52 protein-coding genes and 3 pseudogenes (2 of these 55 cut by a window edge) are annotated in these 56,402 nt (G+C 71.9%); 17 read left to right on the top strand and 38 right to left on the bottom strand.

Features of this window, described 5'->3' with window-relative positions:
- From AB0D53_RS11495 to AB0D53_RS11510, 4 genes are all read right to left on the bottom strand, one after another.
- Positions 1-686: the 5' portion of a SidA/IucD/PvdA family monooxygenase gene (locus AB0D53_RS11495; protein ID WP_362443556.1), read on the bottom strand. The gene continues 733 nt to the left of window position 1, outside the view; the window shows 686 of its 1,419 coding nt (coding positions 1-686); it begins with the start codon at positions 684-686; the stop codon falls past the left edge of the window.
- Positions 683-2,128, bottom strand: a complete 1,446-nt coding sequence (locus tag AB0D53_RS11500) for an aminotransferase class V-fold PLP-dependent enzyme (protein WP_362443558.1) — start codon at positions 2,126-2,128, stop codon at positions 683-685. The genes AB0D53_RS11495 and AB0D53_RS11500 overlap by 4 nt, the downstream gene beginning before the upstream one ends.
- Before the next feature lie 217 nt (positions 2,129-2,345).
- The gene (gene pepN, locus AB0D53_RS11505) at positions 2,346-4,844 is read right to left on the bottom strand and encodes an aminopeptidase N (RefSeq protein WP_362443561.1); all 2,499 of its coding nucleotides are present in this window, start codon (positions 4,842-4,844) and stop codon (positions 2,346-2,348) included.
- A 101-nt stretch (positions 4,845-4,945) separates the two neighbouring features.
- The gene (locus tag AB0D53_RS11510) at positions 4,946-5,590 is read right to left on the bottom strand and encodes an SMI1/KNR4 family protein (protein WP_362443564.1); all 645 of its coding nucleotides are present in this window, start codon (positions 5,588-5,590) and stop codon (positions 4,946-4,948) included.
- A gap of 180 nt (positions 5,591-5,770) precedes the next feature.
- Here AB0D53_RS11510 and AB0D53_RS11515 point away from each other — a divergent pair, with 180 nt between their 5' ends.
- Complete coding sequence (locus AB0D53_RS11515; RefSeq protein WP_362443567.1) at positions 5,771-6,526, top strand: hypothetical protein; 756 nt, start codon at positions 5,771-5,773, stop codon at positions 6,524-6,526.
- Here the strand turns inward: AB0D53_RS11515 and AB0D53_RS11520 are convergent.
- A complete protein-coding gene (locus tag AB0D53_RS11520) occupies positions 6,471-6,797 on the bottom strand; it encodes a chorismate mutase (RefSeq protein WP_329817012.1) in 327 nt (108 codons plus the stop codon). The genes AB0D53_RS11515 and AB0D53_RS11520 overlap by 56 nt on opposite strands.
- Before the next feature lie 11 nt (positions 6,798-6,808).
- A complete protein-coding gene (locus AB0D53_RS11525) occupies positions 6,809-7,702 on the bottom strand; it encodes an AraC family transcriptional regulator (protein WP_362443572.1) in 894 nt (297 codons plus the stop codon).
- 219 nt (positions 7,703-7,921) lie between these two features.
- Here AB0D53_RS11525 and AB0D53_RS11530 point away from each other — a divergent pair, with 219 nt between their 5' ends.
- On the top strand, positions 7,922-9,727 hold the full coding sequence (locus AB0D53_RS11530) for a beta-galactosidase family protein (RefSeq protein WP_362443575.1): 1,806 nt from the start codon (positions 7,922-7,924) through the stop codon (positions 9,725-9,727).
- 24 nt (positions 9,728-9,751) lie between these two features.
- Here the strand turns inward: AB0D53_RS11530 and AB0D53_RS11535 are convergent, their stop codons facing one another.
- A complete protein-coding gene (locus AB0D53_RS11535) occupies positions 9,752-10,528 on the bottom strand; it encodes a serine protease (RefSeq protein ID WP_329817018.1) in 777 nt (258 codons plus the stop codon).
- 244 nt (positions 10,529-10,772) lie between these two features.
- On the opposite strand from AB0D53_RS11535, the gene AB0D53_RS11540 reads away from it, so the two are divergent.
- Complete coding sequence (locus AB0D53_RS11540) at positions 10,773-11,693, top strand: hypothetical protein (protein WP_362443579.1); 921 nt, start codon at positions 10,773-10,775, stop codon at positions 11,691-11,693.
- 102 nt (positions 11,694-11,795) lie between these two features.
- A pseudogene (locus AB0D53_RS11545) lies at positions 11,796-12,188 on the top strand (nitronate monooxygenase); the annotation flags it as partial.
- A gap of 88 nt (positions 12,189-12,276) precedes the next feature.
- Here the strand turns inward: AB0D53_RS11545 and AB0D53_RS11550 are convergent.
- From AB0D53_RS11550 to AB0D53_RS11580, 7 genes and pseudogenes are all read right to left on the bottom strand, one after another.
- Positions 12,277-13,971, bottom strand: coding sequence for a DEAD/DEAH box helicase (locus tag AB0D53_RS11550; RefSeq protein ID WP_362443582.1), 1,695 nt, complete (start codon positions 13,969-13,971; stop codon positions 12,277-12,279).
- A 223-nt stretch (positions 13,972-14,194) separates the two neighbouring features.
- Positions 14,195-14,398, bottom strand: a complete 204-nt coding sequence (locus tag AB0D53_RS11555) for a cold-shock protein (RefSeq protein WP_003969786.1) — start codon at positions 14,396-14,398, stop codon at positions 14,195-14,197.
- Positions 14,399-14,736: 338 nt separating this feature from the next.
- A pseudogene (locus tag AB0D53_RS11560) lies at positions 14,737-15,290 on the bottom strand (acetyl-CoA C-acetyltransferase); the annotation flags it as partial.
- Between the two features lie 130 nt (positions 15,291-15,420).
- Positions 15,421-16,032, bottom strand: coding sequence for a TetR/AcrR family transcriptional regulator (locus AB0D53_RS11565; protein ID WP_362443585.1), 612 nt, complete (start codon positions 16,030-16,032; stop codon positions 15,421-15,423).
- A gap of 544 nt (positions 16,033-16,576) precedes the next feature.
- The gene (locus AB0D53_RS11570; RefSeq protein ID WP_362443588.1) at positions 16,577-17,077 is read right to left on the bottom strand and encodes a pyridoxamine 5'-phosphate oxidase family protein; all 501 of its coding nucleotides are present in this window, start codon (positions 17,075-17,077) and stop codon (positions 16,577-16,579) included.
- Positions 17,078-17,165: 88 nt separating this feature from the next.
- Positions 17,166-17,729: a HutD family protein gene (locus AB0D53_RS11575; RefSeq protein WP_362443591.1), complete on the bottom strand. Its 564-nt coding sequence runs from the start codon at positions 17,727-17,729 to the stop codon at positions 17,166-17,168.
- The gene (locus AB0D53_RS11580; RefSeq protein WP_362443594.1) at positions 17,726-18,454 is read right to left on the bottom strand and encodes a VWA domain-containing protein; all 729 of its coding nucleotides are present in this window, start codon (positions 18,452-18,454) and stop codon (positions 17,726-17,728) included. Before AB0D53_RS11580 ends, AB0D53_RS11575 begins: the two co-directional genes overlap by 4 nt.
- A 164-nt stretch (positions 18,455-18,618) precedes the next feature.
- Between AB0D53_RS11580 and AB0D53_RS11585 the strand changes: the two genes are divergently transcribed.
- The gene (locus AB0D53_RS11585; protein ID WP_362443597.1) at positions 18,619-19,542 is read left to right on the top strand and encodes a rhomboid family intramembrane serine protease; all 924 of its coding nucleotides are present in this window, start codon (positions 18,619-18,621) and stop codon (positions 19,540-19,542) included.
- A 123-nt stretch (positions 19,543-19,665) separates the two neighbouring features.
- On the opposite strand, the gene AB0D53_RS11590 is transcribed toward AB0D53_RS11585, so the two are convergent.
- The 3 genes from AB0D53_RS11590 to AB0D53_RS11600 all read right to left on the bottom strand — a co-directional run bounded on the left by AB0D53_RS11590 (position 19,666) and on the right by AB0D53_RS11600 (position 26,826).
- Positions 19,666-21,126: a glutamate synthase subunit beta gene (locus tag AB0D53_RS11590; protein ID WP_362443600.1), complete on the bottom strand. Its 1,461-nt coding sequence runs from the start codon at positions 21,124-21,126 to the stop codon at positions 19,666-19,668.
- On the bottom strand, positions 21,119-25,678 hold the full coding sequence (gene gltB, locus AB0D53_RS11595; protein WP_362443603.1) for a glutamate synthase large subunit: 4,560 nt from the start codon (positions 25,676-25,678) through the stop codon (positions 21,119-21,121). Before gltB ends, AB0D53_RS11590 begins: the two co-directional genes overlap by 8 nt.
- Positions 25,679-26,091: 413 nt before the next feature.
- Positions 26,092-26,826 carry a VIT1/CCC1 transporter family protein gene (locus AB0D53_RS11600; protein ID WP_362443606.1) on the bottom strand — a complete coding sequence of 245 codons (735 nt, stop codon included), beginning with the start codon at positions 26,824-26,826 and terminating at the stop codon, positions 26,092-26,094.
- Between the two features lie 264 nt (positions 26,827-27,090).
- Between AB0D53_RS11600 and AB0D53_RS11605 the strand changes: the two are divergent.
- The 7 genes and pseudogenes from AB0D53_RS11605 to AB0D53_RS11635 all read left to right on the top strand — a co-directional run.
- Positions 27,091-28,137: pseudogene (locus AB0D53_RS11605) on the top strand (ADP-ribosylglycohydrolase family protein); the annotation flags it as partial.
- 207 nt (positions 28,138-28,344) lie between these two features.
- On the top strand, positions 28,345-29,523 hold the full coding sequence (locus tag AB0D53_RS11610) for an ADP-ribosylglycohydrolase family protein (RefSeq protein WP_329817157.1): 1,179 nt from the start codon (positions 28,345-28,347) through the stop codon (positions 29,521-29,523).
- A complete protein-coding gene (locus AB0D53_RS11615) occupies positions 29,465-30,652 on the top strand; it encodes an ADP-ribosylglycohydrolase family protein (RefSeq protein WP_362443609.1) in 1,188 nt (395 codons plus the stop codon). Before AB0D53_RS11610 ends, AB0D53_RS11615 begins: the two co-directional genes overlap by 59 nt.
- Positions 30,649-32,022: an ADP-ribosylglycohydrolase family protein gene (locus AB0D53_RS11620; protein WP_362443612.1), complete on the top strand. Its 1,374-nt coding sequence runs from the start codon at positions 30,649-30,651 to the stop codon at positions 32,020-32,022. The genes AB0D53_RS11615 and AB0D53_RS11620 overlap by 4 nt, the downstream gene beginning before the upstream one ends.
- A complete protein-coding gene (rbsK, locus tag AB0D53_RS11625) occupies positions 32,019-32,903 on the top strand; it encodes a ribokinase (RefSeq protein ID WP_362443615.1) in 885 nt (294 codons plus the stop codon). The genes AB0D53_RS11620 and rbsK overlap by 4 nt, the downstream gene beginning before the upstream one ends.
- Positions 32,900-34,099 (top strand): CoA transferase, encoded by a 1,200-nt coding sequence (locus AB0D53_RS11630; RefSeq protein WP_362443618.1) that lies wholly within the window; start codon positions 32,900-32,902, stop codon positions 34,097-34,099. Before rbsK ends, AB0D53_RS11630 begins: the two co-directional genes overlap by 4 nt.
- A complete protein-coding gene (locus AB0D53_RS11635) occupies positions 34,096-34,902 on the top strand; it encodes an aldolase/citrate lyase family protein (RefSeq protein WP_362443621.1) in 807 nt (268 codons plus the stop codon). The genes AB0D53_RS11630 and AB0D53_RS11635 overlap by 4 nt, the downstream gene beginning before the upstream one ends.
- Positions 34,903-34,971: 69 nt before the next feature.
- Here AB0D53_RS11635 and lgt read toward each other — a convergent pair whose 3' ends face one another.
- The 11 genes from lgt to hisI all read right to left on the bottom strand — a co-directional run bounded on the left by lgt (position 34,972) and on the right by hisI (position 43,899).
- A complete protein-coding gene (lgt, locus tag AB0D53_RS11640; protein WP_362443624.1) occupies positions 34,972-36,027 on the bottom strand; it encodes a prolipoprotein diacylglyceryl transferase in 1,056 nt (351 codons plus the stop codon).
- A 109-nt stretch (positions 36,028-36,136) separates the two neighbouring features.
- On the bottom strand, positions 36,137-36,961 hold the full coding sequence (locus tag AB0D53_RS11645; RefSeq protein ID WP_362443627.1) for a thioredoxin domain-containing protein: 825 nt from the start codon (positions 36,959-36,961) through the stop codon (positions 36,137-36,139).
- A gap of 74 nt (positions 36,962-37,035) precedes the next feature.
- Positions 37,036-37,848 carry a tryptophan synthase subunit alpha gene (gene trpA, locus AB0D53_RS11650; protein WP_362443630.1) on the bottom strand — a complete coding sequence of 271 codons (813 nt, stop codon included), beginning with the start codon at positions 37,846-37,848 and terminating at the stop codon, positions 37,036-37,038.
- The gene (trpB, locus tag AB0D53_RS11655) at positions 37,845-39,125 is read right to left on the bottom strand and encodes a tryptophan synthase subunit beta (RefSeq protein WP_362443633.1); all 1,281 of its coding nucleotides are present in this window, start codon (positions 39,123-39,125) and stop codon (positions 37,845-37,847) included. The genes trpA and trpB overlap by 4 nt, the downstream gene beginning before the upstream one ends.
- A 137-nt stretch (positions 39,126-39,262) precedes the next feature.
- Positions 39,263-39,478 (bottom strand): tryptophan synthase subunit(beta), encoded by a 216-nt coding sequence (locus AB0D53_RS11660; RefSeq protein ID WP_362443636.1) that lies wholly within the window; start codon positions 39,476-39,478, stop codon positions 39,263-39,265.
- 8 nt (positions 39,479-39,486) lie between these two features.
- Complete coding sequence (gene trpC, locus AB0D53_RS11665; protein WP_329817088.1) at positions 39,487-40,296, bottom strand: indole-3-glycerol phosphate synthase TrpC; 810 nt, start codon at positions 40,294-40,296, stop codon at positions 39,487-39,489.
- Positions 40,297-40,411: 115 nt separating this feature from the next.
- Positions 40,412-40,867, bottom strand: coding sequence for a DUF2752 domain-containing protein (locus AB0D53_RS11670; RefSeq protein WP_362443640.1), 456 nt, complete (start codon positions 40,865-40,867; stop codon positions 40,412-40,414).
- 80 nt (positions 40,868-40,947) lie between these two features.
- The gene (locus AB0D53_RS11675; RefSeq protein ID WP_266420573.1) at positions 40,948-41,196 is read right to left on the bottom strand and encodes an HGxxPAAW family protein; all 249 of its coding nucleotides are present in this window, start codon (positions 41,194-41,196) and stop codon (positions 40,948-40,950) included.
- A 133-nt stretch (positions 41,197-41,329) separates the two neighbouring features.
- On the bottom strand, positions 41,330-41,995 hold the full coding sequence (locus AB0D53_RS11680; protein WP_362443644.1) for a TIGR02234 family membrane protein: 666 nt from the start codon (positions 41,993-41,995) through the stop codon (positions 41,330-41,332).
- 14 nt (positions 41,996-42,009) lie between these two features.
- The gene (locus AB0D53_RS11685; RefSeq protein WP_362443647.1) at positions 42,010-43,503 is read right to left on the bottom strand and encodes an anthranilate synthase component I; all 1,494 of its coding nucleotides are present in this window, start codon (positions 43,501-43,503) and stop codon (positions 42,010-42,012) included.
- A gap of 12 nt (positions 43,504-43,515) precedes the next feature.
- Positions 43,516-43,899 (bottom strand): phosphoribosyl-AMP cyclohydrolase, encoded by a 384-nt coding sequence (hisI, locus tag AB0D53_RS11690; protein ID WP_329817093.1) that lies wholly within the window; start codon positions 43,897-43,899, stop codon positions 43,516-43,518.
- An 84-nt stretch (positions 43,900-43,983) separates the two neighbouring features.
- Here hisI and AB0D53_RS11695 point away from each other — a divergent pair, with 84 nt between their 5' ends.
- Positions 43,984-44,616 carry a TIGR03085 family metal-binding protein gene (locus tag AB0D53_RS11695; RefSeq protein ID WP_329817094.1) on the top strand — a complete coding sequence of 211 codons (633 nt, stop codon included), beginning with the start codon at positions 43,984-43,986 and terminating at the stop codon, positions 44,614-44,616.
- Between the two features lie 17 nt (positions 44,617-44,633).
- On the opposite strand, the gene AB0D53_RS11700 is transcribed toward AB0D53_RS11695, so the two are convergent.
- From AB0D53_RS11700 to hisD, 10 genes are all read right to left on the bottom strand, one after another.
- The gene (locus tag AB0D53_RS11700; protein WP_362443652.1) at positions 44,634-45,893 is read right to left on the bottom strand and encodes an MFS transporter; all 1,260 of its coding nucleotides are present in this window, start codon (positions 45,891-45,893) and stop codon (positions 44,634-44,636) included.
- A gap of 25 nt (positions 45,894-45,918) precedes the next feature.
- On the bottom strand, positions 45,919-46,506 hold the full coding sequence (locus tag AB0D53_RS11705) for a helix-turn-helix domain-containing protein (protein ID WP_362443655.1): 588 nt from the start codon (positions 46,504-46,506) through the stop codon (positions 45,919-45,921).
- Positions 46,507-46,683: 177 nt separating this feature from the next.
- Entirely contained in the window at positions 46,684-47,439 is a 756-nt protein-coding gene (gene hisF, locus AB0D53_RS11710) for an imidazole glycerol phosphate synthase subunit HisF (RefSeq protein WP_362443658.1), read from the bottom strand.
- Positions 47,436-47,834, bottom strand: coding sequence for a RidA family protein (locus tag AB0D53_RS11715; RefSeq protein ID WP_362443661.1), 399 nt, complete (start codon positions 47,832-47,834; stop codon positions 47,436-47,438). The genes hisF and AB0D53_RS11715 overlap by 4 nt, the downstream gene beginning before the upstream one ends.
- Positions 47,831-48,556, bottom strand: a complete 726-nt coding sequence (gene priA, locus AB0D53_RS11720) for a bifunctional 1-(5-phosphoribosyl)-5-((5-phosphoribosylamino)methylideneamino)imidazole-4-carboxamide isomerase/phosphoribosylanthranilate isomerase PriA (RefSeq protein ID WP_326765058.1) — start codon at positions 48,554-48,556, stop codon at positions 47,831-47,833. The genes AB0D53_RS11715 and priA overlap by 4 nt, the downstream gene beginning before the upstream one ends.
- Positions 48,556-49,197, bottom strand: coding sequence for an imidazole glycerol phosphate synthase subunit HisH (gene hisH / locus AB0D53_RS11725; RefSeq protein ID WP_329817104.1), 642 nt, complete (start codon positions 49,195-49,197; stop codon positions 48,556-48,558). Before hisH ends, priA begins: the two co-directional genes overlap by 1 nt.
- A gap of 11 nt (positions 49,198-49,208) precedes the next feature.
- A complete protein-coding gene (locus tag AB0D53_RS11730; RefSeq protein ID WP_351086613.1) occupies positions 49,209-49,376 on the bottom strand; it encodes a hypothetical protein in 168 nt (55 codons plus the stop codon).
- The gene (gene hisB / locus AB0D53_RS11735) at positions 49,373-49,969 is read right to left on the bottom strand and encodes an imidazoleglycerol-phosphate dehydratase HisB (protein ID WP_329817106.1); all 597 of its coding nucleotides are present in this window, start codon (positions 49,967-49,969) and stop codon (positions 49,373-49,375) included. The genes AB0D53_RS11730 and hisB overlap by 4 nt, the downstream gene beginning before the upstream one ends.
- A 115-nt stretch (positions 49,970-50,084) precedes the next feature.
- The gene (locus AB0D53_RS11740) at positions 50,085-51,212 is read right to left on the bottom strand and encodes a histidinol-phosphate transaminase (RefSeq protein WP_362443667.1); all 1,128 of its coding nucleotides are present in this window, start codon (positions 51,210-51,212) and stop codon (positions 50,085-50,087) included.
- Positions 51,209-52,531: a histidinol dehydrogenase gene (hisD, locus tag AB0D53_RS11745; RefSeq protein WP_362443670.1), complete on the bottom strand. Its 1,323-nt coding sequence runs from the start codon at positions 52,529-52,531 to the stop codon at positions 51,209-51,211. Before hisD ends, AB0D53_RS11740 begins: the two co-directional genes overlap by 4 nt.
- A 138-nt stretch (positions 52,532-52,669) precedes the next feature.
- Between hisD and AB0D53_RS11750 the strand changes: the two genes are divergently transcribed.
- The 4 genes from AB0D53_RS11750 to ybaK form a co-directional block, all read left to right on the top strand.
- Positions 52,670-54,271: an oxidoreductase gene (locus AB0D53_RS11750; RefSeq protein ID WP_362443673.1), complete on the top strand. Its 1,602-nt coding sequence runs from the start codon at positions 52,670-52,672 to the stop codon at positions 54,269-54,271.
- Between the two features lie 282 nt (positions 54,272-54,553).
- Positions 54,554-55,579: a hypothetical protein gene (locus tag AB0D53_RS11755; RefSeq protein WP_362443676.1), complete on the top strand. Its 1,026-nt coding sequence runs from the start codon at positions 54,554-54,556 to the stop codon at positions 55,577-55,579.
- A 5-nt stretch (positions 55,580-55,584) separates the two neighbouring features.
- Positions 55,585-56,328: an LON peptidase substrate-binding domain-containing protein gene (locus tag AB0D53_RS11760; RefSeq protein WP_362443679.1), complete on the top strand. Its 744-nt coding sequence runs from the start codon at positions 55,585-55,587 to the stop codon at positions 56,326-56,328.
- A 27-nt stretch (positions 56,329-56,355) separates the two neighbouring features.
- Positions 56,356-56,402: the beginning of a Cys-tRNA(Pro) deacylase gene (gene ybaK, locus AB0D53_RS11765; RefSeq protein ID WP_329817115.1), read on the top strand. Its footprint extends 457 nt past the window's final position; 47 of the gene's 504 nt are visible here — the first part of the coding sequence; it begins with the start codon at positions 56,356-56,358; its stop codon lies beyond the right edge, outside the window.

The raw sequence follows: 56,402 nt of genomic DNA on the forward strand, positions 1-56,402 counted from the left end.
CGCAGGAGGTCGAGGAAGATTTCGGCGCCGGATTGTCCGGAGCCGATGACGGTGATGTGGGGGGCTTCGAGGAGTTCTTGTCGGTGGTGGAGGTAGTCGGCGGAGTGGATGACGGGGATGTTGTCGGCTTCGGTGAGGGGTTTGAGGGGTTCGGGGATGTGGGGCTCGGTGCCGATGCCGAGGGCGATGTTGCGGGTGTGGGCGCGGCCGAGTGCTTGGGCTTCGCCGTCGTTGTCGAGTTGGGTGAAGTCGATTTCGAAGAGTTCGCGTTGGTTGTTCCAGCGGACGGCGTCGACCTGGTGGCTGAAGTGGAGGCCGGGGAGTTGGTCGGTGACCCAGCGGCAGTAGGCGTCGTATTCGGCGCGTTGGATGTGGAAGCGTTCGGCGAAGTAGAAGGGGAAGAGGCGGTCGCGGCTGCGTAGGTAGTTGAGGAAGGTCCAGGGGCTGGCGGGGTCGGCGAGGGTGACGAGGTCGGCGAGGAAGGGGACTTGGAGGCTGGCTCCGTCGATGAGGAGGCCGGGGTGCCAGTGGAAGGCGGGGCGTTGTTCGTAGAACGTGGCGGTGAGGGGGTGGGGGTTGGCGGGGATGCCGTGGGCGAGGGCGGCGAGGGAGAGGTTGAAGGGGCCGATGCCGATGCCGATGAGGTCGTGTGGCTGGTCGGTGTGGGGGGTGGGCAGGTCGGTCATCGGGGGGTGTTGCCTTCCGCGAGGTCGTTGGCGAGTTGGTTGACGAGGTCGAGGAGTGTGTGGAGGTGGTCGGGGGTGGTGTGGGGGTTGAGGAGGGTGGCTTTGAGCCAGAGGCGGTTGTCGGTGTGGGCGCGGCCGAGTACGGCTTGGCCGCGGGTGAGGAGGGTGCGGCGGATGGTGGCGACGGTGGTGTCGTCGGCGTTGGTGGGGCGGAAGAGGACGGTGCTGATGGTGGGGCGGTCGTAGAGGTCGAGGGTGGGGGTTTTGGCGATGAGGTCGGCGAGGTGGTGGGCGGTGGTGAGGGTGCGGTCGATGAGGTCGGCGATTCCGGTGCGGCCGAGTGCCTGGAGGGTGACGGCGATCTTGAGGGCGTCGGGGCGTCGGGTGGTGCGCAGGGAGCGGCCGAGGAGGTCGGGGAGGCCGGCTTCGGTGTCGTCGTCGGGGTTGAGGTAGGGGGCTTGGTGGTGGAGTGGGTCGAGGTGGTGGCGGTGGGGGACGGCGAGGATGCTTGCGGGGGCGGGTTGCCAGCCGAGTTTGTGGAGGTCGAGGGTGACGCTGTGGGCGCGGTCGAGGCCGTGGACCTTGCCTCGGTGGGTGGGGCTGAAGAGGAGGGGTCCGCCGTAGGCGGCGTCGATGTGGAGTTCGGCGCCGTGGGTGGCGCAGAGGTCGGCGATGTCGGCGAGTGGGTCGATCTGGCCGGTGTCGGTGGTGCCGGCGGTGGCGGTGACGAGGAGGGGGCGGTGGTGGTGGGTGAGGGCTTCGTCGAGTGCGGTGAGGTCCATGACGCCGGTGGGGGCGGGGATGACGACGGGTTGGGGGAGGCCGAGGAGCCAGGCGGCGCGGGTGATGCTGTGGTGGGCGTTGGCGGCGCAGATGGTCTGTACGGGGCCGTTGCGTTCGCGGGCGAGGAGGAGGGCGAGTTGGTTGGCTTCGGTGCCGCCGGTGGTGATGAGTGCGTCGGGGGTGGGTTGGTGGGGGTAGATCTCGGCGGCGAGTGCGGCGGTGGTGTCGGCTTCGAGGGCGGAGGCGGCGGGGGCCTGGTCCCAGGAGTCCATGGAGGGGTTGAGGGCGGAGGCGGCGAGGTCGGCGGCGGTGGCGAGGGCGAGGGGTGGGGTGTGGAGGTGGGCGGTGCAGAGGGGGTCGGCGGGGTCTGCGGCGCCTTCGGTGAGGGCGGTGATGAGGGTGCGCAGGGCGTGGTGGGGGCCGGTGCCGTGGTCGGGGATGAGGGGGTGGGTGGCGGTGCGCATGCGTGGGGTGACGGCGTCGGGGCCGCCGGCGGGGAGGGGGCCGTCGCGTCGGTGGGCTCCGTCGGTCAGTGCGGTGAGGACGGTGTCGATGAGGGGGCGCAGGGCGGTGGGGCCGGTGGTGGTTCCGGCGAGGGGTGGGGGTGGGGTGGGCATGGTGGTGGGGCCCTTCGGGTCGCGTGGGGCATGGGTGGACATGCCAGCTTGTCCGGGTTTCCGGGGGCGCGGCCGGGGAGCCGGGTGAGGTGAACTCGAAAGGGGGACGGGTGGTGGGGTGTGGGGGTGTGGGGGTGGGTTCTGGTGGTATGGGTGCGGCGGTGGAGATGGGTGTGCCCGGCGTCTCCCTGTGTGGTGGGGGTGGCGCCGGGCACGGGTGGTGCGGGGTTGTGGGGCAGTGGGTCAGTGGGTCAGTGGGTCAGTGGGTGTTGCGTACGTCGATGGCGCGGCGCAGGTCGTCGATCTGGTCGGTGAGTTTGCGGTGCAGGGCGGGGATGAGGGTCTTGTCCTGGAGGGCTTGTTCGCCGAGGTGGAGGTTGCCGGTGTTCACGGCGTAGGCGGGGAAGGCGTAGCGGCCGGCGGCGTCGGCGATGGCGGGTCCGCGGCGGGCGGCGAGGCGGGTGGCCTCGGGGTAGTAGCGGGGGACGTATTCGCTTACGAGGTCGGTCTGTTCGGGTTGCCAGAAGCCTTGGGCGGTGGCGGTGAAGAGGTAGTTGGAGAGGCTGTCGTCGTTGAAGAGGGCGTTCCAGGCGGTGGCCTTGGCCTCGGGGGTGGGGAGGGCTGCGCGGCAGCGGGCGGCGCCTTCCTGGCCGGTGGCGCTGGGGTCCTGTTCGAGTTCGGTGGCGATGGTGGTTTCGTCGGTGGCGCCGAGGACGGCGAGGCGGGTGAGGATGCGCCAGCGCAGTTCGGGGTCGAGTTCGGGTCCGCCGGGGACGGTGCCGTTGGTGAGCCAGTCCTGGATGGTGTCGGGCTGGGTGGCGGCGTCGATGAGGTGGCGTACGGCGATGAGGCGGAGGCCGGGGTTGTGGCCGTCCTCGGTGCGGCGGATGAGGTCGCGGCAGAGGGCGGTGAGGGTGGCGAGGGCGGTGGGGCGGTGTTCGGGGGTGAGGTAGCGGCGGGTGATGTGGGTGTCGGCGAAGGCGAGTACGCCTTGGGCGAGGGCGAGGTCGGTTTCGAGCGGGAGGTGGGTGCGGGCCGCTTCGAGGTAGGTGGTGGGGGCGAGTTCGCCGTCGCGGACCATGTCGCGGGCGGCGTTCCAGATGACGGCGCGGGTCAGGGCGTCGGGGATGCCGGAGAGGCCGGTGGCGACGGTTTCCCAGGACTGGGGGTCGAGGCGGATCTTGGCGTAGCCGAGGTCGCCGTCGTTGAGGACGAGGAGTGCGGGGCGACGGCCGGGGCGGGCTTGGGGTGTGCCGTTCTGGGGGACGTCGATTTCGTAGCGTTCGCGCAGGACGAGCCGGTCGGTGTGGGTGTCGGGGGCCTGGTCGTAGGCGCCGACGGCGATGCGGTGGGGGCGGCTGCCGTTGTGGTCGACGGCGAGGGTCCAGGTGCTGTCGGTTTCCTCGACGTGGGCGGTGAGGGTGTCGACTCCGGTGGTGCGCAGCCAGGCTTCGGCCCAGGCGTGGACGTCGCGGTCGGTGGCCGATGCGAGGTTGTCGATGAAGTCGGCGAGGGTGGCGTTGGCGAATTTATGGCGGGCGAAGTGGGTGTTGATGCCGGCCAGGAAGTCCTTTTCGCCGAGCCAGGCGACGAGTTGGCGCAGGGCGGATGCGCCCTTGGCGTAGGAGATGCCGTCGAAGTTGAGCATGGCGGACGCGGTGTCGGGGACGGCGTCCGGGTCGGGTGCGACGGGGTGGGTGGAGGGGCGTTGGTCGGCGTCGTAGCCCCAGCCCTTGCGGGCGACGCCGAAGTCGACCCAGGTGTCGGTGAAGCGGGTGGCTTCGGCGAGGGTCTGGTAGCCCATGTACTCGGCGAAGGACTCGTTGAGCCAGATGTCGTCCCACCAGGCGAGGGTGACGAGGTCGCCGAACCACATGTGGGCCATTTCGTGGGCGATGACCATGCCGCGGGTCTGGCGTTCGGTGTCGGTGACGGCGGAGCGGTAGATGAACTCGTCGCGGAAGGTGACGAGGCCGGGGTTCTCCATGGCGCCGGCGTTGAACTCGGGTACGAAGGCCTGGTCGTAGGAGTCGAAGGGGTAGGGCTCGTCGAACTTCTCGTGGAAGCGGTCGAAGCAGGCCCGGGTGATGTCGAGGATCTCGTCGGCGTCCGTGTCGAGGTGGGGGGCGAGCGAGCGGCGGCAGTGGATGCCGAAGGGCAGTCCGGCGTGTTCGGTGGTCACGGAGTGCCAGGGGCCGGCGGCGACGGCGACGAGGTAGGTGGAGATGAGGGGGGTGGGGGCGAGGGTCCAGTGGCCGTCGCCGTGGTGTTCGGCGATGCCGTTGCCGAGGACGGTCCAGCCTTCGGGGGCGGTGACGGTGAGTGCGAAGACGGACTTGAGGTCGGGCTGGTCGAAGGCGGCGAAGACGCGCTGGACGTCTTCCATGAAGAGCTGGGTGTAGAGGTATGTCTCGCCGTCGGTCGGGTCGGTGAAGCGGTGCATGCCTTCGCCGGTGCGGGAGTAGCGCATGGCGGCGTCGATGCGCAGTTCGTGGGTGCCGGGGGTGAGTGCGGTGAGCGGGAAGCGGTTCTCGGTGAGGTCGGCGGGGTCGAGGGGGTGTCCGTCGAGGCTGATCGAGCGCAGGGTGGCGGGCTTGAGTTCGACGAAGGTGTCTCCGGCCGCGGTTGCGGTGAACTGGATGACGGTGCGGGAGTCGAAGGTCTCCTCCCCCGCGGTCAGATCGAGGTCGATCGTGTACCGGTGTACGTCGAGGAACTGGGCTCGGGTCTGCGCTTCGTTGCGCGTCAGTACGGACATGTGTCCATGCTGCCGTACGTGGTGGGCGCGCCGCAGGCGGGTTCTCCCACGGCTGAGTGGTAAGGGGGCGGGGGCTCGGTGGGGCACCTGTATCCGGTCGGTTATTTCCGGTCGCCGCGGAATGTTGCGTACTCGTCGTTCATGAGGTCCCAGAAGGACCGGTACCGGACGGCGCCGGGCAGCCAGTGGGCGAAGTACCAGGCTTCCCATTCCCCGTCGGGTGTGACGATCCGGGGGTTGAGCAGGTACACGTCTCCTGCTCCGGGGGTGTGGCTGATCTTGAGCATGCTGCTCAGGTACTCGGTGCGGATGGCCCAGCTCTGCTGCTCGGCGCCGTGGACGAAGTACTCCTCGTCGGGAATGTCGTACGGTTGCCCGTCCGTGGTCGGGCCTTCGATCAGCTCGGGGTCGAGGTCTCTGGCCCAGCCCGCTTCACGGGCGGGCAGGAGTCGCCGGATCCAGGTGGTCGTGTCGAGCCATCCGTTGCTGGTGCGCAGGAATTCCCGGTAGCTCGGCGGGAGCCGGACGCCCAGGCGCTCCTCCAGTTCCGCGAGCTCCCCGGGTGTCGCGCCGGGCCCGCCCAGCCAGCGGGCTGCCCGTATCCCGTCTGGAAAGGGTTCGTGTCTTTCCTGTTCGTGCAGGACGGGGTCGAGCCATTCGTCGCTCCAGCGTTGGAGCAGATCGCGCCATGGGTGGGCGGCGGAGCGGGGGTCGGGCGTGGGTTCGTCGTTTTCTGTGGCCGGCATGGCCGGAGAGTACGCGCGGCCACTGACAGCGCGGTCCGGTCCGGCCCGTCGCAACCGTGCGTGCGGCTGTCGCGTCCCGCGTTGCGACGGGGCCTGCGGGCTCGTGGTGGGTGGGTGCCGGAGCGGATGGGGCGGGTCGTGTGCGGAGCGGTGGCGAGGCGGGTTGGGCGGCGGTGGGTCGTGGGGGTGGTGCCGTGGGGTGTGGCGGCGGGTGCGGTCGCCTGGTGTCTGGTGGGTTGCTGGCGGGCGGCGCGTCTGGAGAACTACCCCTGGAACGTCTGGACTCCGATCGGTTACGGAGCGGTCAAGGGGGTGTTCCTGGGGCTGCTGGCGGGCTGGTGTGCCGTGGTGGTGCTCCGGGTCGTCCCGTCGGCCTGGTGGAGGGAGCGCGGCGGGGTCGCGGTGGCGCGGTTCGCGGGGCTCGTCTTCTCGGGTGGGCTGCTGGGTGGTCTGGTGCCGGGGACCGTCCGGGACTTCATGGGTGAGCCGCAGCCTCGGACCCTGTACTACTTCGACGGGCCGAGGCCGGAATCGGAGTGGTACTGGCGGCCGTTGTTGTCCGAGTGGCTGATGTGCACGGTGCTGCCGGCGCTCGGCTGTGCGGTGCTGCTGGCCGTGGGTGCCCTGGTGTCGGTCCGGTCCTCGCGCCCTGAGCGGTTCGGCTGGGCGGTGCCGGCCCTGGTGGGGGTGGGTCTGCTGTTCCTGCCCGGCTGGGCGGCTTCCGGGGCGCCCGAGCCCGTGGGCAACGGCGATCACGTCGATGAGTCGGCGTCGGCCGGGCTCGTCGTGCTGGCCACGGGGCTCGGGCTGCTGGTGAGTGCCTGGGTGGTGTGGTGGCGGCGCAGGGCGCGCGGGCCGGTGGACCGGGTGTCCCCGGGTTTCACGCCTCCCCGTTCGTCGCCGATTCCTCCGCGATCCGTTCGTGGTGGCGGATGACCTCCGCCACGATGAAGTTCAGCAGCTTCTCGGCGAAGGCCGGATCCAGGTGTGCGCTCTCCGCGAGTTGCCGCAGCCGGGCGATCTGCCTGCTCTCGCGGGCCGGGTCGGCCGGGGGGAGCTGGTGGGCGGCCTTGAGGTGGCCGACCTGCTGGGTGCACTTGAAGCGCTCGGCGAGCATATGGACGACTGCGGCGTCAATGTTGTCGATGCTCTCGCGCAGCCGGTTCAGTTCGGCGTTCACGGACTCGTCGATGTCCCTGGTGGTCATGGTCAGCGAGCTTAGACGGCCGGGCCCGGCGGGGTGATCGTCGGTGGGTTGGCCGGGTCCGGGACCTGGTCGCTCCAGCCGCCGGGTACGTTGCGGCCCTGCTGTTCGCGGAAGCGGACCGGTGCGGTGCCGACGCGTCGGGCGAAGAGGCGGGAGAAGTACGCCGGGTCGTCGTAGCCGACGCGTCGGGCGACGGCGGCGACCGGGAGTTCCGTGGCGGCGAGGAGTTCCTTGGCGCGGCCGAGCCGGATGCCGAGGAGGTAGTCCTTGGGGCTGCACCCGGCGCCCCGTCGTACCGCCGTGCGCAGTTCGGCGGGTGTCATGCCGTGCCGGGCGGCGTGCTCGGCGACGGACAGCGGCTGGAAGGCGTCCCGGGCGAGTGCCTGCAGGACGGGGTCGCCGTCGGGGCTGACGTCGGCGCGGGCCCGGCGCAGGGCGACGAGGAGTTCGTGGACGGCGGCGCCGGTCTCGACCTCCAGGAGCGGGTTGCCGCGCCGTGCCGCGCGTACGATCCGGCCGATCGCGGCGCGTGGGCCCGCGGTGTCGGCGAGCGGGACGAGCGGGCGGTCGGGCTCGATGTAGCCGAGTTCGGTGTAGGTGGTGGTGGCGGGGCCGGTGAAGTCGACGAAGCTCTCGTCCCAGCCGGTGCCGGGGTCGGCGCCGTAGTGGTGCGGGGTGCCGGGGGTGAGCCAGATCAGGCTGGGCGCGGTGACGGGGATCCGGCGGCCGTCGGGGCCGGTGAACCAGCCGCTGCCGGAGTTGATGACGACGGCCACGTGGTGGTCCAGGGTGCGCGGGCCGACGGTGGGCAGCGCGCCGTGCTGGAGCCCCACGCCCAGGCAGACGAGGCCCAGCCGGTGGTGGAGCGGGCTGGGGGTGAAGAAACGCATCCAGGTGTGGTACATCGGCCTTCCTTCCTCCCCTTTCTTGCGTTGGTCCGAACAGTTGGTCCGAACAATTGTGTCCAAACAGCAGTGATCTTTGTCCATGGACCGGCAGGACGCCAGGGGGAGAAGCTGGGCGCAAGATTCCTCCCGGGTTCGCCCGCTCCGTGGTGCGTGCCGTCGTACGGGCCCGGGGCCGTGCGGTTCCGGGGACCGCGCGCACAGGAGAGTACGAGCACGATGGCTGACTTCACCGTGGGGGACGACCACTTCCGGCTCGACGGGAAGCCCGTACGGCTGCTGTCGGGGGCCCTGCATTACTTCCGGGTGCACGAGGCGCAGTGGGATCACCGGCTGTCGACGCTGCGTGCCATGGGGCTGAACTGTGTCGAGACGTATGTGCCGTGGAATCTGCACGAGCCGCGGCCGGGCCGCTTCCGGGACGTGGCGGCGCTCGGCCGGTTCCTGGACGCGGCGCAGCGGGCCGGGTTGTGGGCGATCGTCCGGCCGGGGCCGTACATCTGCGCCGAGTGGGAGAACGGTGGTCTGCCGGCCTGGGTGACGGGGCGGTTCGGGCGGCGGGTGCGGTCGCGTGACGCGGAGTACCTGGGTGCCGTGGAGCGGTGGTTCACGGCGTTGCTGCCGCAGGTGGTGCAGCGGCAGATCAGCCGCGGCGGGCCGGTGATCATGGTCCAGGCGGAGAACGAGTACGGGAGTTTCGGCTCCGATCAGGTTTACCTGCGGCGGGTGGCCGGGATGTTGCGTGAGCGCGGGGTGACCGTGCCGCTGTTCACCTCGGACGGGCCGGAGGACCACATGCTCACGGGTGGTTCCGTGCCGGGGCTGCTGGCCACGGCGAACTTCGGTTCGGGTGCGCGTGAGGCGTTCGAGGTGCTGCGCCGCCATCAGCCGAAGGGTCCGCTGATGTGCATGGAGTTCTGGTGCGGGTGGTTCGAGCACTGGGGTGCGGAGCCGGTCGTGCGGAAGCCCGCGCAGGCCACCGAGGCGCTGCGGGAGATCCTGGAGTGCGGGGCTTCGGTGAACATCTACATGGCGCACGGGGGGACGAACTTCGCCGGGTGGGCGGGGGCGAACCGGTCCGGTCCGGTCCAGGACCAGGACTTCCTGCCGACGGTGACCTCGTACGACTACGACGCGCCGATCGACGAGTACGGCCGTCCCACGGAGAAGTTCCGGCTGTTCCGGGAGGTGCTGGCCGAGTATGCGGACGGGCCGCTTCCGGAGCTTCCGGCGGAGCCTGTCGGGCTTGCGGTCGCGGTGCGGGCGGAGCTGACGGAGTGGGCGTCGCTGGACGCGGTGCTGGAGGCGCTGGGCGACGAGGAGACGGCGCCGTCCGGTGTGCCGCCGACCTTCGAGGAGCTGGGGGTCGACCGGGGTCTGGTGCGCTACCGGGTGGCTGTGCCGGGTCCGCGCCGGCCGTACGAGCTGAGTGTGACGGGGCTCCGGGACCGGGCCGTGGTGTATGTGGACGGGGTCCGGGAGGGTGTGCTGACCGAGGAGGACGGCGTCCTGGACGAGCCGGTGGCCGGGCCCGCGGAGGTCGAGCTGTGGGTGGAGTCGCTGGGCCGGGTCAATTACGGGCCGCGGCTCGGTGAGCCCAAGGGGATCACGGGCGGGGTGCGGCACGAGCGGCAGTATCTGCACGGGGTGCGGGCGCGGGCGCTGCGTCTGGACGTGTTCGAGGAGCCGGACGCGGTGGCGACGGTGGCGTTCGGTGCTGCCGAGGGGGCCGGGGCGACCGGGCTGTTCCGGGGGACGTTCGAGGTCTCCGGGGTGGCGGGCACCGGGCACGCGGGGCTCGAACTGCCGGGCTGGACGCGAGGCTTCGTGTGGGTGAACGGTTTCGGCCTGGGCCGCTACTGGTCGGTGGGCGCGCAGCGGACGCTGTACGTGCCGGGGCCGGTGCTGCGGGAGGGTGTCAACGAGGTGTGGGTGCTGGAGCTGGAGGGTGCGGGCGCGCCGTATGCGGAGCTGGGTCCGGGGGTGCCCGTCCGGACGGGCACCCCCGGGGATGTTCAGGTGTGACTCAGGTACCGGCCGGGGCCGGGGTCAGAGCGTGGCCGCGGCGGACGCGATGTTGGCGGCGAACGTCGAGACCTCGCTGTACACGCCGGGGTAGCCGGGCTCTGCGCAGCCCTGACCCCAGCTGACGATGCCCACCTGGATCCAGGCTCCGGCGTTGTCCTTGCGGAACATGGGGCCGCCGGAGTCGCCCTGGCAGGTGTCGACGCCGCCGGTGTCGATCAGTCCGGCGCAGATCTCGTCGCCGGGGACGAGGTCGCTGCCGTACGCGGCCTGGCATTCGGCGTCGGAGACGAACGGCACGGAGGCCTTGAGGAGGTAGCGCTGCTGGGCGCCGCCCTCGGTGGCCGCGCCCCAGCCGGCGATGGTGAAGTCGCCGTTGTTGTACGCGGTGGTGGTGGCGATCTTCAGGGTCGGCAGGTCGATGGGCTTGGCGAGCTTGATGAGCGCCCAGTCCTTGCCCGCGCCGTTGTAGCCGGGGGCCTGGAGGACCTTGGTGGACTTGACCTTGATCGCGCTGGAGGACTGCAGGTCGACGACGCCCGCGGTGGCGGTGATGGAGGTGTTGTTGCCCGAGCCGTCCACGCAGTGCGCGGCGGTGAGGACGATGTCCTTGGTGTAGAGGGCGCCGCCGCAGCCCATGGACAGCCGGACCATGAACGGGAATTCGCCCTGGGCGGCACGTGTTCCGCCGACGACCGGCTGGGGGGCCGCGGAGGCCCCGGCGGGCTGGAGGCTGACGGCCGCGAGGACGACGGCGGCTATGACGGAACATCTCTTCACGGCACGCAGAAGCTGCTTCAAGAGACTGCCTTCTTTCGTGGGGGGTGCTTGTGGGGGGTACTTGTGGGGAGTGCCTGCGCCCGGGCGGGTTCCGACCACGGGCGGCACACCGCACCGCGCCGATGGTCATGCCCCCGACAAAGGCGTGATTCGGATTATCGGGAAATGATCACGACCCCCACAAGGATCACTTTCCGGCCAAGATCACCCACGGTGTTGCGGCTACAGTGAAATCCGGTCGGGCCTCGCGGACAGGGGATGGGACGTGGCGGACGGCAGCCGGAACGACGGCCGGAGCACCGGGAGCCCGGTGGTCCACGGTTTCCCGCATCTCGAAACGGTCCGGTCCGCGATCACGGCGCTGTACCGGCGGCTCTCGTACGACGGTGTCCGCCGCTACGCGACGAGCCTCGCCCCCGTCGACGCCGCCTTCTGCGACCAGGACGATCTGTATCTCGGCGCCCAGCGGGTGGCGCGGGCGGTGGTCCAGCATCTGCATCTGCCGGACGCCCGCATGATCGTCGGCTTCCGGGCGATGGAGCACGCCGCCGGTGTCGAACTGGCCGCGGGTCCTGAGTACTTCGTCGAACTCAACGACCGCTTCCGCACCCACCGCAGGGACATCGGCGCCGCGCTCTCGCACGAGGTCACCCATGTGCTGCTGCACCGCCTGGGCCTGGAGTTCCCCGGTACGCGGGACAACGAGATCCTCACCGACACCGTGACCACGTACCTGGGCGCGGGCTGGCTGCTGCTCGACGCCTTCCGCGAGGACCAGGTCTCCAGCCAGAAGCTCGGCTATCTCACCCCGGAGGAGTTCGGGTACGTCCTCGCCAAGCGGGCGCTGGCCTTCGACGAGGACCCCTCACCGTGGTTCACCAGCCCGCAGGCGTACACGGCGTACGAGAAGGGGCGCGCGCGGGCGCTCCAGGACGTCCGGCAGCCGCCGCTCACCGCGGCGGGCTGGGCGGGCCGCCGTCGTTACGCGAAGGACCGGCTCCGCGCCCGGGACCATCCGGACTCCCCCGCCGCCCCCGGCGTTCCGTACGCCTTCGAGGGCGGCCCGGACGGGCTGCGGGTGTCGTTCGCGTGCCCGGTCTGCCATCAGCGCATCCGTGTTCCGGTACGCGGCCGGGTGCGGGCCCGGTGCGGGCTGTGCCGCACCGTCCTGGACTGCGAGACCTGAACGCCGCCTCCCGGAAGGGCGCACGGGGCAGAGCCTTCCGTCCGGATCAGTCCGTCGCGCGGAAGGGATCGTCGGCCACTGCCGGTGAGAGGTGCGACGGGCGTCGAGGACATCACGCTCACCACGGCGGTGGACGGGCTCCCGCACCGGATGCCGCGTACGGAGATGGTCGCCGCGCCGGAGCAAGCGGGCTGGGTCCGGGCGCCGGCCCAGGCGGTGCGCCGGGCGTCGGGGTTCCGGCGGATCTCCGGGCTGGGCCGGTCCCGGACGGTGCGCGACGGTCTCGTTATGGAGCGCGGTGAGGACCTGTCGTGGAGCCAGGTCCCGCCGGCGGCCAACACACCGATGCCGCTGAAGGCGTCCATGGCCGACGGCCGGACGGATCCGGGGGCGATGGCAGCGGGCCGGGTGGCGGGCCCGACCGAGGATCTGCCCAGCTGTGCGGAGCCGGTGGACCAGGTGATGGCGAAGGCCCATGAGGTGCTGGGCGCGGTGGTCCGCGCGGAGCGGGCCGGGGGCGCGGACGCGCAGGCGGCGCCCGGATCTCTCCGGGCGCCGCCCTGTCCGCCGTGTGTCCCTGCGGTTACGCGGCCCTGCGGCCACGTCCCGCCGCCGCGCCGCCGCGTCCGGCCCCGGAGCGCCCGGCACCCGCGCCGCGCGACTCGCCATTGCCCCGGCCGCCGGCCGCACCGGCACCGCGCGGAGCGCCACCCGAGCCGGCGGTGCGGGAGGCACCGCCCGAGCCCGTGCCTCGCGACGCGCCGCCCGTGCCCGCGGCGCGGGCCTCGCCGGCCTGTCCGGCGCCACCGCGGCGGCCCCGGCCGCGGCTGCCCGAGCGGAAGCCGGTACCGCCCGCAGCGGCCGAGCCCGAGCGCGTGCGCTGCTTCGGCGGGGTCGGCTGCGGGACCTCGATGACGACCGCGACACCGGACGGCTCGCGTGCCCCGGTGATCCGGGTGAGCTCCTCGTCGCTGGACTTGATCCGGGTGGTCCGGGGGGCGATGCCCGCGTCGGCCATGAGCCGGGTCATCTCCCGCTTCTCCTCGGGCAGCACCAGGGTGACGACGCTGCCGGACTCCCCGGCGCGCGCGGTGCGCCCGCCGCGGTGGAGGTAGTCCTTGTGGTCGGTCGGCGGGTCCACGTTCACGACCAGGTCGAGGTCGTCGACATGGATGCCCCGGGCCGCCACGTTCGTCGCCACCAGTGCGGTGACCTGGCCGTTCTTGAACTGGTCCAGGGTCCGGTTGCGCTGCGGCTGCGAGCGCCCGCCGTGCAGGGCGGCGGCCCGTACACCGCTGGCGAGCAGCCGCTTGGCGAACCGGTCGGCGGCCCGCTTGGTGTCCACGAACATGATCACCCGGCCGTCCCGGGCGGCGATCTTCGTGGCGACGGCCTTCTTGTCGGTCTCGTCGATCACATGGAGCACGTGGTGCTCCATGGTGGTGACGGCGCCGGCGGACGGGTCGACGGAGTGCACGACCGGGTCGGTCAGGAACATCTTGACCAGCCGGTCGATGTTCTTGTCGAGGGTCGCGGAGAACAGCATCCGCTGGCCGTCCGGCTCGACCTGCTTGAGCAGGGCGACGACCTGCGGCATGAAGCCCATGTCGGCCATCTGGTCGGCCTCGTCGAGGACGGTGATGGCGACCTGGTCGAGGCGGCAGTCGCCGCGCTCGATGAGGTCCTTCAGCCGGCCGGGGGTGGCGACGAGCACCTCGGCGCCGCGGCGGAGCGTGCCGGACTGCTTGGTGATCGACATGCCGCCGACGACGGTGGCCAGGCGCAGGTTCACGGACGTCGCGTACGGGGTCAGCGCGTCGGTGACCTGCTGGGCGAGTTCGCGGGTCGGGACGAGGACGAGCGCCAGCGGCGCCTTCGGCTCGGCGCGCCGTCCGGCGGTGCGGGCCAGCAGGGCGAGGCCGAAGGCGAGGGTCTTGCCGGAGCCGGTGCGGCCGCGGCCGAGGATGTCCCGGCCGGCGAGCGAGTTCGGCAGGGTGGCGCCCTGGATCGGGAACGGATCGGTGACGCCCTGCGCGGCAAGGGTCTTCAGCAGGGCTGCGGGCATGTCCAGCTCGGCGAACGCCTCTACGGCGGGCAGTGCGGGGGTCATGGTTTCCGGCAGGGCGAATTCGCCCTGCGGCGGCGTGGCCCTGCGACGGGGCGACGCCTTGCCGGATCCCTTGCCGGAACCCTTAGCGGTTGCCTTTGCCGGGGCCGTGCCGCGCCCCCTCGACGGGCGGTTGCGGGCGGGTCGGTCCTGGCGTTCGGAGCGGGTCATACGGAATTGCCCTCCTGAGGGATTCCTGAGGAGTCCCGGGGAGCCCTGGGATTCCTGAGAACTCCGTGGGACTGCTGGGACTGCGTGGGACTGCTGGGACTGCGTGGGACTGCTGGGGAGCCCTGTGGGCGGGCGTACGTGTTCGCCATGTCCTGGGGACAGCACAAGCCGGGACCCGCACCTTCACGGTGCGGGCCCCGGCTGCGAGGTACGCGTCCGGCAATTAGGCCGGGACGATGTTCTCCGCCTGCGGGCCCTTCTGGCCCTGCGTGACGTCGAAGGAGACCTTCTGGCCCTCCTGGAGCTCACGGAAGCCCGAGGTGGCGATGTTGGAGTAGTGGGCGAAGACGTCGGCGCCGCCGCCGTCCTGCTCGATGAAGCCGAAGCCCTTTTCCGAGTTGAACCACTTCACGGTTCCAGTAGCCATGTCATTCTCCTAAAAGAGGTGCAGTGCCGGAAATCCGCACTTTACGAATTCCAAGTCGCCGCATTGAGCCCCATCCGGAGAAAGCCGGAAAACAATAATGCGCCTGAGGAAGCATTCCCGTCAGGCGCACATAAAGTTCATGGGTACCAAAACTGCAACTCGGCAACCGTAGCACGTTCCGTCGGTCCGCGGCGGGAACACGCCGCGCACCGACCGGCGGATTCTCGCCCGGGCCCTTGCGGTAACTGGCCGGGAGCCGTCCCGGAACATCGCCGGATTCGTTGTCGCGACCGGTGTCGGAGCGCTTCGGCGACCGTGTCCGGCCGGGTCCGGGGGCAGAGCCGTTCGGTGAGCGTCACATTCACCTGCCCGCCGTCCTCGCCCATGGTCCGGAGTCCGTAGCGACCCTTGGTGCGCTCCAGTTCGCGCAGCGGAGTCGTCATCAATTTCGCTCCGGATTGCGCCGAGCGGGTGACCTGGCGCGATTCCGCCGCCGTTGGCGTTGACCCGTCCGGGGTCGGCCCCGGCCTCCTCCGGCCAGGCCGGCACGACGGGGCGAACGCCTCATTGATCTCGACCAGATCCATGTCGTCGATGGTCGTTCCGGTCTTCTTCAGCTCTTCTTCAGCGCGTACGCGGTGGCCGGGATCGGCGCCGACGGCATGCGGATCGGGTCCTCGCCGCGCACCGAGAGGTGGTGGACGCGGGCGCGCGGGGTGAGGCCGTGCTCGGCCACGGCGCGCTCGGCGGCGACCAGCAGGGCCGCGGCGCCGTCGGAGATCTGCGAGGAGCACGCGGCGGTGATCGTGCCGCCGTCCAGGACCGGCTTCAGCGCCGCCGTCCTCTCCGGGACGGTGTCGCGGCGCGGCCCCGCGTCGGTGGTGACGTCGCCGGCATGGGCGCCGAGGTCGGCGGGGTGGACGGCGCCGAGGCCTCCGCCGCGCCGCCCGAGCGGGGTGCGTACCGCTTCGGCCATGTATGCCTCGGCCGTGTCTGCTGCTCCTCGGTGAGCGCGGGCGGGGTCAGGTGTCGAGGGCGATGCCGTCCAGCACCATCGAGAGGTACTGACGGGCGATCTCCTCGGGGCTGTGCAGTCCGCCCGGCCGGTACCAGGACGCCGCGACCCAGACGGTGTCGCGGACGAAGCGGTAGGTCAGACGGATGTCGAGGTCGGCGCGGAAGCTGTGGTCGGCGACGCCGCGTTCCAGCGTGCCGAGCCAGGCCTTCTCGAACTTCTGCTGGGAGTCGACGAGGTACTGGAAGCGCGGCTGGGCGGCCAGCTGCCGGGCCTCCTTCTGGTAGATGGCGACCGCGGCGCGGTGCCGGTCGATCTCCCGGAAGGACTCGGTGACGAGTGCCTCGATGGTCTGCCTGGGGGCCAGCCCGGCGGCGAGGACCGTGTCGTACCCCTCCCAGAGTTCGGTGAGAAAGGTCGAGAGGATCTCGTCGATCATCGATTCCTTGGAATCGAAGTGGTAATAGAGGCTGCCCGCGAGCATCCCGGCCGCGTCCGCGATCTTGCGGACGGTGGTGGCGTTGTATCCCTGGGCGGCGAAGACCTCGGCGGCGGTGGCGAGCAGTTCGCTGCGCCGCTCGGGCGAGGGGGTCACCTGGGGCTTCTTCTTGGTAGGCACCCGACCATTCTCCGCCCGGCCGCCGCCCGCCCGGCCGCGGCACGTTCAGGCTCGCGGGCCCCGTCCGCGCCGGTACGGACGAGATCCGGCGCGACATCATCGCCGAGCGGCTGCTCGGCCTGCCGCAGGGACGGCGCTGAGGCGTTTCCTCCTCGACGCCGAGCGGCGGGAGTTCGCCGGCTCGCTGGACACGATGCCGACCGCCGCGGACACTCCTCCGGCGGTGCGGGCCCGGACCGCCGCGAACCACGGACCGGGCAGGGAGCTGTGGGCGCGGCCGGCGGGGACGGGGGCCTTCGCCCCCGCCGTGCCGGAGGCGTACGAGGACGTCGGGCCGATTCCGGGCGAACTCGCGCTCGTCTTACCTGAGTTGGGGCGGCACGCGGCGGCGCGGACCGCGCTGCATAGTCGCACGGGGGCGGTTGGCTGCGTGCAGGAGCCGGACCTGTCGCTGTGGCCGCGCAAGGCACGCCCGCCGCGCGATGCGTGGGGGACGCCGGGGGCGTGCCGGGCACGGGTGCCGGCCCGATCCGGACGGAACGGGCTACTTCTCGTACGGGGGGCTGCCGTCCCCGGTACGGCGGATCTCGCGCACCGGCTCGCCGGGCCGCCACACCTGGAGCACCACTTCCTCGGCGTCCAGGGAGGTGCGGACCACCTCCTGGAACTGCGCGCGGAAGAGGTGGAAGGGCTCGGGCGGCTTCGCCTCCTCGATGAAGCGGGCCAGGACAGCGGGGTCGGTCTCCTCCACGGCGCAACCGCAGATCCGTACGTCGCCGTCGGCCATCTCGGCGTCGGGTCCGGGGTTGGCCTGCACCGCGAACCGCGGATCGCGGCGCAGGTCGTGTGCCTTGCGCGAGTCCGGCATCATGCCGAGCCACAGTTCACCGAAGCGGAAGTCCACCTCCAGCCCGGTCACGCGCGGGGATCCGTCCTTGCGCAGGGTCGCCAGGACGTGGTGCCGGTACTGCTCGAAGCGGGTCCGGACGATGTCGGCGAAGGCCGGCTCCGCCGAGCGGAACCCTTCCCAGGAACTCGGTGTCATGTGTCCATGGAACCCGGGAATCCCGACATCCTCTGTCTGCTTCTGCGGGCCGCACCACATCGGCGGCGAGGCCGCCGGGTGCCCTTCGTCAGCCGGCCGACAGGGTGATCAGCAGGGCCCAGCCATGGGTCCGCAGCACGCCGGGCGTCTCCTCCCGCGTCAGCAGCGCGTCGTAGCGGCCGAGTCCGATGTCCGTGCCGTCGAGCACCGCACCGTCCTCCAGCGCGACGGCCAGGACCGCCCCGCCCGGGGGCGCCGCCAGCCGGACGGTGCCGCGCACCACCGCGACCGCCGCGGCCGTCCGCCCCCTGCGGCACATGACGTTGACGTTCACGACCGGGCCGCCGAGGAGCCTGCCGTCGGTCTCCGGGTCGCCCGGGAAGTCGTGCGGCCAGTACGGCTCGTCGACGATGTGGTGCTCGCCGCCCACCAGGAGGTCCATCCCGGCGCCCTCGACCACGGTCAGGGTCCGGTCGACGCCGGGGAAGGCGGAGAACGGCCCGTCCTCGGTCACATCGGCGAGGCTGACCCGCCAGTCGAAGGCGTCCAGCGGCGCGCCCTCGGGGTGTGCCGCGATCTCCCGGGTGATTCCACCACCGTTCTTCCAGGGCGTGGCCGTACGGTCGGCCGCCCGCAGCACCCGCGCCGTCACTTGACGATCCCCTGGGCCCTGGCCGCGGCCAGCCACTGCGGGAATTCGGCGACGAGCCGGTCGTACAGCTCGGCGTCCGGGACCTGCCGCGGGTCGGGGCCGGCGTGGAAGAAGCCGGCGTTGTCGACGGCGCGCTTGGCGGGTACGGCCAGTTCGTCGAGCTTGCGCAGGAAGTCGAACTGATTGCTCCGCTTGTTGCCGAAGCCGATGAACTGCCAGAACAGGGGCAGTTTCGCCGCCTTGCAGAGATAGCGTTCGGCGGCGTGTTTGCTGATCGGGCCGCCGTCCGTCTGGAAGACGACGAGCGCGGGCGCGGTGGATCCGCTGTCGATGTAGTGGTCGATGACGGCGTCCATGGCCAGGTGGTAACTGGTCTTCCCCATGTGCCCGAGGCCCGCCACCACGGCGTCGACCCGGCCGCGGTGGTCGTCCAGGGCTATGTCGGTGGAGAAGAGGACGAGGGGAACGCGGCCGTCGTCGTCCAGATGGGCGGAGAGTCCCAGCACCCGGTCCGCGAGGGCCTGGACGCTGCCGTCCTTGTAGTACTCCCGCATGGAGCCCGAGTAGTCGAGCACCAGATAGACCGCGGCGCGCTCGCCGCTCATGCGGTGCTTGGTCAGCGAGACCGCGGCGCTCTTGTAGAGGCTGACCAGCGCGGGAGCGCTCTCCTCCATCGTGCGGAGGCTGATGGCCGGACCTGCGGCGGCTGCGGACGTACCGGCCATGCGGATTCTCCGATCCTCAAGATGTCGTACATGCCACAACGGTGAGCGTAAGCCACCCGGGCATGCCCGCGGCCGGTGGCGTTCGCTATCTTGATCTGCTGCCGTATCTTGATCTGCCGCCGCCCCACCGGCCGCTCGGGTCCGCTCATGTGAAGGAGCCTGCCGTGGAGGCAGCGGTCACCACCTGTTATCGCCATCCGTCGTACGAGACGTATGTCAGCTGCACCCGCTGCGAACGCTTCATCTGCCCCGACTGCATGCGTGAGGCCGCGGTCGGCCACCACTGCGTGGAGTGCGTGAAGGAGGGGCGGCGTTCGGTCCGCCAGGCGCGCACGGTGTTCGGCGGCACGGTCGCGCGGTCCGCGGTGCCGCTCGTCACGTATGTGCTGTTGGGCCTCAACATCGCGGCGTACCTGGGCGAGTTGATCCGCCCGGGGATCATCGACCGGTTCGCGATGCTCGGTGCGGGGCTGACCGGCCCGGACGGTGGGCAGTACGTCTACGAGGCCGGGGACTTCCCCGGTTTCGAGGTGGTCGGGGTGGTGGGCGGTGAGTGGTACCGGCTGCTGACCGGGGCCTTTCTCCATCTCCCGCCGGACGGGTCGTCCTTCGGTCCGCTGCCGTTCGGGGTGCTGCACATCCTGTTCAACATGTACGCGCTGTGGAACCTGGGCCGGGTCGTGGAGGAGCAGCTGGGCCGGGCCCGTTATCTCGCGCTGTATCTGCTGTCCGCGCTGGGCGGTTCGGTGCTGGTGTACCTGATCGCGCCGTCGGACGGCACGGTGGGCGCCTCGGGTGCGATCTTCGGTCTGGGGGCGGCGTTCTACGTCATCAACCGGCGGCTGGGCCGCGACATGCGGGCGGTGAACCGGTTCATGGCCGGCTTTCTGATCTGGATGCTGATCTCGGCCGGATTCGCCTCGTGGCAGGGCCACTTGGGCGGGCTGCTGACAGGTGGCATCGTCACCGTCGCGTACGCCTACGCCCCGGCGAAGCGCCGTACGACGGTCCAGGCCGCCGCGGGTGTGGTGGTGTTCGCCGTGCTGGTGCTGCTGGTGGTGCTCAAGACCTCCGCGCTGACCGGCTGAGCCGGGTCCGGCGGGACCGGCCCCGGACGCGCCACGGCGCCTGCCGAATCGTCCGGTCGGGGACGGGCAGGCGCCGCGTTCAGTTCCGCACGCCGTTGTGCGGGACGTCTGTGTGTGCCGTGATCAGACCGTCAGTGCGCGGTCCGTCGGGCGGATCGGGGCCGGCAGTGCGCTGGCTCCGGTCAGGTAGCGGTCCACCCCGCGTGCCGCGGAGCGGCCCTCGGCGATGGCCCACACGATGAGGGACTGGCCGCGGCCGGCGTCACCGGCGACGAAGACCCCGCCGACGTTGGTGGCGAAGTCCGCGTCGCGCGCGACGTTGCCGCGCTCGTCGAGTTCGAGGCCGAACTGCTGGACCAGACCGTTGGCCTGGTCGGTGCCGGTGAAGCCCATGGCGAGGGTGACCAGCTGCGCGGGGATGGACCGCTCGGTGCCGGGCTTCTGCTCCAGTTTGCCGTCCTTGAACTCCACCTCGACCAGGTGCAGCGCCTGGACGTCGCCGTTCTCGTCGCCCTCGAAGTGGGTGGTGGAGACGGAGTAGACCCGCTCGCCGCCCTCCTCGTGCGCGGAGGTCACCTTGTAGAGCATGGGGAAGGTCGGCCAGGGCTGGTTGGCGTTCCGGTCCTCGCCGGGCCGGGGCATGATCTCCAGCTGGGTGACGGAGAGCGCGCCCTGACGGTGGGCGGTGCCGACGCAGTCGGCTCCGGTGTCGCCGCCGCCGATCACGACGACGTGCTTGCCCTCGGCGGTGATCGGGGCGACCGTCAGGTCGCCCTCCTGCACCTTGTTGGCCAGCGGCAGGTACTCCATGGCGAAGTGCACGCCGTTCAGCTCACGGCCCGGGACGGGCAGGTCGCGCGAGACGGTGGCACCCGCGGCGATGACGACCGCGTCGTACCGGCGGCGGAGCTTGGCGGCGTCGATGTCCTTGCCGATCTCCGTCTCGGTGCGGAACTTGGTGCCCTCCGCGCGCATCTGCTCGATGCGGCGGTTGATGTGCGACTTCTCCATCTTGAACTCGGGGATGCCGTAGCGGAGAAGGCCTCCGATGCGGTCCGCGCGCTCGTACACGGCGACCGTGTGGCCGGCCCGGGTCAGCTGCTGGGCCGCGGCGAGACCGGCCGGGCCCGAACCGATCACGGCGACGGTCTTGCCGGAGAGCCGCTCGGGCGGCTGCGGGGTGACGTCACCGTTGCCCCACGCCTTGTCGATGATGGAGACCTCGACGTTCTTGATGGTGACGGCCGGCTGGTTGATGCCGAGCACGCACGCCGACTCGCACGGGGCCGGGCAGAGCCGCCCGGTGAACTCCGGGAAGTTGTTCGTGGCGTGCAGCCGCTCGGACGCGGCCGCCCAGTCCTCGCGGTAGGCGTAGTCGTTCCACTCGGGGATGAGGTTTCCGAGCGGGCAGCCGTTGTGGCAGAACGGGATGCCGCAGTCCATGCAGCGGCCGGCCTGCTTGCTGATGACCGGGAGCAGCGAGCCCGGGACGTAGACCTCGTTCCAGTCCTTGACGCGCTCGCCCACGGGGCGGGTCTCGGCGACCTCGCGCCCGGTGGTCAGGAAGCCCTTGGGGTCAGCCATTGGTCGCCGCCTCCATCATCTTCTCGGTGGTCTCCTGCTCGGAGAGACCGGCGAGCTCAGCGGCGTCCTTGGCGGCGAGCACTGCCTTGTAGGTGGACGGGATGATCTTGCTGAAGCGGGCCACCGCGGTGTCCCACTCGGCGAGCAGCTTCTCGGCGACCGTGGAACCGGTCTCCTCCCGGTGGCGGCGCACCACGTCGTGCAGCCACTGCCCGTCGGTCTCCGAGAGCTCCTCGATCGCGCCGAGGTTCCCGGTGTTGACGTTGTCGCGGTTCAGGTCGACGACGTACGCGACACCGCCCGACATGCCGGCCGCGAAGTTGCGTCCGGTCTCGCCGAGCACGACGGCGTGACCGCCGGTCATGTACTCGCATCCGTGGTCGCCCACGCCTTCCGAGACGACCGTCGCGCCGGAGTTGCGGACGCAGAACCGCTCACCGGTGCGGCCGCGCAGGAACAGCTCGCCGCCGGTGGCGCCGTAGGCGATGGTGTTGCCCGCGATGGTGGAGTACTCGGCGAGGTGGTCGGCGCCGCGGTCCGGGCGGACGACGACCCGGCCGCCGGAGAGGCCCTTGCCGACGTAGTCGTTGGCGTCGCCCTCCAGGCGCAGCGTCACACCGCTCGGTACGAACGCGCCGAAGGACTGGCCGGCGGAGCCGGTGAAGGTGATGTCGATGGTGTCCTGCGGCAGACCCGCGCCGCCGAACTTCTTCGTCACCTCGTGGCCGAGCATGGTGCCGACGGTCCGGTTGATGTTGCGGATCGCGATCTGGGCCCGCACGGGCTGGGCGGTCTCGGCGCTGTCCGCGTTCAGGGCGTCGGCGGCGAGCCTGATCAGCTCGTTGTCGAGGGCCTTGGCCAGGCCGTGGTCCTGCTCGATCCGCTGGTGGCGGACCGCGCCCTCGGGCAGCTCGGGGACGTGGAACAGCGGCTTGAGGTCGAGGCCCTGTGCCTTCCAGTGCGTGATCGCACGTTCGGTGTCGAGCAGCTCGGCGTGGCCGACGGCCTCCTCGACCGTACGGAAGCCCAGCTCGGCGAGGATCTCGCGGACCTCCTGGGCGATGAACTCGAAGAAGTTGACGACGTACTCGGCCTTGCCGGAGAAGCGGTCCCGCAGGACGGGGTTCTGGGTGGCGATGCCGACCGGGCAGGTGTCCAGGTGGCAGACGCGCATCATGACGCAGCCGGAGACGACGAGCGGCGCGGTCGCGAAACCGAACTCCTCGGCGCCCAGCAGCGCGGCGATGACCACGTCGCGGCCGGTCTTCAGCTGGCCGTCGGTCTGGACGACGATGCGGTCGCGCAGCCCGTTGAGCAGCAGTGTCTGCTGGGTCTCGGCGAGGCCGAGCTCCCAGGGGCCGCCCGCGTGCTTCAGGCTCGTCAGCGGGGAGGCGCCGGTGCCGCCGTCGTGGCCGGAGATCAGGACGACGTCCGCGTGGGCCTTGGAGACACCGGCGGCGACCGTGCCGACCCCGACCTCGGAGACCAGCTTCACGTGGATGCGGGCCGCGGGGTTGGCGTTCTTGAGGTCGTGGATCAGCTGGGCCAGATCCTCGATGGAGTAGATGTCGTGGTGCGGCGGCGGCGAGATCAGACCGACACCCGGGGTGGAGTGCCGGGTCCTGGCGACCCACGGGTAGACCTTGTGGCCGGGCAGCTGGCCGCCCTCGCCGGGCTTGGCGCCCTGCGCCATCTTGATCTGGATGTCGTCCGCGTTGACCAGGTACTCGCTGGTCACACCGAAGCGGCCGGAGGCGACCTGCTTGATGGCCGAGCGGCGCGCCGGGTCGTGGAGCCGGTCGGCGTCCTCGCCGCCCTCACCGGTGTTGGACTTGCCGCCCAGCTGGTTCATCGCGATGGCGAGTGTCTCGTGGGCCTCGCGGGAGATCGAGCCGTACGACATGGCGCCGGTGGAGAAGCGCTTGACGATGTCGGAGACGGACTCGACCTCGTCGACGGAGATCGGCTCGCGGTCACTCCTGAAGCCGAACAGACCACGGAGCGTCATCAGCCGCTCGGACTGCTCGTTCACCCGGTCGGTGTACTTCTTGAAGATGTCGTAGCGCTTGTTGCGTGTGGCGTGCTGGAGGCGGAAGACCGTCTCCGGGTCGAACAGGTGCGGCTCGCCCTCGCGGCGCCACTGGTACTCGCCGCCGATCTCCAGCGCGCGGTGCGAGGCGGAGATGCCGGAGGCGGGGTAGGCCTTGGCGTGCCGGGCGGCGACCTCCTTGGCGATGACGTCGAGGCCGGCGCCGCCGATCTTGGTGGCGGTGCCGTTGAAGTACTTCGCGACGAATTCCTCGTCCAGGCCGACGGCCTCGAAGACCTGGGCGCCCCGGTAGGAGGCGACCGTCGAGATGCCCATCTTGGACATGACCTTCAGGACGCCCTTGCCGAGCGCGTAGATCAGGTTCCGGATGGCCTTCTCGGGCTCGATGCCCTCGATGAACGTACCGGCGCGGACCAGGTCCTCGACGGACTCCATCGCGAGGTACGGGTTGACCGCGGCGGCGCCGTAGCCGATGAGCAGCGCGACGTGGTGGACCTCGCGAACGTCCCCGGCCTCGACCAGCAGACCCACCTGGGTGCGCTGCTTGGTGCGGATGAGGTGGTGGTGGACGGACGAGGTGAGCAGCAGCGACGGGATCGGGGCGTGCTCGGCGTCGGAGTGCCGGTCGGAGAGGACGACCAGGCGGGCGCCGTCCTCGATGGCGGCGTCGACCTCGGTGCAGATCTCCTCGATCCGCGCGGCCAGCGACTCGCCGCCGCCGCCGACCCGGTAGAGACCGGAGAGCGTGGCGGCCTTCATGCCCGGCATGTCGCCGTCGGCGTTGATGTGTATCAGCTTGGCCAGCTCGTCGTTGTCGATCACCGGGAACGGCAGCGTGACGCTGCGGCACGAGGCGGCGGTCGGCTCCAGCAGGTTGCCCGACGGGCCGAGCGTGGAGCGCAGCGAGGTGACGAGCTCCTCGCGGATGGCGTCCAGCGGCGGGTTGGTGACCTGCGCGAACAGCTGGGTGAAGTAGTCGAAGAGCAGCCGGGGGCGCTCGGAGAGCGCGGCGATCGGCGAGTCCGTGCCCATCGAGCCGAGCGGCTCGCCGGCGGTGCGGGCCATCGGCGCGAGGATGACGCGGAGCTCTTCCTCGGTGTAGCCGAAGGTCTGCTGGCGGCGGGTGACGGAGGCGTGCGTGTGCACGATGTGCTCCCGCTCGGGGAGGTCCTCCAGCTCGATCTCGCCGGTCTCCAGCCAGTCTCCGTACGGCTGCTCGGCGGCGAGGGCGGCCTTGATCTCGTCGTCCTCGATGATGCGGCCCTCGGCCGTGTCGACGAGGAACATCCTCCCGGGCTGGAGGCGGCCCTTGCGGACGACCTTCGCGGGGTCGATGTCCAGGACACCCACCTCGGAGGAGAGCACGACGAGGCCGTCGTCGGTGACCCAGTAGCGGCCGGGTCGCAGACCGTTGCGGTCCAGGACCGCGCCGACCTGGGTGCCGTCGGTGAAGGTGACGCAGGCCGGGCCGTCCCAGGGCTCCATCATCGTGGAGTGGTACTGGTAGAAGGCGCGGCGGGCCGGGTCCATGAAGTCGTGGTTCTCCCACGCCTCGGGGACCATCATCAGCACCGAGTGCGGCAGTGAACGGCCACCGAGGTGGAGCAGCTCCAGGACCTCGTCGAAGGAGGCGGAGTCGGAGGCGTCGGGGGTGCAGACGGGGAAGATCCGGTCGAGCTGCTCCGTACCGAAGAGGCTCGACGCGAGCTGGGACTCGCGGGCCTTCATCCAGTTGCGGTTGCCCTTGACCGTGTTGATCTCGCCGTTGTGCGCGACGAAGCGGTACGGGTGGGCGAGCGGCCAGCTCGGGAAGGTGTTGGTGGAGAACCGCGAGTGGACCAGGGCGACCGCGGTGGCGAAGCGGCTGTCGGAGAGGTCCGGGAAGAACGGCTCCAGCTGTCCGGTGGTGAGCATGCCCTTGTAGACGATCGTGCGGGCGGAGAGCGAGGGGAAGTACACCCCGGCCTCCCGCTCGGCGCGCTTGCGCAGTACGAAGGCCTTGCGGTCGAGGGCGATGCCGGTGTTCTCGCCGTCCGCCACGAAGAGCTGCCGGAACTCGGGCATGGTGGCGCGGGCGCCCTTGCCGAGGATGCCGGGGGTGACGGGGACCTGGCGCCAGCCGAGGACCTTCAGGCCCTCCTCGGTGGCGATCTTCTCCAGCTTGCGGACGGCCTCGGTGGAGTCGTCGGCGGGCAGGAAGGCGATTCCGACGGCGTAGCCGCCGGCCTCGGGGAGGTCGAAGGCGGTCTCTTCGCGCAGGAAGGCGTGCGGCACCTGGAGGAGGATCCCGGCGCCGTCGCCGGAGTCGGGCTCGGATCCGGTGGCACCGCGGTGTTCGAGATTGCGCAGTACGGTCAGCGCCTGCTCGACCAGCTCATGGCTGGCCACACCGGTCAGAGTGGCCACGAACCCGACACCACAGGCGTCGTGCTCGTTACGGGGGTCGTACATCCCCTGCTGGGCGGGGCGACCGTCCATGGGCGACCAGGCGTCGGAACGCATTGGCTCTCCCGTCGTCGTCGTGGCATGTGCAGTGCCGAGGGACGACGTTGGCCCTCTGCGAAATTTCGTGCAGGTTACATGATGGGGCGCTTCTCAAGAAGCGGATAGTTCGTTCCAACATACGGACACCGCCCGAGGCAGTGGGGGTGGGTCGCAGTCGGAGGATCGGCGCCCTGGGGGACCGCAGAGAGCAGGCGTCGTTGCCCGCGGTGTCTACGGCTTGCCCGGCGGCAAAGGAAATGAAACCGCCGGGAAATGGCTACTTATGTGCAGCCATGCATAGGGACTCATTTTACGCCCGTGGGAGCTGCTCCGCCCAGTGGCAGTCACCAAGACGTACGTCACACGGATGGCGGACATGCGACGGGCACCCATGCCCGCCTGCGGGAATGGGTGCCCGGATCTTCGCGGGGTCAGCTCCCGACGGCCACACCGAACAGCGTGCCCAGCCCGTAGGTGATGGCCGCCGCGGCCCCGCCGAGCGCCAGCTGGCGCAGCCCGCTGTACAGCCAGCTGCGGGCCGTCACCCTGGCCACCACCGCGCCGCAGGCGAACAGCCCGACCAGTGCGAGCAGCACGGCCGGCCACAGCGCGCTCGCCCCGAGCAGATACGGCAGCACGGGCAGCAGGGCGCCCAGCGCGAAGGCGCCGAACGACGACACCGCGGCGACGAGCGGCGAGGGCAGATCGCCGGGGTCGATGCCCAGCTCCTCGCGGGCGTGTATCTCCAGGGCCTGCTCCGGGTCGCGCGACAGCTGCCGCGCGACCTCGCGGGCGAGCTCGGGTTCCACGCCCCGGGACTCGTAGAGCTCGGCGAGCTCCCGCTCCTCGTCCTTGGGGTGCTTGCGCAACTCCCGCCGCTCGACGTCGAGTTCGGCCTCGACGAGCTCGCGCTGCGAGGCCACGGAGGTGTATTCGCCGGCCGCCATGGAGAACGCACCGGCGGCCAGCCCCGCCAGGCCGGTGATCACGATCGTCTGCTGGGAGACCGAGCCGCCCGCGACGCCGGTCATCAGCGCGAGGTTGGAGACCAGCCCGTCCATGGCACCGAACACCGCCGGACGCAGCCAGCCGCCGTTCACGTCACGGTGGGTGTGGTTGTCGCGATGTGCTTCGTGCAGTACGGCGTCGGTCTCGATGATGGACACAGCTCTCCCCTTCTCCGGCGGCGGAATCCACTCGCCCCGCCCCCGCTCGACACCATCGAAAGTACGCACGAAAAACGCCTCCCGCCAGCAAGGCAGGCCGTACTTACCACCCTCCGTGAGCAGGTAAGTACGGCCTGCCTTGCCGGTTCTGACCCTTCATCCGACTGGCCCTTTTGTTGTGATGGTCGGCCTCTGTCGGGGCTCCGCGTGGCACAGATCGAGGGAGTACGAGAACTGGCTCGGCGCGAGCGGAGGGTCGACGCGATGGAGTTGATCACAGGAGATCCGGCGGAGCCGCGGACGGGCGGCACCGGCCGGCCCGAGGTGCCCCGGAAGGACCTCGCCGACCGGGCCCGCGGCTGCCTGCTCGGTCTCGCCGTCGGGGACGCGCTGGGCGCGCCCGCGGAGAATCTGCGGCCGTCGGAGATCCGCCACCGCTGGGGCCGGATCGAGGGCTTCGTGAGCGACGACCCCGCGGGGACCGACGACACGGAGTATGCGATCTTCTCCGGGCTGCTGCTCGCCCGGCACGGCTCCGCGCTGACCGTCACGCAGGTGGAGCGGGCCTGGCATCTGTGGATCGCCGATCTCGACGAGGGGCAGTTCCGCGGTGCCGGGTTCAGCGAACGGGGGACGCTGGAGAACCTGCGCCGGGGGCTCGCCGCCCCGATCTCCGCCCAGCACCGGCACGCCTGGAGCGACGGCCTGGCGATGAGAGCGGCACCGTTCGGGGTCTTCGCGGCGGGCCGGCCGGCCGAGGCGGCGCGGCTGGTCGCGGTGGACGGGCGGGTCAGCCATGACGGGGAGGGCATCTACGGCGGCCAGGCGGTGGCGGCCGGGGTGGCCGCCGCGATGACGGGTGCCGGGGTCACGTCGGTGATCGCCGCCGCACTGTCGGTCGTCCCCATGGACTCCTGGACGGCGCGTTCGCTGCGGCGCGCGGTGACCGCCGCGCAGCGCGCCCACCCCGACCGGCTCACCATGGAGCGCGCGGTGCGCTCCGCGGTGGTGATCGGCGGCTACCCGTGGACGGACCTGGCGCCCGAGGCGGTGGGCCTGGCCTTCGGGGCGTTCGCGGCGGCGCGCGGGGACTTCCGTACGGCGGTGCTGACGGCGGTCAACATGGGCCGCGACGCGGACACCACGGCCGCGGTGGCGGGGGCCCTGGCCGGCGCCCTGCACGGGGAGAGCGCGATCCCGCCGCAGTGGGGGGACGCGATCGGCCCGGTCCGGGGCAGCTGTCTGCCGACCATGCGGGGCCATCACGTCCTGGAGATCGCGGAGTTGCTCACCCCGGACGAGGCCGACGACGCGGGCGGGGTGTACGAGGCGGACCGGGCGCACGAGAACGCCACCGCGCGCGCCGGCCGCCCCGGCGACGGGGCCCCGGCCGGGCACCGTTCACCCGCGGACGCGGGCACGCGGCCCACGCGGCCCGCCGATGCTGGCACCCCCCGTGCCCCCGCGTCCCCGGCCGCCCGTCCCCGTACCCGCTCCACCGCCGGGCACCGGGCCCGGATCGAGGGGCTGCTGCTCGGGCTCGCCGCCGGGGATGCCGCCGGGTGGCCCGCCGCACGGCACCGTGCGGCCCGGATGCCCGAGTGGACCCGGCGGCTGACCCGGGAGCTCGACACCTTCGCCGAGCAGAACGCCACGACCACGCTGCCCGTCCCCATCGCGCTCAACCAGCCGCCCGAGCCGTTGCGGCTGGGTCCCTCCGACGACGCCGAATGGGCGGCCTTCGCCGCCGGGACCCTGCTCACCTCTGCGGCCGGTCCGCTGCACGGGCTCTCCCCCGGACGCCGGCTGCGGGCCGCCGTGGACGTCGCCTGGAACGCCCTGGCGGCCGAGGTCGCCGCGGCCGCCGCCCGTGCCCCCGAGGTCGAATCCGCGGTGCTCCCGCTGCGGGCCCGGATCTCGGTACGGGCCGGGCTCGGCAATCTCGCCGCCGGGCTGCGCCCGCCCGCCACCGGCCACGACAACCCGCACTACTTCGACGACGCGGCCTGTGTACGGGCCGCCGTGCTCGCCGTCGCCCACCCCGCGGACCCCGCGGCCGCCGCCGATCTCGCCGAGTTCGACGCGCGCTACACCCAGGACGGCGACGGGGTCCACGGGGCCCGCGCGATGGCGGCGGCGGTCGCCGAGGCGCTCGGCGGCGCGGACGTGGACACCGCGGTGAACGCCGCGCTCGCCCAGCTCCCCGACGGCACCGAGATCGCCCGCAACGCCGCCCACGCCGTCCGGATCGCCCGTGACTTCGTCGGGGAGGCGGCGGGCGCCTTCGCACTGGTACCGGTGCTGGAGCACCAGATCGTCGACCATGTCTACAGCTACGGGATCGCCGCCGCCGAGACCGTCCCGGTCGCTCTCGCCCTGGCCACCGCCGCCCGCGGCCAGATCGCCCAGGCCGTTCCCGCCGCCGCCTGCCTGTCGCGGGTGGCCGACTCGGCACCCGCGCTGGCCGGTGCGCTGACCGGTGCGCTCGGCGGAATCGGCGCCGTCCCGGACGGCTGGCGCGAGGCCTGCCGCACCCTCGCGGGCTGTGCGCTGCCCCGGCTCGCCGGGACCGATCTCATCGAACTCGCCGGGCTGCTGGCAGACACGGAACCGAAGCCCCCGGGTGGACAATTCGGACATGACATCCACGATGCCCCTGCGGCCCGAGGCCGGACCCACGACACTCGCACTCGATGAACGGATCACGGGCGCACTCGTCGGCGCCGCCGTCGGCGACGCGCTCGGCGGTCCGGTGGAGGGCCGGTCCCCCGAGCAGATCGTGGCCCGTCACGGCGGGCGGATCGACGGCGTCGTGGGCCCGTGGGACGGCGAGAACTGGCGTACCGCACGCCCCATCGCCCCGTACCACAAGGGCGACGGGCACGTCACCGACGACACCTTGATGACCCATGCGCTGGTACGGGTGTACGGCGCGGTGCGCGACCATCTGGACGCCTACGCGGTCGCCGGGCATCTCGTGCCCGAGCTGATCTCGGGCCCCCGCTGGATCCCGGAGCTGGAGGCCGAGGCACTGCCGCTCCAGCGGATCTTCCTCGCCGAGAAGTGGATCGTCGCCCGGCTGCACTACGGCCATGTCGATCCGCGCGAGGCCGGCAACGGGAACATCGTCAACTGCGGTGCGGCGATGTACATGGCCCCGGTCGGCCTGGTCAACGCCGCCCACCCCGAGGCCGCGTACGCCGAGGCGCTGGATGTCGCCGGTGCCCACCAGTCGAGCTACGGCAGGGAGGCGGCCGGGGTCTTCGCGGCGGCCGTCGCCGCCGCCTGCGTCCCGGGCGCGACCCCCACGAGCGTCGTCGAAACCTGTCTCTCGCTCGCCAAGGACGGCACCCGGTCGGCGATCGAGGCGGTGTGCGAAGTGGCCTCCGGACACAGCGACTTCGAGTCCGCGCTGACCCCGCTGCGTGAAGCGGTCGCCCCCTTCGACACGGTCGGCCCCGACTACCGCGCCCCGTCCCTCGGCGCCCGCCGGCCGTCGCGGCTGCATGCCATCGAGGAGCTGCCGATCGCGCTCGGGATGCTGCTCGTCGCGGACGGCGACTACCGGCACACGGTCCTCGGCTCGGTCAACTACGGCCGGGACTGCGACTCGATCGCCACGATGGGCGGCGCCGTCGCGGGCGCGCTCCACGGGGAACGGGCGATCCCCGCCACCTGGGTGAAAACGGTCGCCGAGGCCAGCCGCCTCGATCTGCGCACACCCGCGCGGACCCTGACGGACGTCGCCCGTGAGGTGTTCGTACGGGACACGGCCCGGCGCCGCGCGCACGAGTCGGCGTTCGCCGCACTGGCGGGTACGCCATGACCGTACGGGTGACATGGGTGCAGCCCGAGGACCTCGTCGGGCACGAACTGCGGCAGGCGGCCGAGGACGGACGGGACGCACGGGCCGTCGCACGCCGGTGGTACGAGGCGGGCGGCGCCCCCGCCCCGGAGCGCGCGGGCGCCTCCACGCCTCCGGCGCCGGAGCTGCGCACCCTCGCGGAGCGGCTGCTCGATGAACTCGCCCTGCTGGAATCACCGTTGGAGAAGGACGAACCGACGGAGCTGGCCGCGATCCGGGCCGCGTGCCCGGACTGGCCGGCGCCCCGCCCCGACGCGCCGCCGGTGAGCCGGGACCGGCTGCACGCCGCATGGCTGGGCCGGGCGGCCGGCTGCCTGCTCGGCAAGCCCGTCGAGAAGCTGCCGCTGGAGGGCATCCGCGCCCTGGCCCGCGCCACCGGGAACTGGCCGCTGGCCACCTGGTTCACCGCCGAGAACCTGCCCGCCCCGCTGGCCGCCACCTACCCCTGGAACCGCCGCTCCGCACCCAACTCGCTGGCCGAGAACATCGACGGCATGCCCGAGGACGACGACCTCAACTACCCCTTGCTCACTGTGCTGTTGCTCCAGCGGCACGGCCCCTCCTTCACCACCGGGGATCTCGCGAGGCTCTGGCTCGACGAACTCCCGGCCGGCCGGACCTTCACCGCCGAGCGGGTCGCGTACCGCAATCTGCTGGACGGCATCGAGCCCCCGCACACCGCCCGGCACCGCAACCCGTTCCGGGAATGGATCGGCGCGCAGATCCGGGCCGATGTGCACGGCTGGACCCATCCGGGCGATCCCTCGGCCGCGGCCGAGCAGGCGCACCGGGACGCCGTGCTCAGCCACACCGCCAACGGGGTGTACGGGGCGATGTTCACCGCCGCGGCGCTCGCCGAGGCGGCCGGGGGCGAGAGCGATGTGCACGGGTGCCTGGCCGCCGGGCTGCGGGTCGTACCACCGCGCTCGCGGTTCGCGCACGCGGTGCTCCTCGGTGTCGGGGCGGCCCGGAGCGGCGCCGGCTTCGACGCGGTGGCCGACCGGCTGCACGCCGAGTACGGCAGGTACCACTGGGTCCATGTGCTGCCCAACGCCGCGCTGCTCGCCGCCGCCCTCACCCATGCCGACGGCGACTTCTCGCTCTCCATCTGCCGCGCGGTGTCGGGTGGCTGGGACACCGACTCCAACGGCGCGACCGCCGGTTCGCTGGCCGGTCTGCTGGCCGGGGCCCCCGCGCTGCTGCCCGGCCGCTGGACCACCCCGCTGAGGAACCGTCTCGCCTCGTCCGTCCCCGGTTTCGACTCCATCGGCTTCGACGAACTCGCCGAACAGACCCACCGGCTCACCCAGAAGGAGGCGCTGTGCCCATGACCCGCATCGCGGTGCTCGGGAGCACCAATATGGACCTCGTCGCGTACGTTGCACGGGCTCCCGGGCCCGGAGAGACCGTCACCGGGCGGGAGTTCCGCACCGTCCCCGGCGGCAAGGGCGCCAACCAGGCCGTCGCCGCCGTCCGCGCGGGCGGCGATGTGACGATGATCGGCGCGGTGGGCGACGACTCGTACGGCGAACTGCTCCGGGCCGGTCTGGAGCACGCGGGCCTCGACACCGATCTGCTGCACACCGCCGAGGGCCCCAGCGGTACCGCGCACATCGTCGTCGACGACACGGGCGCCAACTCCATCGTGGTGGTCCCCGGCGCCAACGGCACCGTCACCGCCCTCGGCCCCGGGGAGATGGCCGCCATCGCGGGCGCCGATCTGCTGCTGCTCCAGCTGGAGCTGCCGCTGTCCGCGGTGATCGAGGGCGCACGGGTGGCCCACGCCCAGGGCGTACGGACCATCCTCACCCCCTCCCCCGTGCAGCCCCTGCCCGGCGAACTCCTTGACTGCGTCGATCTGTTGATCCCCAACGAGCACGAGGCGGCCGCACTGACCGGCTTCTCCGACCCTCACGCGGCAGCGCGCCATCTGCTCAGCCAGGTGCCCGCGGTGATCGTCACGCTCGGCGCGAAGGGCTGCCTGTACGCGGCCCGGGGCGGCGAGCCCGTCCTCTTCCCCGCCCCCGAGGTCACCGCCGTCGACACCACCGGGGCGGGCGACACCTTCGTCGGCACGCTGGCGGTCGCGCTCGGCGAGCGACGGCCCGTACCGGAGTCCCTGGCCTGGGCGTCGTCGGCCGCCGCGCTCTGCGTCCAGCGGCCGGGCGCCTCGACCTCCATGCCGTACCGCACCGAGATCGACGCCGCATGACCGCGCCCGCGCAGGCCCCCCTGACCGGGCTGCGGGTCGTCGACCTCGCCACGCTCTTCGCCGGTCCGCTCTCCGCCACCATGCTCGGCGACTTCGGCGCCGAGGTGATCAAGGTCGAGCATCCGCGCAGGCCCGACCCCTCGCGCGGCCACGGCCCCACCAAGGACGGCGTCGGCCTGTGGTGGAAGCTGCTCGGCCGCAACAAGCGCAATCTGACCCTCGACCTGTCCGCCCCCGGCGGCCGTGACGTCCTGCTCCGGCTGGCCGCCGAGACGGATGTGATCATCGAGAACTTCCGGCCGGGCACACTGGAGCGCTGGGGTCTGGGCTGGCCGGAGCTGCACGCGGTCAACCCGCGGCTGGTCCTGGTCAGGGTCACCGGCTTCGGGCAGTTCGGCCCGTACGCGCACCGCCCCGGCTTCGGCACCCTGGCCGAGGCGATGAGCGGGTTCGCCGCGATCACCGGGGAGCCGGACGGGCCGCCCACGCTGCCCCCGTTCGGGCTCGCCGACTCGATCGCGGCGCTGGCCACCGCGTACGCCGTGATGGCCGCGCTCGCCGGGCGCGAGCGCACCGGTCAGGGGCAGATCGTCGACATGGCGATCATCGAGCCGATCCTGACCGTGCTCGGCCCGCAGCCCATCTGGTACGACCAGCTCGGCTACGTACAGCCGCGCACCGGCAACCGCTCCCGGAACAACGCCCCGCGCAACACCTACCGCACCTCGGACGGGCACTGGGTGGCGGTCTCCACCTCCGCGCAGTCGATCGCGGAGCGGGTGATGCGCCTGGTCGGCCGGGCCGAGCTGATCGACGAGCCGTGGTTCGCCTCCGGCGCCACCCGCGCCGAGCACGCCGACGAGCTCGACGGGGCGGTCGGCAACTGGATCGCCCGGCACACCCGGGAGGAGGCGGTCTCGGCCTTCGAGAAGGCGGAGGCGGCCATCGCACCGATCCACGACGTGCAGGACGTGATGGAGGACCCGCAGTACCGGGCGCTGGACTCCGTCACCGTGGTCGACGACCCGGAGCTGGGTCCGCTGAGGATGCAGAACGTGCTCTTCCGCCTCTCGGCGACGCCGGGCGCGATCCGCTGGGCGGGCCGGCCGCACGGCGCGGACACCGAGGAGATCCTGACCGGTCTGGGGCTGTCGGCCCCGGAGATCGCCGCGCTGCGGGCGGAGCGGGTGCTGTGACGGCGGCGGTCCCGCTCACCTGGCTGTACGTCCCCGGGGACCGGCCGGAGGTGGTGCGCAAGGCACGGGATTCGGGCGCGGACGTGGTGATCGTGGATCTGGAGGACGCGGTGGCGCCGGACCGCAAGGAGTACGCGCGCTCGGCCACCGCCGAATTGCTGTCCGAAGCGGCCGGGGAGGCGGCCGTGCCGATCCATGTCCGGGTCCACACCGAGGGGGACATCCTCGCCCTGGCCGGGCTGCCGGGCCTCGCCGAGCTGCGGCTGCCCAAGATCACGCACGCGGCGTCCGTCCATCACATCGCGGCCGTGGCACCGGGCGTCGCGCTCTGTCCGCTGCTGGAGTCGGCGCTCGGCATCGAGCACGCGTACTCGGTCGCCTCCTCCCATCCCCAGGTGCGTTCCATCGCCCTCGGCGAGGCGGACCTCCGGGCCGATCTGGGGGTACGGGAGGACGCCGGGCTCGACTGGTCGCGCAGCCGGGTGGTGGTCGCCGCCCGCGCGGCCGGACTGGCCCCGCCCGCCCAGTCGGTGTTCCCGGACGTCCGGGACCTGGACGGGCTGTGGGCATCCTGCGCGCACGGCCGTGCGCTGGGCTTCCTGGGCCGGGCCGCGATCCATCCCCGCCAGCTCCCGGTGATCGAGCGGGCGTACCGCCCGACGCCGAGGGAGGTCGAGGCGGCGGCGGAGATCGTGGCGGCGGCCGTGACGGACGAGGGCGCGCTGGCCCTGCCGGACGGCCGGTTCGTCGACGCGGCGGTGGTGGCCTCGGCCAGGAGGACACTGGCGCTGGCCGACGCGTAAGGCCCCGAACCCATGCGACGGGGCCCCGGACCGGTCGGTCCGGGGCCCCGTCCCACGGGTTCGCACGGCTCAGCCGTTCTTGGCCTTCTCCGCGGTGTCGTTCTTCTCCAGTGTCGTGACGGCGGCCTTGACCGCGTCGCCCTCGGCCTTCTCGGAATCCGCGTCGCCCTCGGAGCCCGCGCCGCCCTCGGCCTTCCTGGTGTCCGCGTCGCTCTCGGAATCCGCGTCACTCCTGGAGGCCGCGTCACTCTCGACGCCCTCCGCGTCACCGGCCTTCGAGGACTTTGCCGCCTCCGCCGCCGCTTCCTCCGCGGCGCCCGGCTCCACGACCTCTTCGCGCCCCGGCCGCACCTTCGCCGAGATCACCATGTACACCACGGCCAGCACGAACACGATCAGCGCGGTCCACACGTTCAGGCGCAGGCCCAGGATGTGGTGGGCCTCGTCGACCCGCATGTACTCGATCCAGCCCCGCCCCGCGCAGTACGCGGCCACGTACAGGGCGAACGCCCGGCCGTGTCCGAGCTTGAAGCGGCGGTCGGCCCAGATCACCAGCAGGGCGACACCGATGCACCACAGCGACTCGTAGAGGAACGTCGGGTGATAGGTGCCGGCGACCCGGTTGGGGCCCTCGCTGATCTTCAGCGCCCACGGCAGATCGGTCTGCTTGCCGTACAGCTCCTGGTTGAACCAGTTGCCCCAGCGGCCGCAGGCCTGGGCCAGGGCGATGCCGGGAGCGAGCGCGTCGGCCCAGGCGGGCAGCGGGATCCCGCGGCGGCGGCAGCCGATCCAGGCGCCGACGGCACCGAGCGCGATCGCGCCCCAGATGCCGAGGCCGCCCTGCCAGATCTTGAAGGCGTCGACCCAGTTCTCACCGTCGCTGAAGTACAGCTGGTAGTCGGTGATGACGTGGTAGAGCCGGCCGCCGACGAGGCCGAAGGGCACGGCCCAGACGGCGATGTCGGCAACGGTGCCGGATCTGCCGCCCCGGGCGACCCAGCGCTTGTTGCCGAACCAGACGGCGACGAAGACACCGATGATGATGCAGAACGCGTAGCCGCGGAGCGGGATCGGGCCGAGATCGATCACGCCGGTCGACGGGCTGGGAATGTAGGCAAGGTCCATGGCAAGGTCGACGCTACCTTGCCGGGTGGGGCCTACGGCAACCCACCCGACAACGTATGGGTAACGGGCAGGTCATCGATTCCCCTGTCCGGCCCCGCTCGTGGACCGGTCAGGATCCCGACGGGGCCGGGCTGACCGTGCCCGGTTTCTTGCCCTTGTTGGCCTCGGCCACCCACTTCTTCAGGTTGGCCACGGTGATCGGCTCGTTCCCCTTCTTCGGGAAGATCGGTTCCCCGTTGAGCAGCGCGGTCGGCGTGCCCTGGAATCCGCCGTTCTGGAACGCCGTGTTGGACTTCTTGACCCAGCTGTCGTGCTTGCCGTCCTCCACACAGCTGCGGAAACCGGTGGTGTCGAGCCCCGGGACCTTCCCCGAGAGCTCGATCAGCTTGGCGTTGTCACCGAAGGCGTCGTCGGTCTCCTGCGGCTGGTTGCGGTAGAGCACGTCGTGGTACGCGGAGAACTTGCCGGCGTCCTGGGCACAGGCCGCGGCGTTGGCCGCGCGCAGCGAGCCGCTGCCGCCGAGATTGCCGTCGATGAGCGTGGCGAGGTGGTACTCGACCTTGATCTGTCCGGTGTTCTCCAGCTGGTGGATCGTGTCGCGGAACGCGTTCTCGAACTGGGCGCAGACCGGGCAGCGGAAGTCCTCCCAGATGGTGAGCGTGGACGGGGCACCGTCCGCGCCCACCTGGATGGCCAGGCTGTCCTTCCCGGTCGCGCCGGACGGTGCGACGAGGGGACCCGCCTCGGCCTTGCCGCTCTTGCCGCCCGAATTCGCGGCGATCACACCGACGACGGCGGCCAGCGCCAGCACACCCACCACCGCGCTGGCGACGATCAGCGTGCGCCTGCGGCGCTCACCGGCCTTCTGGCGCTCACGCTGCTGTACGAGCCGGTCTCGCGCGGCCCTTTTTCCCTGTTCGTTCTTCTCGCTCACACCCGCAGCAACGAACCGGGGAGGCACGTGCGTGCCTCCCCGGTCCAGGTCCACCCGTTTGGGTTACACCCGATTCAGCGCTTTCGAACACCTTCGGCGAGTTCGCCCGCCAGGGAGCGGACGGCGGCCAGGCCGGCCGTCTCGTCGGGGGCGTCCAGCATCGCCTTGACGAACGCGGAGCCGACGATCACCCCGTCGGCGAAGCCCGCGACCTCTGCGGCCTGCCGGGCGTTGGAGACGCCCAGGCCGACGCAGACCGGCAGGTCCGTCGTGGCGCGGGTGCGCCGGACCAGGTCCTGGGCCTGGTCGCCGACCGACTCGCGGGTGCCGGTGACACCCATCAGCGAGGCCGCGTAGACGAAGCCGGAGCCGGCCGCGGTGATGGTGGCGAGGCGCTCGTCCTTGCTGCTGGGCGCGACGACGAAGACGGTCGCGAGACCGTGCTTGTCGGCGTGCTCGCGCCACAGCGCGGACTCCTGGACCGGCAGGTCGGGCAGGATGCACCCGGCGCCGCCCGCCTCGGCGAGCTCGGCGGTGAAGCGCTCGACGCCGTACCGGTCGATCGGGTTCCAGTACGTCATGACGAGGATCGGGACACCGGTCGCCCCGTACGCCTCACGGACCGTGCGCATCACGTCGGCGATCTTCACGCCACCGCGCAGGGCGATGTCGTCGGCGGTCTGGATGACCGGCCCGTCGAGCACCGGGTCGCTGTGCGGCAGCCCCACCTCGACGATGTCCGCGCCGCCCGCCACGACCGCCTTCACGGCCTCGATCGCGCCGTCGACGGTCGGGAACCCGGCCGGGAGGTACGCGATGAGCGCGGCCCGGTCCTCCGCCTTCGCCTGCGCGAGGGAGGTGTTCAACAGCTCCACGTTCCCGCTCACTTGGTGACCTCCTCTTCCCCGTCGGCCACATCGGCCTCGACGACCCCGTCGGTCCCGTCGTACAGCCCGAAGTAGCGGGCTGCGGTGTCCATGTCCTTGTCGCCGCGGCCGGACAGGTTGACCACGATCAGACCGTCCTTGCCGAGCTCCCTGCCGACCTCCAGGGCGCCGGCCAGGGCGTGGGCGCTCTCGATGGCCGGAATGATCCCTTCGGTGCGGGAGAGCAGACGCAGCGACTGCATGGCCGCGTCGTCGGTGACCGCGCGGTACTCGCCGCGGCCGATGTCCTTGAGGTACGAGTGCTCCGGGCCGATGCCCGGGTAGTCGAGACCGGCCGAGATGGAGTACGGCTCGGTGATCTGGCCCTCGTCGTCCTGGAGGACGTAGCTGCGCGAGCCGTGCAGGATGCCGGGCTCGCCCGCGGTCAGGGTCGCCGCGTGCTCGCCGGTCTCCACGCCGTGTCCGGCGGGCTCGCAGCCGATCAGCCGGACGCGCGCGTCCGGGATGAAGGCGTGGAAGAGCCCGATGGCGTTGGAGCCTCCGCCGACGCAGGCGACGGCGGCGTCCGGCAGCCGGCCGGTCCGCTCCAGGATCTGGCGGCGGGCCTCGACACCGATGACCCGGTGGAAGTCGCGGACCATGGCCGGGAAGGGGTGCGGTCCCGCGACGGTGCCGAAGAGGTAGTGCGTGCGGTCCACATTGGCGACCCAGTCGCGGAACGCCTCGTTGATGGCGTCCTTCAGGGTCCTGGAGCCGGACTTCACGGCGATGACCTCGGCGCCGAGCATCCGCATCCGCGCCACGTTCAGCGCCTGCCGCTCGGTGTCGATCTCGCCCATGTAGATGGTGCATTCGAGGCCGAAGAGCGCGCAGGCGGTCGCGGTGGCGACACCGTGCTGGCCGGCGCCGGTCTCGGCGATGACCCGGGTCTTGCCCATGCGCTTGGTGAGCAGCGCCTGGCCCAGCACGTTGTTGATCTTGTGCGAGCCGGTGTGGTTGAGGTCCTCGCGCTTGAGGAAGATCCGGGCGCCGCCCGCGTGCTCCGCGAAGCGCGGGACCTCGGTCAGCGCGCTGGGGCGGCCGGTGTAGTTGACCATGAGCTCGTTGAGCTCGGCGGCGAAGGCCGGGTCGGCCTTGGCCTTGTCGTACTCGACGGCGACCTCGTCCACGGCTGCGACGAGCGCCTCCGGGATGAACTTGCCGCCGAACGCACCGAAGTACCCCTCGGCGCTGGGGATCAGACCCTCCGGGTCCGGAATGAAGAAGTCAGATGACATCCGACGTGCTCCTCGACATCGCAATGGGTGGATTCACCGTGTGCGCCGTGAGCGGGGCGCCACCGCGACCGGCGATCGGTCGGGCGGTGCGGTCGTACGTACGACTGGAGTGGTGCGGGTACGTCGGCCGGGGCTCGCTACAGCGCGGTCCCCGTGCGCCATCGCATGCCGTTGACCTGGCCGGGCTCGTCGCCGATCACGTACCGCACCCGCCGGCCGTGCACGCGGCGCGCGGGGGCGCGGCAGCCGCGGGGGCGGCAGCCGCGCGCCAGCGGGGCGTGCGGGACCCGGACCGTGGTCCCGGTGGGGCGCAGGCCCCGCCGGCGACGGGACGCGGGACGTTCGGCGGACACGGGTCGGGTCAGCTCCGTCCGTGCCGGAGCGCCGGGTGGGCGCCGGCGGCGACCAGGTCGGCGACGGCGGCCCGCGGGTCGCGGCCGGTGACCAGGGACTCGCCCACGAGCACCGCGTCGGCGCCCGCGTTGGCGTACGCGATCAGGTCGTGCGGGCCCCGGACACCGGACTCGGCGACCTTGACGATGCGGTCCGGGATCTCGGGGGCGACGCGCTCGAAGACGGAGCGGTCGACCTTGAGGTCCTTCAGGTTGCGCGCGTTGACACCGATGACCTTCGCCCCGGCGTCCACGGCGCGCTCGGCCTCCTCCTCGTCGTGCACCTCGACCAGCGGCGTCAGGCCGATGGACTCGGCGCGCTCGATCAGGGAGACCAGGGCCTCCTGGTCGAGGGCGGCGACGATCAGCAGGGCGAGGTCGGCACCGTAGGCGCGGGCCTCCCAGAGCTGGTAGGAGGTGACGATGAAGTCCTTGCGCAGGACCGGGATGTCGACCTTGGCGCGGACGGCCTCCAGGTCGGCGAGCGAGCCGCCGAAGCGGCGCTCCTCGGTGAGGACCGAGATGACGGACGCGCCGCCCGCCTCGTAGTCCGCGGCGAGCGCGGCCGGGTCGGCGATCGCGGCCAGGGCCCCCTTGGAGGGGCTGGAACGCTTGACCTCGCAGATGACGGTGACGCCCTCGCCGCGCAGGGCGGCGACTCCGTCCTTGGCCCCGGGAGCGCGCGCCGCGCGCTCCTTCAGCTCGTCGAGGCTGACACGCGCCTGCCGCTCTGCGAGGTCGGCGCGTACGCCGTCGATGATCTCGTCGAGCACACTCACGCGAGCGGCCCCCTTCCGGGACGGTGATGAGGGAACAGGATCAGCCATGTCAATGCTATCCGCAGGAGGGCGAAGGGCCCGAATCCGGTGGGCGAATGTCCCACTACCTGGGCATTCAAGGTGCCAGAAACGAACCGATCGGTAGATTCCGGACGACCGAGAAGGCCAGCAGCACGGCCCCGATCCCCCACCAGACGACGGGTTTCGCGGCGAGGCTCATGGGCCTGCCCCTGGCGGCGCGGACCATCCAGACGGCCCACAGGACGGCGAAGGCCGCGTAGCCGGCGACGGCGAGCGCGTTGGAGCCGAGGGCGGCGGCGATGTCGCCGTGCGCGACGGCGTGGGCGCTGCGCAGTCCGCCGCAGCCCGGACAGTAGAGCCCGGTGAACCTCAGCAGCGGGCAGAGCGGGTAGTGGCCGGGCTCGTTGGGGTCGACGGCACCGACGTAGCCGAACGCGCCGACGACGACGGCCATGACGCCGACCGGCGTGGCCAGCCGCCGGATGCGCGAGGCCGGAACGGGGGCCGGGGGGAAGACCGGAGCGGCGGCGGGGGTAGGTGATGCGTCCACCCCGTGATTGTCCCCGCTGACGCGGAAAGGCGCAGCCCGGGCCGGGCTGCGCCTCGCATGCGTACGGGTGCCGCGCGGCGTCAGGAGACCTGGGCCTGTGCGGCGCGGGCCCGTGCCTGGGCCATCTCGGCGGACTCCTTCGGCATGCCGAGGCCCGCGGCCTTCATCGCGAGGCCGACGACCCCGCCGAGGAGGACGACGGCGATTCCGGCCCAGAAGCCGACGGGGTTGGCCGCGACCATGAAGACGCCTGCGACGCAGAAGCCGATGAAGGAGATGATGACACCGGTCCAGGCGGCCGGGGTGTGTCCGTGGCTGCTGCCCGCCATGAGTTGCTCCTTGTTGGTGTTGCGCTGTTGGTATCGCTGTACGCAAAGCTGGTGGCGCTGTTGGTGCCGCTGTGCTGAAAGCTCGGCTTCATTGTCCCGTACGTGCGGGTAGGACGTCAGCTGGGGGTGTCTCCTAGCGCGTCGGGTCCTCGCCGCGGTCCAGAGCCTTCCAGAGGTCCTCCGGCCGGTCCGGGTCCGGGGCCGTTCGGGCGGCCTTGCGGGGGCGGGGGGTGCCGTCCCTCTCGTACCGTCCCGACATGGTGGGCCAGAGCTTCCCGTAGCGCAGGGCGAGGAGCCCGGCGAGCAGGATCAGCAGGCCGCCGGCCGCGGTGACGTAGGGCCACGCGGTGTGGGCGAGCGCGCCGATGGTCGCCGAGGCGTCGCCGGTGGACCGGGCAGCCTTCTCGTCGAGCGCCGCGCTGTCGGAGGCGCCGAGGCAGGCGCTCAGTCCGGCGCCGAGGCCGCTGAGGGCGAGGAGCCCGGCGACGACCAGCCGGCCGGTGCCGCGGACCGCGAAGACGGCGACGAGGGCGGCCAGGCCGACTATGGCGAGGGCCGCGGGGAGGCCGGTGACGTCCTGTCCGTCGGCGGTCAGGGGCAGCGTGCCGCCGCCGACGGACGCCTCGCCCTCGGCCCAGGTCTGGCCGGAGGCGAGGAGCACGACGGTGGCGCCGGCCGCCCCGAGGAGCAGACCGGCGGCCAGACTGCGACGGCTTCCCGAGGCGTCGGGCGCCGCGTCGGGCGCGGTGACGGCTCGGGTACGGGGCTGGGGTACGGGGACAGCACTCACGTACTCCACTATCCCCTACCGTCTCAGGCGAGGTGGAGCCGGTTGGCCGTATGCACCGCGCGGAGCACCGCCGCGGCCTTGTTGCGGCATTCGGTGTCCTCGGCGACCGGGTCGGAGTCGGCGACGACACCCGCTCCGGCCTGGACGTACGCCGTGCCGTCGCGGAGCAGGGCGGTGCGGATGGCGATGGCGGTGTCGGAGTCCCCGGCGAAGTCGAGATAGCCGACGCAGCCTCCGTACAGTCCGCGGCGGGCCGGTTCGAGCTCCTCGATGATCTGCATCGCGCGGGGCTTGGGGGCGCCGGAGAGGGTGCCCGCGGGGAAGCAGGCGGTGAGGACGTCGAAGGCGGTGCGGCCCTCGGCGACGCGGCCGGTGACGGTGGAGACGATGTGCATCACGTGCGAGTACCGCTCGACCGACATGAAGTCGACGACCTCGACGGAGCCGGGTGCGCAGACCCGCCCGAGGTCGTTGCGGCCGAGGTCGACCAGCATCAGGTGCTCGGCGCGTTCCTTCGGGTCGGCGAGGAGTTCGTCGGCGAGCGCCTGGTCCTCCTGCGGGGTGGCGCCGCGGTGCCTGGTCCCGGCGATCGGGTGGACCATGGCGCGGCCGTCCTCGACCTTGACGAGGGCCTCCGGGCTGGAGCCGACGACGTCGAAGCCGTCGAACCGGAAGAGGTACATGTACGGCGAGGGGTTGGTGGCGCGCAGCACCCGGTAGACGTCCAACGCGCTTGCCGTGCACGGGGTTTCGAAGCGCTGGGAGGGGACGACCTGGAAGGCCTCGCCGGCCCTGATGCGCTCCTTCACGTCCTCGACCGCGTCCTGGTACGCCTTGCCGCCCCACAGCGCGGTGTACGGGGGCAGCTCGGACGGCGGGAGGGTGGCGGGTGCGTTCTCGACGGGGCGCGAGAGGTCGCGTTCCATGGCGTCGAGGCGGGCGACGGCGTCCGCGTACGCCTCGTCGACACCGGTCGAGAGGTCGTTGTGGTTGATCGCGTTGGCGATCAGCAGGACGCTGCCGTCCCAGTGGTCCAGCACGGCCAGGTCCGAGGTGAGCAGCATGGTCAGCTCGGGAAGGTGCAGGTCGTCCTGGCAGCTGTCGCCGATCTTCTCCAGGCGGCGCACGATGTCGTAGCCGAGGTAGCCGACCATGCCGCCGGTGAACGGGGGCAGTCCGTCGTCGACGACCAGGTCGTGCGGGGTGTGCAGGGTCTCGATGGTGGCGCGCAGGGCCTCCAGCGGGTCCCCGTCGACGGGGACCCCGACGGGCGGGACGCCCAGCCAGTGGGCCTGTCCGTCGCGCGCGGTGAGGGTGGCGGCGCTGCGTACCCCGATGAAGGAGTAGCGCGACCAGGTGCGGCCGTTCTCCGCGGACTCCAGGAGGAAGGTGCCGCTGCGCTCGGCCGCGAGTTTGCGGTAGAGCCCGACGGGGGTGTCGCCGTCCGCGAGGAGCCTGCGGCTGACGGGGATGACGCGCCGGTCGACGGCAAGTTTGCGGAAGGTGTCGAGATCCATGGCGGGCGGCCCTTACTGCGTGAGCGGGAGGACGTCGGCGTCGAAGCAGGTGCGGTCGCCGGTGTGGCAGGCGGCACCCGTCTGGTCGACCCGGACGAGGACGGTGTCGGCGTCGCAGTCGAGGGCGACGGACCTGACCCGCTGGATGTGGCCCGAGGTGTCGCCCTTGACCCAGTACTCCTGGCGGCTGCGGGACCAGTAGGTGCAACGGCCGGTGGTGAGGGTGCGGTGCAGGGCTTCGTCGTCCATCCAGCCGAGCATCAGTACCTCGCCGGTGTCGTACTGCTGGGCGATGGCCGGGACGAGTCCGTCGGCACCGCGCTTGAGGCGGGCCGCGATGGCCGGGTCGAGGTTGCCGGACGGCGGCGGAGTGCTGGGCGTGGGCGCACTGGTCATGCGCCCATTGTGCCGTGGCCGCGGGGTCGTCTCCGTGCGGCGTCCACTGGGCGGACCGCGCGCGGCGGTCGTACGCTGGCGACCATGTCGACCCATGCGAAGCGCGAACGACTTCTGCTCGCCGACCTGTTGGAGGCGGCGGGGCCGGAGGCACCGACCCTGTGCCACGGCTGGACGACCCGGGACCTGGCCGCCCATGTGGTGGTCCGGGAGCGCCGGCCGGACGCGGCGGGCGGAATCCTGCTGGGCGTGCTGAGGAACCGGCTCGAACGGGTGCAGGCCGAATTCGCCGCGAAACCGTACGAGGAGCTGATCCAGCTGATCCGCACGGGACCGCCGAGGTTCTCCCCGTACGCCGTGAAGCAGGTCGACGAGGCCGCCAACACCGTCGAGTTCTACGTCCACACGGAGGACGTCCGCCGGGCCCAGCCGGACTGGTCACGGCGCGAGCTGGACCCGGTCTTCGCCGATCTGCTGTGGTCGCGCGCCGAGAAGACGGCCCGGCTGCTGGGCCGCAGGTCCCCGGTGGGGCTGGTGCTGCGCCGCCCGGACGGCCAGACGGCGGTGGCGCACAAGGGCACCCCGGTGGTGACGGTGACCGGCGAGCCGGGCGAGCTGCTGCTCTTCGCGTTCGGGCGGCAGGACGCGGCCGTGGTGGGCCTGGAGGGCGACAAGGAGGCGGTGGACCGGCTGCACACGGCGGAGCTGGGGATGTAGGGCGTACGGGGACGGGCTCAGCCCGGGAGTTCCGCGCGGCGCAGCCGGGTGAAGGCCAGGCCCGTCAGCGCTCCGGCGGCGCACAGCGCGGCGCTGGTGGCGAAGACCGGGCCGGTCCCCCAGATCGCGACGGCGGCTCCCGTGACCGGGTAGCTGAGCGGGGCGATCGCGTGGGTGAAGAGCGTCGAGACCGAGGTGACCCGGCCGAGGTAGGCGGGTTCGGTGACGGTCTGGATCAGGGCCCCGCACAGCGAGCCGCCGAGGCCCGCGAAGAGCCCGACGCAGACCGCCGCGGCGGCGGCGAGGGCCACCGAGGGCAGCTGGGCCAGGGCGCCGATGGCGACCGCGCCGGCCAGCACGGCCAGACACATCACCAGCCCGGCGCGCGGCACCCGGCCGCGCACGGCGAGCAGCAGTGCCGTCGCACCGGCGCCGGCCCCGAAGGCGGCGATGATCCAGCCCATGCCGGACGCGCCCCAGTGGCGCTCCTGGGCGAGCAGGATCAGGCCGAGGTTGAGCGGCCCGACGAAGCCGAGTTCGCTGACGGCGACGACGAGCATCAGGGGCCCGAGCAGCGGGTGGCGGCGGATGTGGCGCAGCCCGTCGGCCAGGTCGTGCCAGGCGGTGCCGGCCGGTTCGGCGCCGTCCTGCTCGGGCAGCGGGCGGATCCGCAGGGACAGCAGCAGCGGCAGCGACACCGCGAAGAGCACTCCGGCCGCGGCGAAGGCGGCCGCGGGTCCGCCGAGGGCCACCGCGACGCCGCCCAGCGGGGCTCCGACGACGTTGGCGAGCCGGGTGGCCAGGCCGCGCATCCCCTGGACGCGGGCCAGCTGTCCGGTGGCGGTGACCCGGGGCGGCAGGGCGCCGACGGCGGGCAGGAAGAGGGCGTCGACCACGCCGAAGACGAGGGCGACGGCGATCAGCATCCACAGGGCGGGCGAGGTGAGCAGCAGCGCGCCGGCCAGGGCGAGGACGACCAGGCAGCGGACGGCGTCGCTGCCGATGACGACGCGGCGCGGTCCGATCCGGTCGGCGAGCACTCCCCCGCCGAGCATCAGCACGGCCCGGGGTATGGAGCCGACGGCGAGGACGACTCCGGTCTGGGTGCCGCCGCCGGTGCGGGCGGCGGCCCAGGCGAGCGCCATGTAGTAGACGCTGTCGCCGATCATCGAGGCGGTGTAGGCGCCGAGCCAGCGCAGGACGTTGCCGTCGCGGTGGGCGGGACGTCCGGCGGCCGGGGCGGCCGGGGTGGTCGTTCCGGTGTCGGTGACGGTCATGGGGTCGGCCTCCCGGGACGGCGGGTCAGGAGCGGAACGGGAAGGTGTACAGGTGCACGGCGACGTTCTCGCGGCCGTCCGTGTCTCCGGCCTCCTCGCGGGCGCGGCCGAGCTCCTCGTACCGGTCGACGACCTCGTGCATCTCGCGGGTGAGCGCGGCGAGCTCCTCGGCGGTGAGCCGGGCCAGGTACTCGGAGCTGGAGGCGGCACGGCGCCACTGGAGCGGCCAGCTCGGGGCCGAGTCGAGGTAGCGGCGGTACAGCTCGATGTGCTGGTCGAAGGAGAGCCGGCCGACGGCGGCGTGCGTGGCGGCCTTCTCCGGGGCGTCGTCGAAGTCCTCCTCGTGGAAGTTCAGCCCCTTCGAGGCGGGCTGCCACCAGCGTTCGCGGCCGTCCGTGCCCTGCTGCTCGGCCTCCTCGATCAGGCCGTGGTCGGCGAGCCTGCGCAGGTGGTAGCTGACCAGCGACACCGCCTCGTCGACCTGCTCGGCCAGCTGGGACGCGGTGGCCTTGCGGGCGATGTAGAGCGCGCGGTAGAGCCGCATCCGCAGGGGGTGCCCGAACGCCTTCAGGGTCTCCAGGTCCGAGACCCGGCGTGATTCCTTGCTTGCCATGCCCCGACCGTAGATGGAAAGGGAATCTTGCGCAATCTTTCTTGCGCAATAAAAGCTGCGGAATCCTGGACGGCGGAAAGCCCGACGCCGGGCGGAACCGGTTCCCCGGTTCCGCCCGGCGTCGGGCCAGGAGGTGTCCGAACAAATGCCTGTCCGGCAGATGCTGCGTACGGCTGCTCAGCGGACCGGGTGCCCGGCCTCCCTGAGCGCGTCCTTGACCTCGGAGATCCGCAGATCGCCGAAGTGGAAGACGGAGGCGGCGAGCACCGCGTCGGCGCCCGCCTCGATGGCGGGTGCGAAGTGTGCGAGCCGGCCGGCGCCGCCGGAGGCGATGACGGGGACGGTCACGTGCTTCCGTACCGCCGTGATCATCTCGGTGTCGTAGCCGTCCTTGGTGCCGTCCGCGTCCATCGAGTTGAGCAGGATCTCGCCCGCGCCCAGCTCGGCGGCGCGGTGCGCCCATTCGACGGCGTCGATGCCGGTGCCCTTGCGGCCGCCGTGCGTGGTGACCTCGAAGGTGCCCTCGGGGGTGCGCCGGGCGTCCACGGAGAGCACCAGGACCTGGCGGCCGAAGCGCTCGGCGATCTCCCGGATGAGGTCGGGGCGGGCGATGGCGGCGGTGTTGACGCCGACCTTGTCCGCGCCGGCCCGCAGCAGCTTGTCGACGTCGTCGGCGGTGCGGACGCCGCCGCCGACCGTGAGCGGGATGAAGACCTGCTCGGCGGTGCGGCGCACCACGTCGTAGGTGGTCTCCCGGTCGCCACTGGAGGCGGTGATGTCCAGGAAGGTCAGTTCGTCGGCGCCTTCTGCGTCGTACAGCTTCGCCATCTCGACGGGGTCGCCCGCATCGCGCAGGTTCTGGAAGTTGACGCCCTTGACGACCCGGCCGTTGTCGACGTCCAGGCAGGGGATGACGCGTACCGCGAGGCTCATCGCGCACCTGCCCGGTAGGCCTCGACCTCGACCTCGACGACCAGGCTCGGGTCCACGAAACCGGACACGATGATCATCGAGGCGGCGGGGCGCACGTCGTCGAAGAGCTCCTTGTGGGCGCGGCCGACCTCGTCCACGTCCCGGGCGTGCGTGAGGTACATCCGGGTACGGACGACGTCCTGGCGGCCCAGGCCGAACTGCTTCAGCGCGTCGAAGGCGACCTTGAAGGAGGTGACGGTCTGCTCGTACGGGCCGCCCGCGGAGATCTGGCCGTTCTCCACCGAGGTGCAGCCGGCGACCAGGACGAGGCCGTTGGGCAGCTCCACCGCGCGGGAGTAGCCGAACTTCTCCTCCCACGGGGCGCCGGAGGAGACGCGGTTGACGGAGTCGCTCATCCGGAGACCACCTGCAGCGCTTCTTCGAGGGTGAACGCCTTCGCGTAGAGCGCCTTGCCGACGATCGCGCCCTCGACGCCGTCCGGGACGAGCGAGGCGATGGCCCGCAGGTCGTCCAGCGAGGAGACGCCGCCGGAGGCGACGACGGGCCTGTCGGTGGCGGCGCAGACGTTCTTCAGGAGTTCCAGGTTGGGGCCCTGGAGCGTGCCGTCCTTGGCGATGTCGGTGACGACGTAGCGGGCGCAGCCCTCGGAGTCGAGGCGGGCGAGCGTCTCGTAGAGGTCGCCGCCGTCGCGCGTCCAGCCGCGGCCGCGCAGCGTCGTGCCGCGGACATCGAGGCCGACGGCGATCTGGTCGCCGTGCTCGGCGATGACCTTGGCGACCCATTCCGGGGTCTCCAGGGCGGCGGTGCCGAGGTTGACCCGGCGGCAGCCGGTGGCGAGGGCGGCGGCCAGCGAGGCGTCGTCGCGGATGCCGCCGGAGAGCTCGACCTTGATGTCCATGGCGCCTGCCACCTCGGCGATCAGCGCCCGGTTGTCCCCGGTGCCGAAGGCGGCGTCCAGGTCGACGAGGTGCAGCCACTCGGCCCCGGCGCGCTGCCAGGCGAGGGCGGCCTCCAGCGGGGAACCGTAGGAGGTCTCGGAGCCGGACTCGCCATGGACGAGGCGGACGGCCTGGCCGTCGCGGACGTCGACGGCGGGGAGCAGTTCAAGCTTCGGCATCAGAGTGTCTCGATCCAGTTGGTCAGCAGCTGGGCGCCGGCATCGCCGGACTTCTCGGGGTGGAACTGGGTGGCCCACAGGGCGCCGTTCTCCACGGCGGCGACGAACGGCTCGCCGTGGGTGGCCCAGGTGACCCGGGGGGCACGGATCTTGGCGTTGGTGACTTCCAGGCTCCAGTCGTGCACCGCGTAGGAGTGCACGAAGTAGAACCGGGCCTCGGGGTCGAGACCGGCGAAGAGCTGGGAGTCCTCGGGGGCCCGTACGGTGTTCCAGCCCATGTGCGGGACGACCGGGGCCTTCAGCGGGGCGACGGTGCCGGGCCACTCGTCCAGGCCCTCCGTCTCCACGCCGTGCTCGATGCCGCGCTCGAAGAGGATCTGCATCCCGACACAGATGCCCATGACGGGGCGGCCGCCGGAGAGCCTGCGGCCGATGATCCATTCGCCGCGGGCCTTCTTCAGCCCGTCCATGCAGGCGGAGAACGCGCCGACGCCGGGCACCAGCAGCCCGTCGGCGTTCATCGCCTTCTCGTAGTCGCGGGTGATCTCGACGTCCGCGCCGACGTGGGCCAGGGCCCGCTCGGCGGAGCGGACGTTGCCGAAGCCGTAGTCGAAGACGACGACCTTCTTGTTGTCGCTCACAGCTCGTTCCCTCAGTCCCAGAGTCCCTGGATCCGCAGGATGCCTGCCACCAGGCACATCACGGAGGCGATCGAGAGCAGGACGACGACGCCCTTGGGCATGCCCTGCTTCGCGAAGGAGTAGACGCCCCCGGCCAGGAAGAGGCCGACGACGATCAGGATGGTGTTGAGGCCGGTCACAGCGCGCCCTTCGTGGAGGGAAGGATGCCTGCGGCGCGCGTGTCGTGCTCACTGGCGTAGCGCAGGGCGCGGGCGAGCGCCTTGAACTGGCACTCCACGATGTGGTGGGCGTTGCGCCCGTACGGCACGTGGACGTGCAGCGCGATCTGCGCCTGTGCGACGAAGGACTCCAGGATGTGCCGGGTCATCGTCGTGTCGTACGCGCCGATCATCGGCGCCATGTTCTCCGGCTCGGTGTGCACCAGGTAGGGCCGGCCGGACAGGTCGACGGTGACCTGGGCGAGCGACTCGTCCAGCGGGACGGTGCAGTTGCCGAAGCGGTAGATCCCGACCTTGTCGCCGAGGGCCTGCTTGAACGCGGCGCCGAGGGCGAGGGCGGTGTCCTCGATGGTGTGGTGCGAGTCGATGTGCAGATCGCCGTCGGTCTTGACCGTGAGGTCGAAGAGGCCGTGCCGGCCGAGCTGGTCGAGCATGTGGTCGTAGAAGCCGACCCCGGTCGAGACATCGACCTTGCCGGTGCCGTCGAGGTTTATCTCGACCAGTACCGAGGTTTCCTTGGTGGTGCGTTCCACGCGGCCTACGCGGGGGCTCATGCGCTTGCTCCTTGGTTGTGCTCGCCTCGCCGGGCCGGATCGCGGTCGGCCCCGCGCCGGCTGGGGGTCCGGGGGTCGTTCCCCGGGAGATGCGGTACGCGGCCCGCGCGGGGGCTCATGCGTCGTGCTCCTTCTTCAGTCCGCGTACCGCATCGAGGAACGCGTCGTTCTCCGCCGGGGTGCCCGCGGAGACCCGCAGCCATCCCGGTACGCCGTTGTCCCGGACCAGGACGCCCCGGTCGAGGATCCGCTGCCAGGCGGTGTGGCTGTCGGCGAAGCGGCCGAACTGGACGAAGTTGGCGTCCGAGTCGGTGACGTCGTAGCCGAGAGCGCGCAGCTCGGTGACGATCCGGTCGCGCTCGTTCTTGAGCTGCGCGACGTATCCGAGCAGCGTATCGGTGTGCTCCAGGGCGGCGAGCGCGGTGGCCTGGGTGACGGAGGACAGGTGGTACGGCAGCCGCACCAGCTGGACCGCGTCGACCACGGCCGGGTCGGCCGCGAGGTAGCCCAGGCGCAGTCCGGCGGCGCCGAACGCCTTCGACATGGTGCGCGAGAGCACCATGTTCGGCCGGCCCTCGATCAGCGGGAGCAGCGAGGCGTGGTGGCTGAACTCTCCGTACGCCTCGTCGACCACGACCATCGACGGCCCGGCCGCCTGGGCGGCCTCGTAGAGCGCGAGCACGGTCTCCGCGTCGACGGCGGTGCCGGTGGGGTTGTTGGGAGAGGTGATGAAGACGACGTCGGGGCGGTGCTCGGCGATGGCCTCGCGGGCGGCCTCGACGTCGATGGTGAAGTCCTCGTTGCGCGGTCCGGAGATCCAGCCGGTGCCGGTGCCCCGGGCGATGAGGGCGTGCATGGAGTACGAGGGCTCGAAGCCGATCGCGGTGCGGCCGGGGCCGCCGAAGGTCTGGAGGAGCTGCTGGAGCACCTCGTTGGAGCCGTTGGCCGCCCAGACGTTGGCGAGGGCGACCTCGTGCCCGGCGGTGCGGGTGAGGTAACGGGCCAGTTCGGTACGGAGCTCGACGGCGTCCCGGTCGGGGTAGCGGTTGAGGTCGCGGGCGGCCTCGCGGACCCGCTCGGCGATCCGGTCGACGAGCGCCTCGGGCAGCGGGTAGGGGTTCTCGTTGGTGTTCAGCCGCACGGGTACGTCGAGCTGCGGCGCCCCGTAGGGGGACTTGCCGCGCAGCTCGTCGCGGATCGGGAGATCGTCGATGCGGGTGCGGGGTGTGTTGCCGTCTCTCACTGCTGCGGGACCTTCCAGCCGAACCTGGCCTTGAGCGCGGCGCCGTGGGCGGGGAGGTCCTCCGCCTCGGCGAGGGTCACGACGTGGTGCGTGACCTCGGCGAGCGCGTCGCGCGTGTAGTCGACGATGTGGATGCCGCGCAGGAAGGACTGCACGGAGAGGCCCGAGGAGTGGCAGGCGCAGCCGCCGGTGGGCAGGACGTGGTTGGAGCCGGCGCAGTAGTCGCCGAGCGAGACCGGGGACCAGGGGCCGACGAAGACCGCACCGGCGTTGCGGACCCGGTCGGCGACGGCGGCTGCGTCGGCGGTCTGGATCTCCAGGTGCTCGGCGGCGTACGCGTCGACGACCTTGAGGCCGTCCTCCAGGTCGTCGACCAGGACGATCGCGGACTGGCGGCCGGCCAGCGCGGGCTCGATCCGGTCGGTGACGTGCTTGGTCGCGGCGATCTGCGGCGTGAGCTCGGCCTCGGTGGCGTCGGCCAGTTCCGCGGAGTCGGTGACGAGGACGGCGGCGGCCATCGGGTCGTGCTCGGCCTGGCTGATCAGGTCGGCGGCGACGTGCACCGGGTCGGCGGTGGAGTCCGCGAGGATCGCGATCTCGGTGGGGCCGGCCTCCGCGTCGATGCCGACGCGGCCCTTGAGGAGGCGCTTGGCGGCGGCGACGTAGATGTTGCCGGGGCCGGTGACGAGGTTCACCGGAGGACATTCGGCCGTTCCGTACGCGAACATCGCGACGGCCTGGGCGCCGCCCGCCGCGTACACCTCGTCGACGCCCAGCAGGGCGCAGGCGGCGAGGATGGTGGGGTGCGGCAGGCCGCCGAAGTCCTTCTGCGGCGGGGAGGCGACGGCGATGCCCTCGACGCCCGCCTCCTGGGCCGGTACGACGTTCATGACCACGGACGACGGGTAGACGGAGCGCCCGCCCGGGACGTACAGACCGACGCGCTCGACCGGCACCCACTTCTCGGTGACGGTGCCGCCGGGGACGACCTGGGTGGTGTGCGTGGTGCGGCGCTGCTCGCGGTGGACCAGGCGGGCCCGGCGGACCGACTCCTCCAGGGCGGCGCGCACGGCCGGGTCGAGCCGTTCGAGGGCCTCGGCGATCGCCTCGGCCGGGACCCGGATCGAGTCGAGCCGTACGCCGTCGAATTTCTCCCCCCACTCGATCACTGCCGCGGAGCCACGATGGCGTACGTCCTCGCAGATGGGCCGCACCGTCTCCAGGGCGGCTTCCACGTCGAACTCGGCACGGGGCAGCAGGTCGCGCAGGGCTCCACCCTCGGGGAGGGCGTTGCCGCGCAGATCGATTCGAGAGATCACACCGCAATTCTCGCAGACCGCCTGCGGCGTCCGGTCGCCCGTATCACTGGCTGATACATGTCCCGGACACCACTGCTGACCAATAGCGTTCACGTCGTCACTCAGGGGGAAGAACAGCTCCGAGCGGAAGGGGCACCCGTGACCGAACCGCACGACGGCGATTTCCCGGACGGTCTGAGCGCAGCCGAGCTGGGTATGTGGCAGGCCTTCCGGAACGGCAGTACCTACGATCTGCGCGCCCGCGACCCGGCGCAGGACGATCCGTTCGCGCCGCGCGTCTGGGGTCCCGAGCGCAGTGTGGACGGGCGAGTCGTCGCCCGTCTGCTGCTCTCGGGTCCGCCGCCGCGGCCCGGCCGGGTCGCGGCGCTGAAGCTCCGGGGCGTGCGGATCAGCGGAACGCTCGATCTCGCGGGCGGGCGCGTCGCACCGTACGTCGAGATGACCGGCTGCCGCTTCGAGAACGAGGTGGTGCTGCCGGAGTGCCACTTCACGACGCTGCGGATCGTCGGCTGCGCGATGCCGCGGCTGGAGGCGGCCCGGCTGCGCACCGAGGGCGATCTCCATCTGCCGCGCTGTCGCATCCCGCGCGGGATCCGGCTCACCGACGCCCAGATCGGCACCGATCTGCTGGTCAACCAGATCGAGATCGGCCCGGACCGGGGCGGGCGGGCGCTGGCCGGTGACGGGCTGGCGGTCGCCCAGGACCTCCAGGCGGAGCTGATCGAGGCGCGGGGCGAGCTGAGTCTGCGCGGGGCGAAGGTCGGCGGCTCGCTGAGCCTGCGCGGCAGCCGGCTGCGGGGCAGGGAGGGGCGGCGCGCGCTGAACGCCCCGCAGCTGACCGTGGAGCGGACGCTGTACATGAGCGAGGCCTGGGTGAGCGTCGACACCGGGATCCAGGGCACCACTCCCCCGTTCGGCATCGTCATGGCGTCGACCCCGGCGAACGGCACCCGTGCGCAGGGGTTCGAGTGCCGGGGCGGGGTGCGTCTGGACGACGGCCGGTTCGGCGACGCGGTCGATCTGCACAAGGCGCGGTTCGTGCTGGGCCGGCACGAGGAGCTGTCGCTGCGCCGGATCGTCACCCCGGAACTGCGGTTCAACGTGGAACGGCCGGAGGAGGGCCGGGTCGTGCTGAACGGCGCGAGGGTCGTCACGCTGATCGACGTGTCGACCAGCTGGCCGGGGCCCGGCGGGCTGGCGATGGGCGGTTTCGTGTACGAGAACCTCGTCCCGTACGGGCACTTCCCGCTCTCCCGGCGCCTGGAATGGGTGGCGGCGGCGACCCCGGAGTACGTCCCCGAGCCGTACGAGCGGCTCGCGACGGTGCTGCGCAACTGCGGGGAGGACGCGGACGCCCGGGAGGTGCTGCTGGCCAAGCAGCGGCGGCGGCGCGAGACGCTGCCGCTCGCCGCGAAGCTCTGGGGCTTCCTCCAGGACTGGACGGTGGCGTACGGCTACCGGCCGGGGCGGGCCGCGGTGTGGATGGCCCTGCTGTGGGCGGCGGGGACGCTGGCCTTCTCCCAGCACGTCCCGGCGGCGATCAAGCAGGACGAGCATCCGCAGTGGAACCCGGCGCTGTACGCGCTGGATCTGCTGATCCCGGTGATCAATCTGGGCCAGGACGGCTACTGGCGGATGGAGGGGGGCTGGCAGTGGGCGGCGGCGATGCTCGTCCTGCTGGGCTGGATACTCGCGACGACCGTCGCGGCGGGCGCCTCACGGCTGCTCCGCCGAGGATGATGCGAAATCCGGCCACGGGCGGCCCGACGAGGACCGTCCGACCGCCCGTGGCCCCCGCCACCGAACGATTGGCGCGGCGCCCGTGGGCCGTGGTCGAACCATCGCCCGAGCCGCGTCCGGACCACCGGAGGCCATCGGCCCGAAACAACAGGAACAAGCCAGATTCCACACTTTCCTTTACCTCTTCTTGACTCAGTCCGATACAACCCATTCACTCGGCACCAAAGCTTCACAGCGAGCCTCTGGCGCCGTCCCGACCAGCGCTTTTCAATGGTCTGCACCATGCCGAACCTTCGTGCCCTGTTCCGTGCCGCGTGCACGTTCCGGCGCCCCGCACGGGGCTCCGCCGGACTGCCCGCGGACGACGAGGTGCTGCTCGACGCCCCCGACGAGCGGCTCTCCCCGGCCCTCGTCGCCGCCGCCCTCGGGGAGTACGGACCGGCCGCGAAACTCCTCGCCACCACCCGGGACGGCGCCGAGTGGGAGAACCGTGACCGCTACCTCAGCCGGCTCGTCGCCTTCGCCCGCAGCCGCGACGGCTGGCTGTCCGACTGGCTCGCCGCCGCCCCGCACGACCCGGACGCGCTGCTCGTCAAGGCCCAGCTGGCGGTCGCCCGGGCCTGGGAGTCGCCCGCCCGGGCCGAGCAGCTGCGCGAGGTGGGGCCGCTGATCACCGCGGCGGCCGAGAGCGATCCGCGCGACCCGGTGCCCTGGCGCCTCGCGCTCGACCACGCGCGCGGCACCCACGCCACACACACCGAGTTCGAGGCGCTGTGGGAACAGGCCATACGGCGTTCCCCGCACCACTACGGCTGTCATGTCGCGGCGCTGCGCTACCTCTCCGCGGCCTGGTACGGCTCGCACCGCGAGTGCTTCGACTTCGCCGAGCGGGCCGCCGAGGACTCGCTGCCCAGCTCGCTGGTGCAGGCGCTGCCGCTGCGGGCCGCCTTCGCGCTGCTGATCGAGGGGCCCGGCGCCCGGACCACCTCGGTGCAGGAGGAACGGATCGACGCGGCGGCGGATCTGGCCATCGCGCTGTCCGCCACCTTCGCGCCGGGCGACCCCTGGCCCGCCGAGGTCCGCAACCTGCTGGCGTTCGTGCTGGTCACCCGGGGCCGCTGGGACGAGGCGCTGGAACAGTTCCGGCGGATCGGACCCCGCGCGACGTCGTTCCCGTGGTCTTCGGTCGCCGAGGATCCGCTCGACCGGTTCCTGGAGGCACGGGACGACACGCGGCTCCGGGCGGCCTGTGCGGCACCGATCCCGGGACGGGCCGACCGGCCCGGGCCCGGCGGCCATTACGCTTGACCGTTGTGACCACCGCTCGCCTGCCTCTGTTCCCGCTGAACGCGGTGCTGTTCCCCGGCCTCGTGCTGCCGCTGAACGTCTTCGAGGAGCGTTATCGCGCCATGATGCGCGAGCTCCTGAAGACCGACGAGGACGAACCCCGCCGCTTCGCCGTGGTCGCGATCCGCGACGGCCGCGAGACCGCCCCGACGGGCGCCGGAATGCCGGACGCGGTGAACGTCCCCGCCGAGCGCGGCCCCGCCGACGGCTTCGGCCCCGACCCCGTCCAGACCTTCCACCGGGTCGGCTGCATCGCCGACGCGGCGAAGATCCGGGAGCGGCCGGACGGCAGTTTCGAGGTCCTGGCGACCGGCACCACCCGGGTCAGGCTGCTCTCCGTCGACGCGAGCGGTCCCTTTCTGACGGCCGAGCTCGAAGAACTGGACGAGGGGCCCGGCGAGGAGGCGGGGGCGCTCGCCGAGGGCGTGCTGCGAGCCTTCCGCAGCTACCAGAAGCGACTGGCCGGGGCGAGCGAACGGTCCCTCACGACCGGAGCGGACCTGCCGGACGACCCCGCCGTCGTCTCCTACCTGGTCGCGGCGGCGGCCGTGCTCGACGTACCGACCAAGCAACGGCTGCTCCAGGCGCCCGACACCGCGACCCGGCTGCGCGAGGAACTGACGCTGCTGCGCTCCGAGACCGCCGTCATCCGCCATCTGCCGTCGCTGCCCGCGGTGGAGCTGACCCGCGCCCCGTCCCACCCCAACTGATCCGACCGATCGAGGACCGTTCCCCCCGTGGCGAAGAAGCCGAAGAAGCAGCAACAGTCCGGCGGCACCCCGGC

The sequence above is a fragment of the Streptomyces sp. NPDC048295 genome (genome assembly GCF_040652135.1).
In the GTDB taxonomy this organism is placed as follows: domain Bacteria; phylum Actinomycetota; class Actinomycetes; order Streptomycetales; family Streptomycetaceae; genus Streptomyces.

What these genes read in the sequence shown, in the direction of transcription:
- AB0D53_RS11500 (WP_362443558.1), bottom strand. Translation starts at nt 2,128, where the DNA reads ATGTCCACCCATGCCCCACGCGACCCGAAGGGCCCCACCACCATGCCC.
- pepN (WP_362443561.1), bottom strand. Translation starts at nt 4,844, where the DNA reads ATGTCCGTACTGACGCGCAACGAAGCGCAGACCCGAGCCCAGTTCCTC.
- AB0D53_RS11510 (WP_362443564.1), bottom strand. Translation starts at nt 5,590, where the DNA reads ATGCCGGCCACAGAAAACGACGAACCCACGCCCGACCCCCGCTCCGCC.
- AB0D53_RS11520 (WP_329817012.1), bottom strand. Translation starts at nt 6,797, where the DNA reads ATGACCACCAGGGACATCGACGAGTCCGTGAACGCCGAACTGAACCGG.
- AB0D53_RS11525 (WP_362443572.1), bottom strand. Translation starts at nt 7,702, where the DNA reads ATGTACCACACCTGGATGCGTTTCTTCACCCCCAGCCCGCTCCACCAC.
- AB0D53_RS11530 (WP_362443575.1), top strand. Translation starts at nt 7,922, where the DNA reads ATGGCTGACTTCACCGTGGGGGACGACCACTTCCGGCTCGACGGGAAG.
- AB0D53_RS11550 (WP_362443582.1), bottom strand. Translation starts at nt 13,971, where the DNA reads ATGACCCGCTCCGAACGCCAGGACCGACCCGCCCGCAACCGCCCGTCG.
- AB0D53_RS11555 (WP_003969786.1), bottom strand. Translation starts at nt 14,398, where the DNA reads ATGGCTACTGGAACCGTGAAGTGGTTCAACTCGGAAAAGGGCTTCGGC.
- AB0D53_RS11570 (WP_362443588.1), bottom strand. Translation starts at nt 17,077, where the DNA reads ATGACACCGAGTTCCTGGGAAGGGTTCCGCTCGGCGGAGCCGGCCTTC.
- AB0D53_RS11580 (WP_362443594.1), bottom strand. Translation starts at nt 18,454, where the DNA reads ATGGCCGGTACGTCCGCAGCCGCCGCAGGTCCGGCCATCAGCCTCCGC.
- AB0D53_RS11590 (WP_362443600.1), bottom strand. Translation starts at nt 21,126, where the DNA reads ATGGCTGACCCCAAGGGCTTCCTGACCACCGGGCGCGAGGTCGCCGAG.
- gltB (WP_362443603.1), bottom strand. Translation starts at nt 25,678, where the DNA reads ATGCGTTCCGACGCCTGGTCGCCCATGGACGGTCGCCCCGCCCAGCAG.
- AB0D53_RS11615 (WP_362443609.1), top strand. Translation starts at nt 29,465, where the DNA reads ATGACATCCACGATGCCCCTGCGGCCCGAGGCCGGACCCACGACACTC.
- AB0D53_RS11620 (WP_362443612.1), top strand. Translation starts at nt 30,649, where the DNA reads ATGACCGTACGGGTGACATGGGTGCAGCCCGAGGACCTCGTCGGGCAC.
- rbsK (WP_362443615.1), top strand. Translation starts at nt 32,019, where the DNA reads ATGACCCGCATCGCGGTGCTCGGGAGCACCAATATGGACCTCGTCGCG.
- AB0D53_RS11630 (WP_362443618.1), top strand. Translation starts at nt 32,900, where the DNA reads ATGACCGCGCCCGCGCAGGCCCCCCTGACCGGGCTGCGGGTCGTCGAC.
- lgt (WP_362443624.1), bottom strand. Translation starts at nt 36,027, where the DNA reads ATGGACCTTGCCTACATTCCCAGCCCGTCGACCGGCGTGATCGATCTC.
- trpB (WP_362443633.1), bottom strand. Translation starts at nt 39,125, where the DNA reads ATGTCATCTGACTTCTTCATTCCGGACCCGGAGGGTCTGATCCCCAGC.
- AB0D53_RS11675 (WP_266420573.1), bottom strand. Translation starts at nt 41,196, where the DNA reads ATGGCGGGCAGCAGCCACGGACACACCCCGGCCGCCTGGACCGGTGTC.
- AB0D53_RS11685 (WP_362443647.1), bottom strand. Translation starts at nt 43,503, where the DNA reads ATGGATCTCGACACCTTCCGCAAACTTGCCGTCGACCGGCGCGTCATC.
- hisI (WP_329817093.1), bottom strand. Translation starts at nt 43,899, where the DNA reads ATGACCAGTGCGCCCACGCCCAGCACTCCGCCGCCGTCCGGCAACCTC.
- AB0D53_RS11695 (WP_329817094.1), top strand. Translation starts at nt 43,984, where the DNA reads ATGTCGACCCATGCGAAGCGCGAACGACTTCTGCTCGCCGACCTGTTG.
- AB0D53_RS11700 (WP_362443652.1), bottom strand. Translation starts at nt 45,893, where the DNA reads ATGACCGTCACCGACACCGGAACGACCACCCCGGCCGCCCCGGCCGCC.
- AB0D53_RS11705 (WP_362443655.1), bottom strand. Translation starts at nt 46,506, where the DNA reads ATGGCAAGCAAGGAATCACGCCGGGTCTCGGACCTGGAGACCCTGAAG.
- hisF (WP_362443658.1), bottom strand. Translation starts at nt 47,439, where the DNA reads ATGAGCCTCGCGGTACGCGTCATCCCCTGCCTGGACGTCGACAACGGC.
- AB0D53_RS11715 (WP_362443661.1), bottom strand. Translation starts at nt 47,834, where the DNA reads ATGAGCGACTCCGTCAACCGCGTCTCCTCCGGCGCCCCGTGGGAGGAG.
- priA (WP_326765058.1), bottom strand. Translation starts at nt 48,556, where the DNA reads ATGCCGAAGCTTGAACTGCTCCCCGCCGTCGACGTCCGCGACGGCCAG.
- hisB (WP_329817106.1), bottom strand. Translation starts at nt 49,969, where the DNA reads ATGAGCCCCCGCGTAGGCCGCGTGGAACGCACCACCAAGGAAACCTCG.
- AB0D53_RS11755 (WP_362443676.1), top strand. Translation starts at nt 54,554, where the DNA reads ATGCCGAACCTTCGTGCCCTGTTCCGTGCCGCGTGCACGTTCCGGCGC.